This window comes from Corynebacterium tuberculostearicum, from assembly GCF_022347235.1.
GTDB lineage: Bacteria > Actinomycetota > Actinomycetes > Mycobacteriales > Mycobacteriaceae > Corynebacterium > Corynebacterium tuberculostearicum_F.
Window position 1 is genome coordinate 1 of record NZ_JAKRDX010000018.1, and the last position, 40,591, is coordinate 40,591.

Consider the following 40,591-nt stretch of genomic DNA (forward strand, 5'->3'; position numbering starts at 1 on the left):
GGTGTCCAGCGCCGGGCGTCAAGACGATGACCTGGCCACCTGGGGCGAGCACGCGCTGGAATTCAGCAGGATTGCGCGGGGCGAAGACGACGGAGATTGCGTCGACGGCGCCCCGCGTTCCTCCACGCACCGTCCTTCGCGCTCACGGGGAGGGGCTGGGGCGTCGGAAAGCGTGTGCCGGTGAGCGGCAAGGGTGAGGAACCTCCGCACGCGCTCACTGGGGAGACGAAAAGAACCGCCCCACGCGCTTCCGGTGAGCGCGAAGGGCGGTGGAGGTGGCTGCGGCCGGCCGGGAGCTAGACGGCGCGGAGGCGGTCCAAGCGGGCGCGGGCGGTGACCGTGAGCGTCGGGGGCAGTGCGGCCATGCGCTCGGCGAGTTCGCCGGCGCTGATGTGGCGCGCGGACGGGCTCATGCCCACCTGGGCGGCGACGGAGGCCTTATCAAGCTCGATGGGGAACGAGATATCCACCGGGTCGGCCGCCTGCTCGAGGAAGCCCTCGGCCTGCTCATACATGCGCTCGACCTTGCCTTCTTCCACGCCGAGGATGCCGAGCGGCTCGCGCAGCTCATCCAGGTGTCCAGCGCCGGGCGTCAAGACGATGACCTGGCCACCTGGGGCGAGCACGCGCTGGAATTCAGCAGGATTGCGCGGGGCGAAGACGACGGAGATTGCGTCGACGGACTCATCCCGGATGGGCAGGCGCTCCCATACATCGGCCACGACGGCGCCGACGCGCGGGTGGCACTTGGCCAAGTGCTTCGCGGCGTGCGGGGAAATGTCGAGGCCGACGCCGCGGGCCTCCGCAATGGAGTCCAGAGTATGGGCCAGGTAGTAGCCGGTGCCGGCGCCCACCTCGAGGAGGGAGGCGGGCGTGGACTCGGCCAAGGAGGCGGAATCCAGTGCATCCTGGACGGCCCCGGTTACGGCCTCAACGAAGGGCGCGAAGTGGCCCATGGCCAGATAGGTCTCACGGGCGTTGACCATATCCATGTCATCGCCCTTGTGCTTGAGCCCGGCGCCGGCGGCAAGGGTGACATAGCCCTGCTTGGCCACATCAAAAGAGTGGCCGGATTCCGAGACAAGGCGAGAGAAATCATCGGCACCAGAAAGCGCGGTGCCATCGTTGGGATCGGCCAGAATGTCGACGATATGAGAAAGCATGTACCTAGACTAGCTAGAAACCTCGGTCAACAGGGAACCGAGCTCGGCGGCCTCGTCCTTGCTCAGCTCGATGACGATGCGACCGCCGCCATCCGAGGGGATGCGCATTACAATTTTGCGGGACTCCTCTACTGCTTCCATTTCTCCGCCCGTGGTGCGCGGCTTCATTGCTGCCATAGTGAGTCTCCTTTAGTTAACTTCTTTTCCTTCCAGCTTAGACCTTTTCTGCGCGGAAGATAGTTGTTCCTCCAGTTGCGCGAGGAGATCGTCCACCTGATCCTGGCGGTATCCACGGGGAACAACCTCGAATTTCACCTGGTCAAGGCGGCCTTCACGGAGGGCGGCGCGGTTATTTTCCCGCACCTTCTGCGGCTCGTCGAGCGGGTGCATGACCTCGCCGCGTCCAAAAATGGAGCCCCACACCCAGGTGCCGATGACGGTCAGGGCGATAAGGACGAGGAGGAGCATAATCCAAGACAGCATGGCTTAAACCTTACCTTTTAGCGGCGGGCGTTGAGCAACGGGCGCGAGGACCCCGGCGCGGGCGAGCAGCGTGCGCGCGACTACCTCGGCCATCGGCGCCAGCTCGTGCAGCGGCCGGTTGCGGTGTACCCGCGTGCCCAGGTCTACCTGTGCGATTGTGCCCCGCTTGCCGACGTCCACCATTAGCCCCGCTTCCACCCCATACCCCTCCACGAAGGGCAGTTCTAGGGCGGTGGCGCGGCGCAGGGCGTATTCGCCGCCGAGGGGCTGATCGATGTGGGCGAGCTCGGGAAAGAACTGCTTGATGAGCGGCTTGGCGGTCAATTCGGTCACGCGGCCACCGCCGGTGGGCTGGCCGTTGAGGCTGCGGCGGTAGCGGGCTTTGACCATCTCCACCGCTGGGTCGGCGAAGGGCGCGGCCAAGGCAGTGACCATGCCGGGTGCAGCGGATTCGAGGTCGGCGTCGACAAAGACGACGATGTCTCCCTTCGCCGCGGCAACCCCGCGCCAGAGGGATTCGCCCTTACCGGGGCGCGGTCCCTCCGGGAGGATATCGCGCCAATTGCGCACGTCCGCTCCGGCGGCGGCAGCTCGGGAGGCGGTGGCGTCGGTGGAGTCGGCGTCGATGACGAGCACTTCCAGGGGGTCATCGGCGAGGCAGGCGCGCACGACGTCTGCGACGGTGCCCTCCTCGTTGAGCGCTGGAATGATAACGGAGACGCTCATGCAAGGCCTCGCGTGGTTGCTAGCGGGGCGACCTCGCCTTGGATGGCGGCAGTCATGCGGATGACATCGGCGGTTTCTGCCACCTCGTGGACGCGGAAGGCGGCCACGCCGCGGGCGGCGGACCATGCGGTGGCGGCCAGGGTACCGGCCACGCGCTCGCCTACCCCGCGGTCGAGCGTCTCGCCCACGAAGTCCTTATTGGATAGCGCCATGAGCACCGGCCAACCGGTGGCCACGACCTCGTCGATGCGCCGCAGGAGATCGAGCCCGTGGAAGGTGTTCTTGCCAAAGTCATGCGTCGGATCGATGAAGGTCAGGTCCTCCGGGCAGCCGAGGGAGGCGGCGCGCTCGGCCAGTTGGGTGGTTTCCGCGATGACATCGGCCACCACATCGTCGAAGTGGACGCGATGCGGCCGGGTGCGCGGGGTGATGCCGCCGGTGTGCGAACACACGTATCCCACGCGGTGGTGGCCGGCGACCTCGATGAGCTCGGGGTCCCACCCGGCCCAGGTGTCATTGACCAGGCCGGCGCCGGCTGCGATGGCGGCCTCTGCCACCTCGCTGCGCCAAGTATCGACGGAGATGAGCACGTCCGGGTGGCGCTCGTGTACCTTCTCGATGGTCGGCACCACGCGGTCGATTTCCTCCGCCGCGTCCACGGCCTTGCCGGGGCCAGCCTTCACGCCGCCAATATCGACGATCGACGCACCGGCCGCGATCACCTCATCACAACGGCGCAACGCCGGGTCGAGGTCAAAGGTTGCGCCCTTGTCATAGAAGGAATCCGGGGTGCGATTGACAATCGCCATCACGCGCGCGAGGCTCAACGCGGCTCCCTGATGCGCTTATCGCTCATGACTTGGTGGCGCTGGATGATGTGGGCGAGGGCTTCATCGGGGTCGTCGGTAAGCAGGAAAAGCTCTCGGTCACCTTCGTTGATATAGCCGCTGGCCGCGAGCGTGTTGTCCATCCATTCCAGCAGGCCGGACCAGTACTCGGTGCCCATGAGCACGATGGGGTAATTGGTCACCTTGCCGGTCTGGACCATGCACATGACCTCGAAGAACTCATCCATCGTGCCCATGCCGCCAGGAAGGCAAATGAAGGCCTGCGAGTACTTCAAGAACATCGTCTTGCGAGCAAAGAAGTAGCGGAAATTCAGGCCCAGGTCGACGTACTCGTTGAGCCCCTGCTCGTGAGGCAGCTCGATGCCCAAGCCCACGGACAGCCCGCCGGCTTCGTGGGCGCCGCGGTTGGCCGCCTCCATGATGCCGGGGCCGCCGCCGGTGATGACGGCATAGGAGTGCTCGGCCAGTTTGCGGCCGACCTCGACGCCGAGCTGGTAGCTCGCATCCTCCGGCGTGGTGCGCGCGGAGCCGAAGACGGTAACGGCCTTCGGCAGCTTGGAAAGCGCATCGAAGCCAGCGACGAACTCGCCTTGGATGCGCAGGACGCGCCACGGATCGGCGTGCTGCCACTCATGGTCCGCGCCGGACTCCAAGAGCCGCTGGTCAAAGGTGGAGGCCTGCTCGCCTTCGGTGCGCAGCAGCATCGGGCCGCGCAGGGTGCGCATCTGCTCAGGGGTCATGGTCTATCCCTTCAGGTAGTTCACGAGGGCGGTGGATACTTCGGTGATCTGCGCGGTGGGGACTTGCTCGTCCTTCTTATGCGCGAACCCGGGGTCGCCGGCGCCGAAGTTTACGGCTGGGGTGCCCATTTCGGAGAAGCGTGCGACGTCAGTCCAGCCGTACTTGGCGCGGACGTTGCCCCCGACGGCGTCGATAAGAGCCTTGGCCGCTGGCTGGCCCAAACCGGGCTGGGCGGCCGGTGCGATGTCATCGATCTCGATGGTGACGTCCTCTTCCTCACCGATGATGGACTTCATATACTCCAGCGCTTCGTCGCTCGTACGGTCCGGCGCGAAGCGGAAGTTTACAAACATCCATGCCTCATCCGGCAGGGTATTGGTGGCCACGCCCGACTCGAGGTGGACGATGTTGAGGCCCTCGCGGTAGGTGCAGCCATCGATGGTGACATCGCGGGACTCATAGGCGGCGATGCGGCTCATAATGGGCGCGAGCTTGTGTGCTGCGTTGGATCCGAGCCACGCGCGGGCCGAGTGCGCGCGGGTGCCGTGGGCGGTAACGCGCAGGCGGATGGAACCCTGACAGCCGGCCTCCACCATGGCACCGGAGGGCTCGCCCAGAAGAGCGAAGTCGCCCTCGAGCCACTCCGGGTGGTCTTTTTGCAGGTGGCCCAGGCCATTAAATTCAGTGGCTACTTCTTCGCCCTCGTAGGCGATGACGGTGAGGTCATGCTTGAGCTCGTCGGCTTCGTGCAGCTGGGCAAAGGCATTGAGGTAGACGGCCATGCCGGACTTCATGTCCACGGTGCCGCAGCCCCACATAATCTCTACCCCGCCTTCAGAGGTTTCCATGTGATGCGGTACATTTTCTGCCAACGGAACGGTATCAATGTGACCGGCGAGCACCACGCGGGAATCTAGCCCGCGGTTCGTCCGGGCGCACACGGTATTGCCGTAGCGGGCAACCTCGACGTCCAATCCGCGCAGCGCTTCTTCGATGGCGTCTGCGATGGCCTCCTCATGGTGGGAGGGGCTCGGAATATCCACGAGCGCCTTGGTTAGTTCGATGGGGTCTGCATATAGATCTAAAGTCACAAAGCGCCATGCTAGCGCTCCGCGCAGCTCACCGCATTGTGTAAAGTTCACTTCACTGCAAATAATTCGTCCTCCCTAAGGTGATAACAATGGCCGAAGCCACTCAATTGAAATCCCGTCATCTCACGATGATGGGCCTTGGCTCCGCCGTGGGTGCCGGTCTCTTCCTCGGCGTGGGCCTCGGCATCCAGATTTCCGGCACCTCCGTGCTCATCTCCTATGCCGTAGCCGGCGCGCTCATCGCACTGGTGATGTGGATGCTCGGTGAGATGGCCGCCGCCCGCCCCTCTTTGGGGTCATTTTCCACCTACGCCGGCCAGGCCTATGGCCACTGGGCGCGCTTTACCATGGGGTGGATTTTCTGGTTCATGCTGATCATGGTCATGGGTGCCGAAATCACCGGCGCGGCCGCCATCATTTCCAACTGGTTCGATATTGCCCCGTGGATTCCAGCGCTTATTGCCGTGGCCTTCTTCGCGGTGGTCAACTTCGCGGCCGTGGGCGGTTTTGGTGAGTTCGAGTTCTGGTTCGCCATCATCAAGGTCGGCGTCATCGTCGCCTTCCTCGTCATCGGCGCGCTCATGGCGCTGGGCATCCTGCCGGGCATGGATGTCTCCTTGGCCGGTACCAATTTCACCGAGAACTTCCTGCCCAATGGCATTCCTGGCTTCGCCGCCGGATTGCTGGCCGTCGCCTTTGCCTTTGGCGGCATCGAGCTGGTGACCATCGCGGCGGCAGAGTCCGAGGATCCGGCGCACAACGTCGCCACCGCGGTGCGCGCCATTATCGTGCGCATCATGATTTTCTACATCGGCTCTATCGTGGTGATCACCATGGCGCTGCCGTTTAGCTCCATCCAGGACGCTGATGTCGCGGCCGATTCCCCCTTCACCCTGGTGCTCGCGGCCGCCAAGATTCCTTTTGCGGCCGGCTTCATGGAGGCGATTATCGCCCTAGCACTGTTGTCTGCCTTCAACGCGCAGATTTACGCCACCTCCCGCTTGGTCTTCGATATGGCCAAAGACCACTGCGCCCCGGGATTCTTCCTGAAGCAAAATCGTGCCGGCTCCCCCATCAACGCCGTCATCTTGTCCATGGTCTTCGCCTTCGCTTCGGTGGGCCTGCAGTTCTGGAACCCGCCAGGGCTTCTGGCCTTCCTCTTCAACGCGGTCGGAGGGTGCCTGCTGGTCATCTGGTCCTTCATCGTGGCTTCCTTTATCAAGTTGCACCCCGTCCTGCGCGATAATGGCGAGCTGACCGAGATCCACGTACCCGGATTCCCCTGGCTTCCGTGGGTTACGGCCGCCGCCCTGGCCGGACTGACCCTGCTGATGCTCTTTGATCCGGCCGCGCGCAACCAGGTCATCTCGGTGCTCATCCTCGCCGCGGTGCTCGTCATCTTGTCCTTCGTGCTTCCCACCGGCCAGCGCGCGGGGGCGCGGAAGTAGTTGCTAAGCTAGCGGGCATGACTTCTGCATCCGCACGTGGCCTAGCAACCATTACCCATGACGGCACCGTCTTGGACGTATGGTTCCCGGCCGTATACACCGATAAGAACGTAGAGACCACCGAGACCAAGCGCTTGGAAGAGGTTCCCCAGCAGTTCTCCGCGCTGGCAGGCCCGGACGAGGAGCGTGGCGTGGCCCGCGTCGCCGTTGAGACCTCCATCAAGGATCTGGATGACGCCCCCGTCGATACCTACGATGCTTACCTGCGCCTACACCTCCTCTCCCACCGCGCGGTCAAGCCGCACGGCCTGAATATGGACGGTATCTTCGGCCACCTCAATAACGTGGTCTGGACCAACTACGGTCCGTGCGCCGTGTCCGATTTCCAGATGGTGCGCGGCCGCCTGGCCTCCCGCGGCCCGGTCGTTGTCTACTCCGTGGACAAGTTCCCCCGCATGGTGGACTACGTTGTGCCGTCCGGCGTCCGCATTGGTGACGCAGACCGAGTGCGCCTGGGCGCCCACCTGGCTGAGGGCACCACCGTCATGCACGAGGGCTTCGTCAACTTCAACGCCGGCACCCTGGGCGCCTCCATGGTGGAAGGCCGCATCTCCGCGGGCGTCGTCGTGGGCGATGGCTCCGATATCGGCGGCGGCGCGTCCATCATGGGCACCCTATCCGGCGGCGGCAAGGAGGTCATCTCCATCGGCGAGCGCTGCCTGCTCGGCGCCAACTCCGGCATTGGCATTTCGCTTGGCGACGACGCCGTGGTCGAAGCCGGCCTCTACGTCACCGCCGGCACCAAGGTGGCCGTCTTTGGCAAGGTCGCGGAAGCACTGGGCGTCGACAATGGCGAGAACGTCAAGGGCTCCCAGCTCTCCGGTGCCTCCGGCATGCTGCTGCGCCGCAACTCCGTCTCCGGTGCGGTTGAGGCCGTGGAGTGGAAGGCCGAGGCCGTCGCGCTTAACGACGAGCTGCACAAGAATTAACACCCCCGATTCCTATAGCCCAATCGGGCAAAATAAGATGGAGGAGTGACTGATAACTCCTCCACCCTCGGTTCTGGCCTGAAGGTCCGCCACCTGACGATGATGGGGCTAGGCTCCACCATCGGTGCCGGACTTTTCTTGGGCACCGGCGTCGGTATCTCCGCCGCCGGCCCCGCCGTGCTCCTCGCCTACGTCATCGCTGGCTTTCTGGCCATTTTGGTGATGCAGATGCTGGGCGAGATGGGCACCGTTATCCCCGCCTCCGGCTCCTTTTCCGAATACGCCGAACACGGCATCGGCCGCTGGGCGGGCTTTACCCAGGGCTGGATCTATTGGCTAGCCACCGTCGCCGTGCTCGGCGCCGAAATCACCGGCGCGGCCGGCTTCATTGGCTCTTGGTTCAACGTCTCGCCGTGGATTCCCGCCGCCATCTGCGTGGTCCTCTTCGGCATCGTCAACTTGCTGCGCGTGCGCAGCTTCGGCGAATTCGAGTACTGGTTCGCCCTCATTAAGGTCGTTGTCATCGTGGCCTTTCTCATCATCGGCGCGCTGCTCATCCTGGGCCTCCTGCCCGGCCATTCCTTCATCGGCACCTCCGTCTTCCTGGAGGACGGCTTCATGCCCAATGGCCTCGGCGGCGTCGCGGCCGGCCTGTTGGCCGTAGCCTTCGCCTTCGGCGGCATCGAGGTGGTTGCCATCGCTTCTGCCGAATCCGAAGATCCCGAGAAATCCCTGGTCAACGCCGTGCGCTCCACCATCTTGCGCATCTCCGTGTTCTACCTAGGCTCCGTCCTCGTCATCACGTTCCTCCTGCCCTATTCCATCTTGGGCGGCGCCTCCACGGCCGCGGAATCCCCTTTCACCATGGTCCTCGAGCGCGCCGGCATCCCGGGCGCGGCCGGCATCATGGAAGTCGTCATCGTCCTCGCGCTGCTCTCCGCCTTCAACTCGCAGATTTACGCCTCCTCCCGCATGATGCACTCCCTTGCCTCCCGCGGCGAAGCCCCGCGCATCTTCACCACCACCAATAAGGACGGCGTTCCCACCACCGCCATCGGCCTGTCCGTCCTCCTCTCGGCCGTCATGGTCGTGCTCAACTACGCCGATACCGGCTGGCTGCTTACCTTCATGCTCAACGCCGCCGGCGCCTCCCTGCTCATCGTCTGGGTCTTCATCGCCGTCAGCCAGCTGCGCCTGCGCCGCCAGCTTGAGGCCCTCCATCCCCTCCCCATCCGCATGTGGGCCTACCCCTACCTCACCTGGTTTGCCCTCGCCCTCTTTGCGGCCATCGCGGTGCTCATGCTTACCGACGCCACCGCCCGCACCCAACTCCTCTCCGCCGCCGCAATGTTCGTGGTGCTCGCCATCGCCGGCGTTATCAATTCCAAGGTTCGCGGCATCAACCCGACCTCGACGCTGCCCCTCACCTAGCCCCTTATCCCAGAGGCTCACCTCGCCCCTCCGTCCTCCCTCGGCCACTCCCGCCCTTCGCGCTCACCGGCACGAGGCGGGGTCTCTCTTTTTCGTCACCTGGTGAGCGCCTAGGGCGAGCTCTGCCCACGCCCCTCCCGCCGCGCTCACGGGGAGCACAAATCAGGGCCAACCGAGGCCGTCGGTGAGCGCGAAGGGAAGTTATCCACAGCTATCCGGACCACGCAGCGGAAAATCGCCCCCAAACCCAGTGTTATCCACAGGATGCCGCGACGCGCATAGCTCCAGCCCAACACGACCGCTTAGGTTAAGCCCTATGGGGGAATGGACTACCGCGGAACTGCGCGGGCAAGGTTTGAGCAAGGATGCGATTCGTCGCAAGGTTCGCGAGGGGAAGCTCTTTCGCGTGCACAGGGGGATTTATACCGATGAATGGACGCCCTGGGCGATGGCGCGGGCGCTGGCGCATGGGCTCAGCCGCATCCATTTCACGGGAAAGACAGCGCAGGAGATTTACCTCGGCCGGCAGCTGACGTTTCCTCTGGAAGCGGAGGGACCGCGCACCTTAAAAGGGAAGAACTTTCGCGTTTCGCACTCGCGACTTCAAGCCACGCACAATGTCAACGGCCTTCCGGTGGTGCAACCGTTGTGGGCCGCGCGAAGGATTTCGCGTGCGTGCAGGCCTCTTCTGGAAGAACATTACCGAGGAAAACACGGCCCCGGCCGTCTAGAAACGGACCGTCGGCGAATGCGGCGCGTCCCAAGGAGTCTAAAAGAGACGATCCGGCACGCCGCGATTGGAGCGGATAGCCCACCGGAGCGCACTTTAAGCAGAAAGCTGCGCACTGAAGGAATTTTCCCAGAACACAATGCTCTCATCGCGGGGTATCGCTTTGATCTCAGGATTGGAAAGCTCCTTGTGGAAGTCGATGGCTGGGAATACCACAAACACAGCGAGGCATTTCAAGCTGACCGTTCCAAGCAAAACGCGGCCGTCGCCCACGGATATACGGTTTTGCGCTTTACTGCCGACGACATCAAATACCACCTCAGCGAAGCCATCCTGCTTATCAAAGCCACTCTTGAGGTGCTAAAAGGCCGCAACCCTGAGCTTCCGACCTCAGCAGCTCAGCCCTACTGGAAGTGGCATCTATGTGTGAAACATTTGCTTTAATGGCAATTATCCTTTACATTAGGACATGTAAGCAAGACACAGAGTAAAGGAGTCCAGATGGCCGACCACCCCAACATGGTCCGCAAATGGCGCCGCTGGCTCGAATTATCACAAGCCGAACTCGCTGAAAAAGCCGGCGTCTCCCGCCAGACCATCGCCAATATCGAACGGGGCAATTACTCCCCTTCCGTGCACCTCGCACTGGACATTTGCCACGAACTAGGTAAATCCGTCGAAGAAATCTTTGGAGCCGAACAACATGATTAACGCCATTGCCAACTACTCCCTCAATGAAATCGAGCGCGCCACTCGCGATGAATTCGAACGCGACACGCTCTATAAAGCCTGCGCAATTGGCATCACTCTCATCCCATTCCTCGAGCTCGTCGTCGCCGCAATCCTCGCCTGGGTCCTCCCCGGCCGAATGAGCATGCTGTGCTTCCTCGCGCTCGTACCATCCATCCTCGGCAATTCCATCGGCACCGCGTGGATGCGCCAACGCGTCGCCACCCCACCAGTGGGCCGAAATTGGACCGCAATGGCCGTCTACTTCATCCCGCTCATTGCCATGTTCGCCGGCATTGCCTATAACGCCTACGCGCCTGCCGACGGCCACAGCCCCGCCTCTTACCTCCTCGGCACCGCCGTCGGTGTTATCGCCGTCCTCATCCTCACCCCCTTCATTCGTCGCCGCCAGCACCGTCGCGACCAGGCTCGCCTCGATGCCGAGCTCGAAGACTAATCCCCCTCCCGCCCCTTCCCTCCACCCGCCCTTCGCGCTCACCGCGGACGGCGGGTTCTCGCGTTTTTCTTCCCCAGTGAGCGCGTGGGGAGGTACCGCCCCCTCGCGCTCACCGAGAGGCCCACTCACCGTCGTCGAAGGCATGCCGGTGACCGCGACGGGAGCATTGCTTGCCGACGCCCCTGTCGCGCTCACCGGCAGGCAAGAAAAGGCCCCATCGCCGTGCGCTGGTGAGCGCGAAGGGCGATGGGGTGGGGCGAAGCTTGACAGAGGGCCAGGCTAGGCAGGCTCGGTTTCGTGAATAACCTGCGGCGTCTTGGGCTTCGAGCGGAAGGTCCACAGCTTATTCAAAATGAAATTGATCGGCATGGCAACAATGATGGAAATTGCCGATGCCCAATACACCTTTGTACGCAGACCGGTTGAATCATCCAGAATGTCTGAGGGCAAATGCAGCGGCGAAGTCGGGTTCATCAACAATGTCGCCACGACTTGGCTTACGAGGAAAGCTCCAACGCCAGCGAGCAGGAATGGGAAGAAGCCACGCAGCCAGGACACTTTCGTGACTGAGCGGAAGGTCCACATTCGGTTGAGTTGGTAGTTCCAAGTGTTCGCGACCAAGAAGGCGATAGTCAGGAACACGTGATACCAGCGGATATGGAAAACAGAGCCGAAGAGATTGATGAAGGGGTCATCCGCCTCGATGCCGCCAGACCACCAAGTAATCTTTCTGCACAAATAGACCACAAAGAGATTAACCGCGGTACCCGAGCCGCCAACAATGCCGAATTTGAGAAACTGCCCAAAATTGGACACAAAGCGCGCGACGCTGAGGTCTGCCATGGGCCGCCTTTCTAGCCAGTGATTAAATAACTACTCGATTGTAGTTCTTAAGGCCTGGGAACTGAAAAATTGACGCTCGGAATGTGATAGAGGATCTATAAAAGTTATAGCCTCATGGAGCAGCGCGAGCGGGGTTCGGAAGTCATAGAGGTCGAGCTTGCGCGGGGTGGGATAGGTATCGTCGCCAAGCAGCGGGTGGCCGAGGTGATTGAGCAGCACGCGCAGTTGGTGGGTATGGCCGGTGCGCGGCCACATGGTCACCTTCCGGCCGGCGGCGCGCACATACGTGGAGGTCAGTGTACCTTCGGGGGCCACGAGCACCTGGCGCGACCCGCGGGGCTTGCGCATGCGCAGGGCAATTTCCCGGTCCACGAAAAGCGGCTGCTTGACGACGCCCCGATACCTCTTCACCGCACTCCCCTCCAGAAAGATGCGCTGGTAGGCGGCGCGGGTTTCGGGATTACGGGAGCAGATGACGAGGCCAGCGGTCAGGCGGTCTAGGCGGTGCAGGGGTACGATGTCGTCTTCGCCAGAATCCACGCGCAGGCGGGTTTGCAGCGTTTCGCGCTGGAGGCGGCCGTTGGTGGTCGTGGGCAAGAAGTGCGGCTTATCGGCCACGATGAGGTCGCGGTCGGCGTGGACCACGGAGTAGTCGAAAGGAATCGGGCGTTCCGGAGGAACGGAGGGGTGGTACCAGGCGGGCACGGGGTGCGAAAGTGCGGTACCAGACGGCAACACGGTGCCGGCTGGAAAGGGAGAGTCGCCGGCGCGGGCGGCGAAGTACTCCCCTTCCTCCGGCACGCGGCCGCGCAGGACCGTTTTGCGCGGCGAAATACCCGCGCGGGCGGGAGGCCTGCCGGAATTAGGCACCGGCGAGGCGGTCGACGGCGGCATCGATGCGCTCATCGGTGCCATTGAGACCGATGCGCACATGCTTCTCGCCTGCCGGGCCGTAAAAGTCACCCGGGGCCGCGAGGATGCCGCGCTCGGCCAGCCAGTCGATGGTCTCGCGGCAATTCTCGCCCCGGGTGGCCCACAAGTACAGGCCGGCATCGGAGTGGTCGATGGTAAAGCCGGCGTCGACAAGCGCGTGCATGAGCACCGCACGGCGGGAGGCGTAGCGGTTGCGCTGGAGGGCCTCGGTGTCGTCGTCGTTTAGCGCGGCGACCATGGCGGCCTGAATGGGGCCTGGAACGATGAGGCCAGCGTGCTTGCGCAGCTGCAGCAGCTCGGCGATGAGCTCGTTATCGCCCGCGAAGAAGCCGGCGCGGTAAGCGGCCATATTCGCGGTCTTGGACAGCGAATGCATGGCGATGAGCCCGGTGTTATCGCCATCGGTCACGCGCGGATCGAGGATGGATACCGGTGGATTTTCGTCGTTCCAGCCCAGGCTCATATAGCACTCGTCGGAGGCGATGATGGCGCCGTTCTCGCGCGCCCACGCCACGATGCGGCGCAGTTCCTCCACGCCGAGCACGCGGCCGGTGGGATTGGACGGCGAATTCAAAAAGACCAGGGAGGCATCCTGGAAATCGGAATCCGCGCGCAGCGGCTTAGCACCGGCGAGCAGGGCGCCCACCTCATAGGTGGGATAGGCCACCGAGGGGAAGGCGACGGTCTCGCCGCGCATGCCCAGAAGCGTGGGCAGCCAGGCGATGGCCTCCTTGGTGCCGACCACCGGTAGGACGCGGTCTACCTGCATGTTATAGCGGCGGGTGAGCGCGGCGGCGATGGCCTCGCGCAGCTCCGGGGTGCCGGCGGTCTGCGGGTAACCAGGGTTCTGCGCGGCGGCGGTCAACGCGAGCTGCACGCCTGGGGACACAGGGTCCACGGGGTTGCCCACCGAGAGGTCAACGATTCCACCCGGGTGGGCCTGGGCCTTCTTCTTGGCGCCGGCCAGCGAATCCCAGGGGAAGTCTGGAAGCGTCTTTCCTAGCGGTGTGCGTGCCATGTCTTACTCCTGATTCTGTGGTGGAAGCGCGGCAATCATCGGGACGTCAAAGTCCTGTGGCCCAAGGGCCGCCGCTCCGCCCGGGGAGCCTAGGTCATCGAAGAAAGCGGCGTTGGCGTCGTTGTAGTCCAGCCACTCATCGGGAACATCATCCTCGTAGAAGATGGCCTCAACCGGGCATGCGGGCTCGCAGGCACCGCAGTCCACGCACTCATCCGGGTGGATGTAGAGCATGCGCTTGCCCTCGTAGATGCAGTCAACAGGGCATTCCTCAACGCAGCCGCGGTCCATTACGTCAACGCAAGGCTGTGCGATCGTATAAGTCATGGAGATTCCTTGAAGCTTCCTGATTTCTCGGATTTGGGATGTTTAACAGTATGTCACTTATGCTTGAAAAATGGCCAAACGCCCCCGCCTATCCCGGCCAAAAGCAGGAGCAGGCTGAGAATATTATTGGCCAAGAGCATGTCTCCTGTCATTGGCACCATCAGCATGAAGGCAAAAAATCCTAAGCCCCATACGATGAGCGGGATGGCGCCGACCATCGGTGCGGGGCTCCATAGCCGGGCGGTACGGGTGAGCACGGAGTTAAACCACCACGCAAGCAGGATGGTGATGGGAAAGGCCACGCTCGCGCCGCTAGATAGCGGAATGCGCGCGGTGAGGTAAATGACCTCAAGGAAGACCGACAGCAAGGCGCCGATGGCCAGCCACACTAGGCCGGTGACCTGCTCGCCGCGGCTATAATCCGTGCGCATTACAGGCCGCCCAGCAGGTCTTCGGCCGGCTCACCCTGGCCCAACTGGAAGTACTCGGCGCGCAGCAACGGCATGACCAGCAGGTTGGATAGACCATAGGCCCCGGGCACGTGCTCGGGTTCATGCAGCGCGGCCACGGCAGCCTCGGGGTTGGTGCGGGTGGTGGAGCCATCGGCCACCCAGATTTGGGAGGAGTGGGCGCGCATGGCGCTGCGCTTGGCGTCAAGGGCGGCGTCGGAAAGAGCGACGGTGACATCCGCGCCCTCGTTGGTGAAATTGTCTAGGTACTCCTGGCTGGGTTTGGTCCACCCGGCCGGCGCATCGAGGGTGTCTAGGCCGGCATAGTTAGCGGCGCGTTCAAAAAGTCCGTACCAAATACGCGTGCTTGGCGACGCCGCCTTCATCACCGCCTTATGCACCGCAATGTGGTCGGGGTGCCCGTAGCCGCCATCGGGCCCGTAGGTCAAGATGGCGTGGGGGTGAATCGCCTCGAGCTCGTCGCTCAGGAAATCGGCCGCCTCCTCGATGCGATTGACCAGTGCACGCGGGTTCTCGTGCGAGGGAGAGCCCGCCATACCGGAGTCATGGAAATGGCCGAAACCTCCCAATTGGACGCCTTTGACACCCAGGGCATCGAGGGCATTGGCCAATTCGCGAGCGCGAAAGCCGCCGAGCTGATCGTGATCGGCCAGGCCCTGATAGGGCTCACCGATGACCTCGCCGTCCTCGCCCAAGGTAAGCGTAATGACGGTAACCTCGGCGCCGCGTGCGGCTAGAGTTGCCAGGGTGCCGCCCATAAAGAGGGTTTCATCATCCGGGTGGGCGTGCACTGCCACCACACGGTAGCCGGTTAAGTCCTTAGTCTTCATCTATCCTCCAGCGGGGCGCGGTGATAAGACCCTCGTCCCAATCATCAATGCTTTGGCCGGGGCCTACAATACCCTCCCCGAGCGCATGGATACGCGTCTCATCCACCAAAGGCACGTAAAGGGCCTCCTTAGAGTTCACATCGCGAATGCGGCCGAGGGCTTCCTTCGGGCTCATGGCGCCGGACAAAATCTCCTCGCGAATCTCATCCGCGTTCTCCGGGCAGATTCCGGACAGGTCGCCGGCGAGCGGCTGCTTGTCATCGCAGCTGAAGATATTTGCCGCGGCCAGCGAGTTCAGGGAAATATCCTCCCAGGTCACCACCGCATCCACTTCGCCTTCTGGCAAAAGCTTGGAAGTTATTGTAGTCAGGCGCTCGGAAACCACCTCAGCATCGATCCCATGGGCTTCTAGGACGTCGTAAAGCGTAGTGGCCGCGGCCAAGGCCGTGGGGCTAGTGGGGTCTACCGCAAAGCGAATCGGCTTTTTACTAGCGCGGGTGCGCAGCGCAGTGAGATCCGCGTCCTTACTTATAGGGTTGTTCCCCGGCTCAAGGTTGGAAGCGCGACCGGTGGCCAAACGCGCGACCTGGTCCGTGTCAATCAGCGAGGCCAATCCGCGGCGTGCTGCCCTTTCTTCTAGTGCTCCATCCGCGGTGGACATGTGCAGGCGCAGTTGACGCGGGCGGGTCAGGGCTTTATCGGAAACATGCGCTAAAAGGCCCAGTGCCTCCAGGGAGGTTTGATCCGGAGTAAAGTCCGCGAAACCAATCTGCCCGGAGCGCAGCATATTGAGCGCCTGGCTGCTATCGCGTACCTCGCGCAGCTGAATGACATCCACCTGGGCCGGATTAGCGCCCCAGAAGCGGTCGTTGCGGTTCAAGGTAATGACTCCGCGGCCGCGGTCCACGCTGTCGACGAGGAAGCGCCCGGCCGATGCCGGAATCTTATCGGCCAAGGCGGAGCCAAAGTTATCGTCCTGCAGCAGGTGGGAAGGCAGCAAGTTATGGAAAAGCAGGTGCCAATCTTTCACCTTCTGGGAAAAGTCCACGGTGACTACGCGGCCGCCATCGGAGGTATTGACGGCCGATATGGCGTGGTAGCCGGCGGGATCGCGCACACCGGCGGTAGTGGTCATCTGCTTCCACAGGTAGCTAAAGTCCGCGCCGGAAATGGGTGTGCCATCGGACCATTGTGCGGGCGAGGCGATAACGTAGCGCACCCGTTGCGCCACGCCCTTAGGAGCGGTGACCTCAGAGGCGGATTCGAGGATATCGGCGTCCCTTTGCCCGTGGTGGAACGCCGAGGGCAGCACCAGTTCTGCAATCTGGTCGACCAGCTCGGAGTTATTGGCCACCAAGTGCGGGTTGAGGCCCGCGCGCAAGGGGTCCACGCCCACCGAGATGGTGGGGCGCTTGGCGGAATCGGCATCCTGCGGCTGCTCGTTTTCCGGGGTAGCCGTGGTGGTGGCCTGATCTTCTTGCAGCGCGGAGGCATTATCCTCCACCACCGGTGGTGGGCCGGGGTTGGCCGCGCAGGCGCTAAGTAGTGCAAGGCTGGCGGTGCTGAGTACCGCTGCGATTGCCGACGCCGCGCGCCTTGGTGAAGCCGGATTCTTTTTCATCGCGGACTACTTTAGTCCCTCTACCCCGCCGAAACGAAGATTATTGGCGCTAGACTCGGCCATAGACCGCAACTTTTAAGGAGGCCCCAATGCTCATCTGCCAAGAAATGTTCCTTCTCCTGACCAAGGACAACGGCAAGCAGGAAGACTGGGTGTCCAATAATGAGGCCGCTCTGCGCGCCACCGTACTCACGGACCTGCTGCTGGGCGGGCACGTAGAGCTCGGTGAGAAAAAGAAGGTAGAGACCACTCCACAGCGCCCGGATCACCCCGTGTTGGCGTGGGCTTGGGAGGAGCTGCAGCAGCACAAGGCCACCAGCATGCAGAGCCTGTTGGAGGCTTCGTGGTTTACCCCGCGGGAAATCATCGCGTTGGATTTCCACGCGAATGGGCAGCTTGACGTGGAAAAGGCCAAGTGGTGGCAGATAAGCGGCGACCGCTACATCATGACGGACCTAGAGCTGGAAAAGGAACTGCGCGAGCGGTTGGTTGCAGTCTTAGAGGCGCAGCGGCCGGCCGAGGTCAACGACGTCATTATTCTCGATATTCTCCGCGAGGTCAGCGGCGCCTATACCCTGCTGAAAAACAATGCGGAGGGAATGAAGCGCCGGGAGATGCGGGCACGCATTCAGGACATCAAAAAAGAGGTGGAGTATGACAAAACCGCCTCCTCTGCGGTCAAGGCCGTAGTTGAGGAGGCGGCAGCGGTTGCAGCGATGGTGGCCACGTCAGCGGCAATCACCACCACCTAGAGTGATGCTGACTACTTATTCATCTGCTTGGCGCGGGCGGCGGCACGCTTGCGGTCGGTAGCGGAAAGCTCTACCTTGCGCACGCGCAGAACGTCCGGGGCGACCTCGACGCACTCGTCGTTGCCACAGAATTCCAGTGCTTCTTCCAAGGAGAGGGTGTGTGCCTTGGCCAGGGTGACCGTGGCATCCGCAGTAGCGGAGCGCATATTGGTCAGCTTCTTTTCCTTGGTGATGTTGATGTCAATATCCTCATCACGGTTATTGGCACCAACGACCATGCCCTCATAAGCCTCGGCACCCGGCTCAACGAAGAAGTTGCCGCGGTCAGCCAGCTGCATCAGCGCGTACTGGGTGATCTGGCCGGTGCGGTCAGCCACCAGGGAACCGGTCGGGCGGGACTTGATCTCGCCGGCCCAGACATCCAGGCCGTCAGAGATGGAGTTAGCGATACCGGCACCGCGGGTCTCGGTCATGAACTGGGTGCGGAAGCCGATGAGGCCGCGGGCAGGAACGCGGAAGATCATGCGTACCCAGTCGCCTTCGCGCACATCCATGGCCTGCATCTGGCCCTTGCGGGCGGCCAGCAGCTGGGTGATAGCACCCTGATGCTCGGACGGGGAGTCAATGGTGAGGATCTCGTATGGCTCGTAGGTCTTGCCGTCGATTTCCTTGGTCACAACCTGCGGCTTACCAATCGTCAGCTCGAAGCCCTCGCGACGCATGGACTCAATAAGCACGGACAGAGCCATCTCGCCACGGCCCTGGACCTCCCAAGCGTCGGGGCGCTCGGTGGGCAGCACGCGCAGGGAAACGTTACCGATGAGCTCTTGCTCCAAGCGGGCCTTGACCATACGTGCGGTGAGCTTATCGCCGCCGCCCTGGCCTGCCATCGGGGAGGTATTCACACCGATGGTCATGGAGATGGCCGGCTCGTCTACGGTGATGCGCGGCAGGGCCTCTGGGTGCTCCGGATCGGCGATGGTGTCACCAATCATGACGTCAGAAATGCCGGAGATAGCAACGATGTCACCGGCGATGGCCTCCTCGGCCGGCTGACGCTCGAAGCCGACGGTGCGCAGCAGCTCGGCGACCTTCACGGTCTTGGTGTGCTGGTTGCCATCCTCGTCGTAGTGAATCCAGGCCACCTGCTGGCCCTTCTTGATGCGGCCGGCGTAGATACGCAGCAGCGCGATACGGCCCAGGAAGTCGGAAGCGTCCAGGTTGGTTACGTGCGCCTGCAGTGGGGCGTCGACGGTAGCGGAAGGCTCTGGGAGGACGTTATAGATGACGTCGAAAAGCGGCTGCAGATCCTCGCCCTCAGGGACGTTGCCATCGCCTGGGTTCTCGGTGGAGGCAACGCCGGCGCGGCCGGAAGCGTAGAGAACCGGAAGGTCCAGCAGCTCCTCGGCGGCGGCCGCGGCTTCCTCGTCCTCCAGGCCGGCGGCGATTTCCAGCAGCAGGTCCTGGGACTCGGAGACAACCTCGTCGATGCGGGCATCCGGGCGGTCAGTCTTGTTCACGCAGATGATAACCGGCAGCTTGGCTTCCAGTGCCTTGGTGAGCACGAAGCGGGTCTGCGGCAGCGGACCCTCGGAGGCATCGACGAGCAAGACAACGCCATCCACCATGGAAATACCGCGCTCGACCTCGCCACCGAAGTCGGCGTGGCCTGGGGTGTCAATGACGTTAATAATCAGGTCCTGGCCGTCCTTGCCCAGGCCCTTGCGGTGAATGGCCGTGTTCTTGGCCAGAATGGTAATGCCGCGCTCGCGCTCCTGATCATTGGAGTCCATGACGCGGTCCGTGTGTTCACCGTGGTCACCAAAGGCGCCGGACTGCTCCAGCATGCCGTTGACCAGGGTGGTCTTGCCATGGTCAACGTGCGCGACGATGGCAACATTACGGAACTCGGTATTACTCACTAGTGGGGTTCTCCTTCGGAGGATCTACAGCGCTTGCGCGCGCGAAATTGATCTTGAACGAGCTCCCACGATACCCCCTTAAAGGGCCAAGTGCAGCATTGGGGATGGCTTTACCCCGTAACGCACCGTATAGGGAGAGCGAAAACTCTTATAGATTGCCAAAATACTTGACACCGCCCTTGCCATCACTATCGTTACTGTAGGTAATATTGTTACAAATGTGACAACTGGGGTTTAACTCCCCTTCCCGAGACCGCACCCAAGGAATTGATAACGTGAGCCACGCCCGCACCACCTGGCGCCTGTCCGGCCGTACCGGTTATATCGCCGCTGCCACGGCCGCGCTCATCGGCCTCGCCTCTCCGCTCGTCGCCCCTGCGCAGGCATCCGCACCGGATCTTTCTTCCTTAGTGCAGCAGGCATCCTCCCATAGCCCGCTGGACGAGCTCGGCCGCCCCAATCAGGAAACCCAGGACCGCATCCGCGCTTTTGCGGCACAACCTTGGATTCCCGAGGATGTTCGCAACGCTATCCTCTCGGGCCTTGCGTTCTTCGCTGGCGGCGGCGATGGCAAGGGCGGCGTAGCCATACCGGAGGGCAATAACCCGAACTTCCGCCAGTTCTACTGGCCCACAGTCTCTGCACAGTGCATTGGCGGCACTAGCGATGCCATGGGCTCGGCCATCGCCGTTCCTGGCCCCACCGAAATGCCGGCACCGGGCGCAAAGCCCGGCGAAACCGTCTTCCTCTTCACCGCCCTCGGCACCCCACCGGCCGCACGCGAACAAGGCGGGATGAACGTGCAGTGGTTCAACCTTGACACCCTGCGCAGCGGTGTCACCCCACTAAATAACAATGGCATCAACCAGGACGGCCCTACCACCTTGTCCGGTACCGCCCAGACCGGCAAGGGCACCGTCATCGCGCTGCTTTCTGGCGGCGTGAACACCCAGGAGTCCCGCTGCAATTTCGCCCCCACCGCCGCCTTCCTTGAGGTGAAGTAGATGCCGGTGGATCTCCATCCGGTCAAGCGCGAGACCTTTAATACCGCCGAGTACACTAATACCGACCCCAAGGGGTTCCTGCGCGAGGTCGACACGTACACCGAGACGGATTTCGGCCTCTACATGGCTCGCGGCGCCGATCACCCGCGCTTTGGCTACCTGGAATCGTGGCTGCTGCCCGATCTCAACCTGCGTGCCAATATCTTCCATTTCCGCCCTGGTGTAGACGTCCACCAGGACTTCTATATTGATGTGGCCGAAATCCAACGCGATGGCGCGGTGTGGACCACCCGCGATCTTTATGTGGATCTTGTTGCCACCCGCGGCAAGCCCATTTCCGTGCTCGATATTGATGAGCTCTCTGCCGCGACCTCCGCCGGCTTGATTTCTGCCGAGGACACCGAGAAAGCGATCGACACTACACTTGCCGCGGTCGAGGGCATTACTCGCAGCGGTGATGATGCGATGGCTTGGTTGGCGCATCAGGGGATACACTTAACGTGGTCCGATAACATCACCCTAACCCCAGAAGGATAATTTATGGCCGGTGGCCTTTTTGCCCTGCTTGACGACGTCGCCCTGATCGCCCGCTCCGCTGCCTCTAGCGTTGACGATGTGGCCGCCCTTGCGGGCAAGACCTCCGTGAAGGCCGCAGGTGTGGTCGTCGATGATGCGGCCGTAACCCCGCAATATGTGGAGGGGATTAAGCCCCAGCGCGAGTTGCCGATGATCTGGCGCATCACCAAGGGCTCGCTTATCAATAAGCTCGTCATCATCTTGCCCATCGCGATGATCCTCTCTTGGATCGCGCCGTGGGCGCTTACTCCCATCTTGATGTGCGGCGGTACCTATCTATGCTTTGAAGGCGCGGAAAAAATCCTGCACCACGTTCTCCCCCACCGAGAGAAGGAAACTGAATCAGTCCAGGAAAAGGGCGCAGACGCCGAAGATAGCTTGGTCAAGTCCGCGATTACCACTGACCTCATCTTGTCTGCCGAGATCATGGTCATTTCCCTAAATGAGGTCATCAACGAGCCATTCTGGATGCGCCTGGGTGCCCTCATCTTCGTCGGTATCTTGCTGACCCTGGGTGTCTACGGCGCCGTAGGCCTCTTGGTCAAGATGGACGATATTGGCATGGCCCTTAATAAGCGCCACGATGGCAAGTCCACGGTGGGCAACGCCTTGGTCAAGGGCATGCCGATCGTTCTCGATATCATCGGCGTCATTGGTACCGCCGCCATGCTGTGGGTAGGCGGCCATATCGTGGTCAAGGGCCTGCACGAGTTCGGCATGGATCAGCCCCACGAATTCATCGCGTCCACGACCGAGAATATCTCCAATGGCGCCCTGGCATGGCTGGCAGATACCGGCATGTCCATGGTCTGCGGCCTGGTGCTCGGCGTAGTGGTTGCCACCATCGTGATGGCGGTCAAGGCCTCCTTTGGCAAGACCTCGGCCACCTCCGCCCAACCGGCGGAGGCTTAAAGCGCCGTAGCCCAGCTACATAAATAGCATGAGCGATACCGCCATCACGGCCATGCCGGCAATCAGGCCGTAGATGGCGTGATGGTGCTCGCCGGTCTCCTCAGCGGTGGGCAATAGCTCATCCAGCGAGATGAAGACCATAATGCCGGCGATGGCGGCGAAACTAATGCCCATCGTCGCCGGCCCAATAACCGGCATGAGAAGGCCAAAGCCGATGAGCGCGCCGAGCGGCTCAGCCAGTCCAGACAAGGTGGCCCACCAAAAGGCCTTCTTGCGGGAGCCAGTGGCCTCGCGCAGCGGAACAGCCACCGCAATGCCTTCCGGAATATTGTGAATGGCGATGGCCACCGCCACCGGCACCGCAACTTCCTTAGATTCCAGACCGGATAAGAAGGTGGCGAATCCCTCAGGGAAATTGTGCAGGCCCAGCGCGCAGGCGGTAAATACGCCAGTTTTCATTAGCTTCTTGCGGCGGGCTTCTTCGGCCGTGGTGGCCGGCTCATGGGGATTAATCTCCTCCGGCACGAGCCGGTCAATGATGGCGATGACGGCGATGCCAGCAAAGAACGCCCCGACGGCGGCCCAGGTGCCGGTGGTTTCCTCGCCGAGGGCGTCGGAAAGCTGCGCAATGCCTTCCGGCAGGATCTCCATAAAGGAGACATACAGCATCACGCCGGCCGAAAGCCCCAGTGCAGCGGCCATAAAAGCCGGCCCCGGCTCGCGCCTTCCCACCGCCAAAGCGCCGCCAATCGAGGTCGATAGACCCGACAGCAGCACCAAGGCGAAGGCAAAGGCAAAGGTACTAAAAGTCATAGCTGGCACCCTACCAGCCAATAATTGTCAAGTATTAATTTTCTTCCTTATCTTCCGGTACCGGAGAGATGAACTCGCCATTCTTGATAGATGGATCGTTGTCCACATACTCGCCTGCCTCATAGTCATAGCCCACGGCGCGGCCCTCTTCGTCCGTGCGCGCGTACCAATCGGTCACCTCTGCTGCAGTGGAGTTAAAGTGCGCGCCCGTTGCGTAGTCGCCGTCTGTCGGCTCGATAGACAGGGCAAAGTTATCGCCATAATCGCGCACGCCCCGCACGATCGCATTAGAGACCGCTTCGTCCTCGTAGAAATGACGGATGGAGGCAGGATCATGGCGCAGCTCGCGCACCAACGCGATGCACATGAGCACGATGATAACCGCGAAAGGCAAAGCCGTCACCGTAATAAGGTTCTGCAGGCCCTGCAGCGCATTACGGCCACCGGCAAGCAAAATGACCACGGCAATGCCAGCCATACATACCACCCAAAAGACCGTTACTGCCGGGTTGGGCTTGGGGTTGCCGCGCTGGGTGAGCTGCGAGTTCACAATGGATGCGGAGTCAGCCGTGGTAATGAAGAAGACCACCAGCATGATGATGACGATGGGCGCCATCCACTCCGCTCCTGGGAAGTGGTCCAAGACCTTGAAGAAGATGTCTTCTGCCGCCGGCATGGAATCAATAGTGCCATCTGAGGCGATATCGCCATCGCGGCGCTGCAACCAAATGGTGGTACCGCCCAGGATGGTAAAAGCGGCAACAATGATGGCCGAGGGAATAAGCAACACACCGAGCACGAACTGGCGGATGGTTCGCCCGCGCGAAATCTTGGCTACGAAGACGCCCACGAATGGCGACCAGGATACCCACCACGCCCAGTAGAAGGTGGTCCAAGAGGACAGGAAGGCCACCATGTCTTCGCCCTCGCCCATGTTGGCGGAGAGCATCTGCGGCATTTCATCGAGATATTCAATCACCACGGCCGGCAGCATATTGGCCAAGAAGGCGGTCGGCCCCACGACGAAGAAGAACAGGGCCAGTGCCATGGCCAGCACCAGATTGATATTGGAGAGCCACCGAATGCCCTTGGCCACGCCGGAGACGGCCGAGAAGATCGTTCCGATGGACAGTACCACGATGATTACCAGCGCCGCGGCATTGCCGGTGGTAGACCAGCCGCTAACCAATTCCACGCCGCGGCCGATCTGCAGCGCACCGATGCCCAGCGTGGCGGCGGTGCCGAAGAGAGTGGCAATAATGGCCAGGCCATCGATGATGCGCGCGGGCAGGGAATCAGAGGAGCGATTGCCAAAGAGCGGCATCAGGATGGAGCTCATCAGCGGCACGCGGCCGCGGCGGAAGGACACGTAGGCCACGCACAGGCCCACGATGGCGTAAATTGCCCAGGCGTTAAAGCCCCAGTGCATGGCTGCCTGCGCCATGGCGCCCAGCACCGCTTCATCGCTCGCAGCCTCATAGGCACCAGGGCGCGGCGAAAGGTAGTAGCTCAGCGGCTCGAAGGGGCCGAAGAAGATAATGCCGATGCCAATGCCGGCGCCAAAGAGCATCGCGGCCCAGCTCACCGTGGAAAATTCCGGCTTCTCCCCATCTAGTCCGAGAGGGATTTTGCCGTACTTTGAAATGGCCAAGATGATGAGCAAAAACATCAGGAACGTCGCTAGGGCGGTAAAGATCCAGCCCAAGTTACGCATCACCCAATCGAGCGCTGCCGAAGAAGCATCGAAGACCTGCTCGGGCGCAATCACACCCCAGATTACGAAGGCGACGACCAGTCCGCCGACCACAAAAAGGATCGGCTTGTCTACTCCATACTTGACCTTCTGGTCCTCAATGGCAACGCCCGGCACCAGTGCGGGGTGGATATTATGCGGGTACATAATGTCTTTGAGAATGCGCTTGGCGTTGCGGGTGCGCTTTTTGCTTTCCTCCGAATTATTCACCCCACGCACAGGGCGGGATGAGGAAGACGGTAAAGAAGAGATGGTTCTACTCCTATTTTGTTTTCCGGGTTTCACTTTTAAGAGAGCTGTCTACACATTAATAGAAACTCGCAGGATATAAAGCTGGCGCCAGCCCTATCCCCCATATGCGTAAAATGAGCTACGCATTGTTTACCGGCCTTTAACCTTGGGAGTGACTTTCTATGGCGCTATACCCGCTCGCGACTAGTTACTTCGGCGTGGAGCATGTTGCGGTCCTCGAGCACCCAGTGCTGGGCACCGCATTGAGTATCCCCGGCGTGGCGAAGCACGCTGCGCTTGTCGACGTCTCCCTAGAACCCGATACCTACACCAACGGCTGGCGCGTTCGCTCAGACTTCGGCTTCTTAGGGTTTCTGGACGAGGTCGAGGCGGCGGAATATCCCGCCTTGGAGCGATTGAAGGCCTCCTCTGCACAGCCGCAGACGATCGCCACCGTGGAGGTAGTTGACGGCCAGGTCGAGGTTGCCGTGTCACTGGGCCTGTGGCCCTGGATGGTGCCGGTCAATGACCAACCGCAAGGAACCGCGCTGCTCTCCGGCGGACGAGGCGTGCTGATCGATACCGCTGCCGGCGACCTATCGCCCGCCCAGCTTGAGCAGATGGGCACGCAGCAATTTTTCGTCACACTGGACGACCTTGCCGGCACCGCGGTGGCGACCTGCGACGATACGGTTCTCGGTCGCCTCGGCGACAGGGCCGCGCTCCCTGGACTGCGCGCCGCATTCGCTGCGGCACACTGTTCTGGGGCGGGGCTTTCTGCCCGCGCCTACGCGAGCCACGGCATGCTTGCCGTCGATCTCCCCGCCGATGAGGCCACCACCGCGGAGCTCTTCTCCCCCGCTGTTCCACCGCTGCGCGTGCCCGCGCCACAACCTGCGATTCCCGCCGCTGCGCGCGCAACCACGCCGGCTCAGCCCGAGGTCTGGGAGCACACGCTTTCCGGCGAAGCCATCGTGACGGCGCTGCCCACCGGCTCGCGCCGCCCGAAAGGGCCACAGGCCCAGCCGGCTGCACCCGCTAAGCCAGATGCGCCAGCTCAGCAGCACAATGAGCAAGCACAACAACCGCCGGCCAGCGCCAAGCTGGCGGAGTTGGTCTCCTCCATCCCAGGAGAGCAGAATTTCAGCTGGCGTGCGCTGCCGGTAGCCGAAGAACCGGGCCGCTTTTCCTCCGAATCCGCGCGGGTGCGGGCCCGGCGCATGGCGCGCGACACGTCTCACCACCGCGGGGGCAATCACCGCAAATAGGTGCGATGCTCAGCCGCAGAGGCCACGCTAGCGCAATGTGCGTTGGCCCCCGTCGCCGCGGCGAGTAATCCGCTGGGCGTCGAGGTATTCCAGCAGCGGGATGGCTACCCGCCGCGTGGTGCCCAGCGCTTTACGGGCTGCCGAAAGCGTAAAGGGCTGCTCCAGTTCGCTAAGGCGCCGGCGCGCTCCCTCCGGTGCCGAGGGCAAGAGCACGATTCCCTGCTTGAGGCGCAAAAGGCGCCCGGCGCGCTCGGCGGCGGCAAGTTCCTTTGGGCCCAGGCCCAGCTCCGTTAGGTCATCTGCCTCGGGGGCCGCAAAGGGTTCTACCTTAAGCCTTTCCTCGATGGCAGCGACCCCGCGCTCCGCCGGGCCGAGGTCCGCCCGCTGCCCGGGAAGGCGCAACACTCCCTCACTGCTTTCCGCCTTCGCAGCGGCGATGGCTAGGCCCAGCAAGCCTTCTTCTTGCAGGCCGAGGGCGTCCATGGCCGCCTTGCGCGGCATTCCCGGCGCTAGGGGATGTGCGGCGGTGTGGGCTTGCAGGGCGTGGGTAAGCGCTTGCTTCCACCGAGTTACCTGCGAGGCCGCAATCCACCAGTCGCGGAAAGCGATAATGCCTTGCGGCGGCGCTGTAGTTGCAAAACCATCGCGATCAAGGTCATCCAGACGGGCAAAACCGACGCGGCGCAGGTAGGAGGCAGGATCGCGGAAAGAGTCCTGGGCACTGAGCTCTTCTGCGCGGTGGCGGGCGGCACCGCGCCGATTAAGCTCCGGCGGTCGCAGATCTACTGCCTCTACCCCAGCGACGACGTGCCGGCCGCCAGGGCTGCGCACTACGAAACGATCAAGGAGCCGCAGCGGCAGCGGGTGTGCCAGGCTGATGCGCGCGAAATCGGCAGACAAGGGACGCAGGTGGGCCTCCACCCCGGCGGTACCGGTGTGCACGACGAGGTTATCGGGCAGCCCGTCGAGCTCCGCGCCAAAGGTGCGGCGGACATCGAGGTGGTCCACCAGGCGCCACGCACCCGGGGTAAGCAGCACGTCGCCGCGGTGGATATCGGCGGCATCCGCCCCGCGCAGGTTGACGGCCGCACGAGTGACGGGGCCGAGTGAATCCTCCGCGCGATTTTCGCTGTGCAGGCCACGAATCTCCACGGCCCTTTCCCCACCAGCCGTGGCCACCTTAAGGCTATCGCCCACGCGCAGGGTGCCCGCCGCAAGCGTTCCGGTAACCACGGTGCCCGCGCCCTTCACGCTAAAGGCGCGGTCCACCCACAGGCGCACGGGTGCCTGCGCATCGGGAGCGGGCACAGTGGCAAGGACCTCATCGAGCGCCTGCCGCAGCGCCGCAATGCCGTCGCCGGTAGGGGCGGATACGGGGATAATGGGGGCGTCGGCAAGCGGGGCGCCGGCCAGCTGCGTTCGGATTTCTGCGGTGCGGTCCACAGTGGCGCGGTCGCTGCGAGTTAGCGCGATAATGCCGTGCTCTACGCCCAGCGCGCGCAAGGCATCGCGGTGGTCGGTGGACTGGGCCTGCCATCCCTCATCGGCCGCCACAACAAAGAGGACGACCGGGGCCGGGCCCACGCCAGCGAGCATATTGCCTAGGAATTTTTCATGCCCGGGCACATCTACGAAAGCCACATCCGCGCCAGAAGGCAGCGTGGTCCAGGCAAACCCCAGATCAATGGTAAGGCCGCGGCGCTTTTCTTCCTCCCACCGGTCCGGGTCCATCTCCGTAAGAGCCCGCACCAGGGTGGACTTGCCGTGGTCCACATGACCGGCAGTAGCGACGACGTACACCTAGCCCACCGCCTTAATAGCGGAAATAACCGCGGCGTCGTGGTCGGCAGGAACGCAGCGAATATCCACCAAGCAGCGGCCCTGATGCACGCGACCTACTACGGGCGGGTCCTGGCGGCGCAGCGCGTCCGCATAGTGCTCAGGCAGGCTAACCGCGAAGCCGGGCAGCGGGTACTCCGGCGCCCCGCCACCGCCCACGCGGCCATCATGAGGCACCACTTCTGCCCCAACTGCCTGCGCGATGGCTTCCGTGCGCTCGCGGTGGGTCTGGGGATCGAGGTGGAGGGCGTCCTGCACCGCATTCGAGGGCGTCGAAATGGCCGCCTCCAGCGCGTTGAGGCGCAGCTTATCTATGCGCACCGCACGCGCCAGCGGATGCTTCTTCACCGCGGCAATCGCCTCCTGGGTGCCGAGCAAGATTCCTGCCTGCGGGCCACCGAGAAGCTTATCGCCGGAGGCTATGACGATATCGGCGCCGGCGCGCAGCTGGGCCTGGATATCTGGTTCCTCTGGCAGCGCTGGGTCATGGGTGAGCAGGCCGGAGCCCAAGTCCACGATGAGCCGCGTATCGTGCTCCACCGCTAGGCGGTGCAGATCCTCTACCCCGACTGCGGAGGTAAACCCCTCGATGCGGAAATTGGAAGGATGCACCTTCAAGATGGCGCCGGTGTTATCGCCCAGCGCGCATTCATAATCGGCCAGGTGCGTGCGATTCGTCGCGCCTACTTCCTTGAGGCGCGTGGCCGTGGACTCGATGAGCTCCGGCAGGCGAAAACCAGCTCCTATCTCAATGAGCTCGCCGCGCGAGATGATGACCTCTTTGCCGGGAGCGAGCGCAGCGGTAGCCAGCAGCAAGGCGCTAGCGCCGTTATTGACCACGAGGGCATCTTCTGCACCGGGGCAGGCCGCGAGCAGTGCGGCCCTGGCGCCGGCACCGCGATTTCTGGATCGCTTGCCCGAGTCCAGGTCCATTTCCACATCCGTATAGGAGGCAGCGGCCTGCAGGGCCTCTACCGCGGCGCTGGGAAGCGGGGCACGCCCTAAGTTCGTATGAATGATGACGCCGGTGGCGTTAATGACCGGCTGCAAGGAATGCGCATTCTTTTGTTCCAGGCGCTGCGCAATTTCTGCGGGTATATCGCTGACCGGCAGCTGACCGCGGCGCGCTTGGGTGACTACGCCCTGGATAATCGCGCGGATGGCGTGCTCGGCTAGGCGCTGGCGCGCGGATTCTACTTCCGGCAGCTGGAGCAGCTCGTCCATGCGGGGAATATTCCTGCGGGGATCCGGGCTGGCAGCAGGCGTGGGCGTGGGCACTGTGGCATTCCTCCTTGCGCGCGGGTGGCGGAGACGGACAGGAATCGAACCTGCCAGACCGAGATGCTCGGCCTCACCGGTTTTGAAGACCGGGGCGCCCACCAGGACACGTACGCCTCCGTGTGCTCACCTTACACGGGGGAAGAAATTTCCCGGGATTCTCCGTACAATTAACGTTTTTCTAAGATTCAGGCTAAGATTCTACTTATGTTCCTATCAGGTTTAAGGCGGCGAGAGATTGGCCGGCGCGCGGGCGCCGGTTGCATACTCGGCTTCGCCCTTCTCGCCACCGCGTGCTCCCCTGCCACTTCCCCACCTGCGGAGTCCCCCAACATGACCCGACCAGAGGTGGAGTCGCAGCAGCTGGAAGCCTTCACCGAGGACGCAGCCGGCGCCCCACATGGCTTCACTGCCACCGAGCCTGGCACCCACTTGCGCTATGGCGAGACGGCCTCCGTCCTCACAGAATCTCGCGAGGGAAATATAAGTTATTTTAAGGTTCGGGTAGATGCCCCACGCCTCGCTGACAACATCCGCCCTACCGGCTCTTCGGAAGACTTCACCCTCCCCGAGTCCGCCTCCACCATTTGTTTCCCAGTATCGCTGACGTACCTCGGAGCAGCGGATACCTCCGCACCGACCTCCCTTCCAGACCTCGCACCAGCTACAGCTGATGGCTCGCGCGCCAATGAGGTGCCCAACTCCGCCGCGGCAAGCTGCCCATATAGCCAGGTCCCTGCGATACCCAAGGTGGGCCAGACCTATCGCACCGCACTGGTTTCCTTTACAGAACCTGCCCATGCGGCAAGCGATCCCCACGGGGCACAGTTCCACTTCCACGTGCCCTCCTTCAACCGCCTCGACCGCGCGGAGGCAATTTCCTGGGGCTAGTAAAATGGCGCTATGACCCAAGATATTAAGCTCACCTCTTTCGCAGCTGGTGGCGGCTGCGCCTGCAAGATCCCCGCTGGGCAGCTGGAATCCGCCGTCGAAGGCCTCATTGGCAAGGCCGACCCCAACGTGCTGGTCGGCTTGGACGATGGCGATGATGCCGCAGCCGTAAAGATTCAAGATGGCCTGGCGGTCATCTCCACCGCGGACTTTTTCACTCCCATGCTCAATGACCCCTATGACTGGGGGCGGGTGGCCGCGGCCAATGCGCTGTCTGATGTCTATGCCATGGGTGGCACCCCGGTTACCGCCATTAACCTGGTGGGCTGGCCCAATGAAAAGCTGGGCCTGGATGTGCTGCGCGAGGTCCTGCGCGGCGGCATGGACATAGCCACCGCGGCCGGCATCTCCGTAACGGGTGGGCATTCCATCACCGCGCCCGAGCCGCTGTACGGCATGGCCGCTACCGGCATCGTGGCCCCCGACAAGCTCATGCGCAACGACGCCGCCGAACCCGGCCTGCCCATCACCCTGACCAAGCCCATCGGCGTGGGCATCCTCAACAACAAGCACAAGGCCACCGGCGAGGTCTCCCAGGCCGCGGTTGATTCCATGACCACCTTGAACCGTGAGGCCGCCCGCGCTGCGGTGGAGGCGGGCGTGCGCGCAGCCACGGACGTCACCGGCTTCGGGCTGCTCGGCCACCTGTACAAGATGTGCCGAGCCTCCGGCATTGCCGCGGAGCTCGATTTTTCCGCCGTGCCCACCGTCGAGGGCGCGAAAGAGGCGCTGGCGGAGGGCTTCATCCCCGGCGGTTCCCGCCGCAATCTGGACTGGGTGCGCCCGCACCTCGATACCTCCTTGAGCGAGGAAGAGCTGGTGCTGCTTGCCGACGCCCAAACTTCCGGCGGCCTCCTCCTCATCGGCGAGGTGCCCGGCTACCCCGTCATCGGCCATACCACCGAGCGCACCGGCGATGCCTTCATTAAGGCCTAAGATGCGCCGACGCCTCCCCGCTTTCCTCGCCTCCACCACCCTTGCTGCGGCGGGGCTGGTGGGGTGCTCGTCCGAGGGGGCATCGCCAATGAGTACTCCCCCTTCGAGTTCACCGCCGCTGACAGGCGCTTTTACTGCTCCGCCTGGCCGGTCGAAGAGTCAGTGTCTACCACGTGCGTGACCACCGTGGGCGATGTGGCGCTGAACTACTACCTCCACCGTGATGGCCGCGACTCCGCAGCCGAGCAACAACGCATGGAAGACATCGGCTCGGAGCTCGCCCCCGTCCTGCAGGACCTGGACTAGTCCGGGCTCACCACATCGTGGTCGAGGCCCTGCTCGCGCCGGCGCTTTTCCGCCCGGCGCTTCTGCGGCCCGATGGTGGTCTCCGGGTTCTTCACCGCTTCCAAGCCAGCGTTGAGCACGCCAAAGCGCGTGCACGCCGAGCCTGCCAACAGCGATAGCCCCGCAGCCACAGAGACTGCCCGCGACTTCGTGGCCGCGGCCAGCGCACTACCCACGCCGCCGGCCGCGATGAAGTATTCCGAGGCCTTCATCAACGCGCCCGGCCTGCCCTCGTGCAGCGCCTCGCGCGGCTCCGGCTCCATGCCTTCTTCAAGAACCTTGGTCGCCACCAGATCGCTGGCCGCCGCGGCCATGCCCAACGCGCGGGCCGGTCCCGCGTGCTCGACCGGAGTGGTCACCATAGCCAGGCCTGACGACGCCGCACCCGCCGAGGAAACGAAAACATACGGCAGGTGCTTTTTCATGTCATTCCACACCGGGTTCGAGGTATTGGACAGCAATACCGCGGTATAGCCCGCGAGCGGACCACCAAGCACGCCCGCGACCGCGCCCGCCGGCCCGGCCGACTTCTTCAGCGCCGTGCGCACAAACTTCGGCAACGGCAGCTTGTGGCCAGTCGCCGCATCCACTTCCGCGGCGGCCGGCAGCGCGGCCGCGCTGGCAAATCCCGACAAAATCCACGAGCCCATGGACATTGGCGAGGTCACCTTGAAGACGCGGAACATGTTCAATGCGCGTTCCGGGCGGCCCAAATCCAGAATCAAAAAGACCGATCCCACGGCCGCCGCGCCAAAGGCAGAGATCCGCGTGGTGCGCCGCAGCGGCGCATTGCCGGCGGCCTGTGCACCAGCGGCCAAGAGCCCCGAGCCGCCGCTCACGCCACCCAGGAAGAAGTAGGCGCCGATGGGCCATTCCCACGGCGGAGCCTTCACCACTGGTCGGCCATAGTAAGACGAGAACTCGAAGTCCTGCGCCATGCGCTCCTCTTTGGAGCCGTCCTGCGCACCCGCGCCCGGCCGCTTCCGCTTCTTCTTCGGCTTTGTACCGTCGAACTTCCGGTAGCGATTGCGGCGCTCCGGCTGCGGTGGACGGTATTCATCAAAGTTGCTCATTTGCGTCCCCCAATCAGGAAGGAACCAGCCACGGCCAGCGCCATGCCGCCGATAGCCTTGGCTGCGGTCTTATACATCTGCGGCAAATCGGCCGTCGGCACGCGCGGATCCGGCGGCAAACCGTAGACCTCTGGTGAATCCAACAGCAAGAAGATGGAACCGGTTCCGCCCACGCCATCGTCCTGGTTGGCGCCGTAAAGGCGGGCCTCGGTAAGGCCTTGCTCGTGCAATACACGCACGCGTTCCTTGGCCGCGGCCACCATCTCCTCGTACGGGCCGAACTGAATGGAATCGGTAGGACAGGTCTTAGAACATGCTGGCTGCTCTCCCTGCTTCAGGCGGTCGTAGCACATGGTGCACTTTTGGGCCACACCCAAATTCTTAATCGGCATCGACTCGCCTGGCGTGTGGTCCGGCCCCTGCGGGGCAAGCTGCTTAAGCTTTTTCAGCACGTTCACGCCGGCATGGGAATTATCCACGTAATCCACCGTGGCCGTCTTGTCGTACTTCAGCGCCACACCGCCGTCATCGCGGCGCTCGATGACGCCAAACGGGCAGCCGGCCACGCAGGTACCGCAGCCATTGCACACATCATCTTGGACCACAACGGTGCCAAACTCGGTGCGGAACAGCGCGCCGGTAGGACACACGTCCAAGCAGCCCGCATGCGTGCAGTGCTTACACACGTCCGAGGACATGAGCCACCGGAACGTATCCGTATCCGGCGGGGTGGTATCAACCTCTGGGGCCTGCGCCCCTACCGAGGGCATACCCAGGGAAATGAGATTCTTTCCCTCCTCGCGGGCTTGCTCGATGCGGTCATTGTTTTGCTCCACAAAGGCCACGTGCCGCCAGGTATTTGCTCCCAGTGCGCCGGTGTTGTCATAGGAATCACCCGTGACGTCATAGCCTTCTACCGGGTTGCGGTTCCACTCCTTGCACGCCACCTCGCAGGCCTTACACCCGATGCACACGGAAGTATCGGTGAAAAAGGCCATACGGCGGTACTTGTCGTAGCCATGCCGGCTCGCATTTTCGGTCAGAAGATTTGTCATTTACTTACCTTCTTCGCTTTCCTCGCCCTTTTCGCCGTGCTCATCCACATCCGCGGGCTGCTGCGGCTCTGGGTTATAGGTGAAGGAATCATCCACGGTGAGCAGATCATTGCCGGAATCCAGGTTCAGGTGCGCGCGCTTCTGATATTCCTTGAGCATCTCCACACGAGCCTCGCCGCGCGGGCGACGGCCCGGCTGGATATCGCAGGCGCCGATCTTGGAATTCTGGATGAATACGTTCGGCTCCAGCGTAAGGCCCAGCAGATCATTGGCGCCATCGCCTGCAACGGCCGTGGAATCGGACTCGCCATAGTGATACGGCAAGCCGATCTGGTGGAACTCCTCACCGTTGATCTTCATCATCTGCATGCGGTCAGTGACCAAGACCTGTGCCTCAATCACGCCGCGCGGCGAGACGATGGTGGCCCACTTGCCGTTTTCCAAGCCACGCTTTTCTGCCAAGGCCTTATCGACCTCGCAGAAAAGGCCCGGCTGCAGCTCCGCCAAATACGGCAGGCGGCGCGACATCGCACCCGAGGTATACATCTCGGTGAGGCGATAGGTGGAAAAGACAAACGGGAACACCTCGGAGCCCGGCTCGCCAGGTTCTGGGCGCGACAGGTTGTCTGGGCGCTTAATGGTCAGGCGCGTCGGCGACTGCTGCTGCTTGTACAGCACGTTGTGCACCGGGGACTCGTGCGGCTCATAGTGGGTGGGCAATGGGCCGTCGGAAAGCCCGGTCGGTGCAAAGAGCCAACCGCGGCCATCTGCCTGCATAATGAAGGCATCGGTGCCATCGAGGGCGTCCGGGCCCACGGCGTCGACCGGAGCCTTGTAGTCCGGGGCCTTGGTAGCCGGGAAGTCCGGCACGTCATCGCCAACCCATTGACCCTGGTCAGCGTCCCACCACACATACTTCTTGCGCTCCGACCACGGAGTGCCGTCCGGCTTCGCCGAAGCACGGTTGTAGAGCAGGCGGCGGTTGGCCGGCCATACCCAACCCCACTCGGGAGCTACCTCGTTTTGCTCCGACCCCGGTACCTTGCGCGCGGACTGATTAATGCCGTCCTTAAACACGCCGGTATAGATCCAGCAACCGCCCGAGGTGCTGCCGTCATTCTTCATCTCCACGAAGGCAGGCAAAAGCTCGCCCTTCTTCGGGCCCTCTAGGTAGTAGCCGTTGATCTCCTTGAGGACGTCCTCAGAATTCGGCTCGCCTTCCTCGGTTTCCACATAGTCCCACGTGACCTTCTGCAGAGGAATATCTCGCGGATCGGTGGAATCGCGCAGGCGCTCCTTGATCTTCTTGCCCAGCTGGTAGAAGAACCAGAGGTCACTCTTTGCATCCCCTGGCGGTGGGGCTGCCTGGAAACGCCACTGCAACATGCGCTGCGTCTGGGTAAAGGTTCCTGCCTTTTCCACGTGGGTGGCCGCCGGCATCAGGAAGACCTCGGTGCCGATGTCTTCGGTCTTAAGCTCGCCGTTTTTAATCTCCGGCGAATCCTTCCAGAAGGAGGCGGTCTCAATCTCCTGGAAATCGCGTACGACCAGCCACTTCAGCGCCGCCAAGCCACGGCGTTGCATGCCGCCGTTGGACTGTGCCACGGCCGGGTTCTGGCCAAACACAAAGTAGCCTTCCACCTGCTCATCCAACATGGCCATGAGCGTTTCATAGGTAGAATGCGCACCAGAAATGCGCGGCATGAGGTCATAGCCCCATCCATTGTCCTTGGTTGCCGCATCGCCCCAATAGGACTTCATCAGCGAGACTGCGTAGTTCTCACCGATCTGCCAAAAGCCCTTCTGCGACTCGTTACGGATTCCATCAACAAACTCTGGCCAGCTTTGCTTTTCGACGCTCGGCATCGGCAAATACCCCGGCAGCGAGTGGAACAACGTCGGGATATCGGTAGAACCCTGAATCGAGGCGTGGCCGCGCAGCGCCATAATGCCCGAACCTGGGCGACCCACATTACCGGTGAGCAGCTGCAAGATGGCCGCGGTACGAATGAACTGCGCACCCAAAGTGTGCTGAGTAAAGCCCAAAGCATAAGCAAAGCACGTGGTGCGATCCGGCGTGGAATTCTGCGCAATCGACTCCGCAAGGTAGTAGAAGTCCTCTTGCGCAATACCGCAGGTCTCCTCCACTATCTCAGGCGTATAGCGTGCGTAATGGCGCTTGAGAATCTGGAAAACCGAATTGGGATGCTCCAGCGATTCATCGCGTTCCACATTCCACGACGCACCCTCCGGCTTCTGCACGTATTGCCACGAATCCGTGACGTACTTACCGGTCTCTGGGTCATAACCAGAGAACAGACCATCTAGATCCTCGGTGTCCTGGTAGTCCTCCGAAATGATCATCGGCGCATTGGTATACGCCACCACGTAGTCATGGAAATACAGGTCATTGTCCAGCAGGTAGTTAATGACTGCGCCCAAAAGCACCACGTCCGTACCGCCGCGAATACCAATATGGCGATTCGCAAAGGCAGACGTGCGCGTATAACGCGGATCCACGTGAATGATGCGGGCACCACGCTTCTTGGCTTCCACCACCCACTGGAACCCCACGGGGTGGCACTCGGCCATATTAGAACCCTCAATGACAATGCAGTCCGCATTCGCCATATCCTGCAGCGGTTGGGTTGCGCCGCCGCGGCCAAACGAAGTTCCTAGACTAGGAACGGTGGCGGAGTGTCATATACGCGCCTGGTTCTCAAGCTGAATCGCACCAGCAGCGGTAAATAGCTTCTTGATGAGGTAATTTTCCTCATTATCCAAGGTCGCACCGCCCAAACCGGCGATGCCCATCGTGCGGTTGAGCACACGACCTTCATCGTCCACATCCTGCCAACCGTTGCGGCGGGCCTCCAAGAAACGATCCGCAATCATCTCCATCGCGGTATCTTCATCAAGGTCCTGCCACTCCGTAGAGTGCGGCGCACGATACTTAATCTTGGTCAAGCGCGTAGCGGAGTTGATCAACTGCTCCGACGCGGATCCCTTAGGGCACAGGCGCCCACGGGAAATAGGCGAATCCGGATCGCCCTCCACCTGGATGACGCGGTCATCTTTGACATACACGCGCTGCGAGCAACCAACCGCACAGTACGGGCACACCGACTGCACCACGCGGTCTGCTTCCACGGTGCGCCCATGCTTATCTTTACTCTTTTGAGACTGCGTATTGACGTCCCTGCCGAAGGGATCGCCACTGCGCAGCTGGCGCACAACCGGCCAGTTGAGAGGGCTAAAGCGAGACATGTCCTTTAATCTATATTTTGCCGGTTAAAAAAGCCACAAAGGCTACCCTAACTAGCTTGCACCGCCCAGAGTGCCCGCTCGATCCCCTCAACGATCTCCGCCAGCTCCATCATGGGCTTATCCGGTTTCTCCTGTTCTGTAATGAATGGGACGTGGACAAATCCGGCGCTTATCCCGGTGCCCGCGAAGTGATGCAAGAGACCATAGAGCAGCTGGTTGCATACAAAGGTCCCGGCCGTATTCGACAACCGCGCCGGAATATCCTCCATCGCCGCAACCATTTCCTTTACCGGCAGCGTAGAGAAGTATGCCGCCGGGCCCCCTTCCACAACCGGTACATCCACCGGCTGATAACCCGCATTATCAGGAATATCGGCATCCATAACGTTAATCGCGACCCGCTCCGGGGTGATATGCGCCCGCCCACCGGCCTGGCCCAAACATACAATTGCATCGACCGCCGAGCCCTCCGCGGCCTCGATCGCCCGACGCAGCGATTCCCCGAACTTCGTCGGGATCACCAGCTTGATGAGCTCCGCGTCTCCAATGCGATCCGGCAGTTGCTGAAGCGCTCGTTCCGTGGGGTTGATGCTCTCTCCGCCGAAGGCGTCAAATGCGGTTACGAGGATTTTCATGCTGCCAGTATTCCAGATCCCGGGACACTCCCGCCCTTCGCGCTCACCGGCAGCACCTAAATGGCGCTTCCTCTTAATCCTGGTGAGCGGCAAGGGTGCAGGCCCCAACCCCGCTCCCCTCGCGCTCACCGCGAGCCATGCTCCAAGCACTCACGGTTCTGCCCGTGAGCGCGAAGGGCGGGGGCTGCCTAACCAATCTGCTGCTTCGTAGTGCAGTCGATCTTCGCGTATGAACGCCCCTTCTTATCCACGGACGTCATGGCATAGTTTCCGCCATAAGCTCGGCACCCGGTGTAGTTATCGACCACCGGCGCCGGCTGAGGTGCGGGCTGCTGTTCGGGAGCTTGGTATTCAGCCACATCGTCATGCGTTGGCTGCTCCGCTACCTCTACTTCCGGCGCATCGTGCTCCTGCTGGCGAATCTCCTCTAGCCGCTCCTCTGCACGGCGGCGTTCTTCTTCCTGGCGCTCCTTCTCGCGCTTCTCTTCCTCCTGCTTTTTCTCCTCCAATTTCTCGAGCTCTTCGCGGGTTTGTTTCTCCTTCCCCTCAAGCTCGCGTTCCTTCTTCGCGGCAATCTCCTTCGGGGCATCCGGATACGCTGCTTTCTGGAAGGTGCTTCGATCATCCTTGCGGCGAGTCAGAACCGCTAATCCGGCCTTCGCAGCTGCTGACTTGTCCAGTACATCCTCGTACCCCGCAATATCAGCTTCCCCGGAAGCTGCAAATGCTGCCGCCGCAGCTTCAGCGCCGCTAAGCGCCTCGGCCATGCCCTTATCGCTGGAAACCTTGCACTCGTCCGAGACCCCAAAGATCCCTTCGCCGGCGTCTTTAGGGCCGCGTTCGGCATTGCGCACTTCGTCGTAAAACTTGTCGTTTCCGCCAAAGACAACCGCCGTGGCTAGCCCTTCGGCCGCAACATCCGCGTTAATGAAGTCATCGTCGATAAAGACACCGGCAAGAGTGCGGCTGTACTTGTCAGTCCGCTCGGAGTCATATTCCAACCGGACCTCCGTGCCCTTTGGCAGCCGCCCTTCCAGGTACTGCTTCGCTTCCTCCGCGAGGCACTCACTCGGTTCGCCGTTATGGCCGATTTCCGGCGTATCAATATTAAGTAGCCGGACGCGGGTATTTTCGCCGTCTATGTCGACGTCAATGGTGTCGCCATCGATCACTCGGTTGACCACCACAGTATCTTCATCACCGCCGCCTAAAGCAACGGAAGCCACTGCGCCAACTGCGAAAATGCCAACGAGAGGTTTAACCCAGCCCATGAATGTTCCTCCTGAGAAAGATAGAGAGAGTAGCTATCTAAAGTTAGCAATGGGACACACGTGGTAGTTCAAGGTCCCTTCCCTTCGCGCTCACTGGCGTCGAAAAGCAAGCACAAAACCACCTCTCCGTGAGCGCGAAGGGTGAGGTTGCGGCCACTGCATATAACTCGCACTTTGTGCCTATGGACGCAGAAGGAATAAGCTGAGCGATGTTGAAGTTGAACAGGACAGTATCTGGAAAATAGTCCGATCTGTCCATTTTTATTTTCAAAGGAATCTTTATGTCTCAACAAGAATCTTCGCGCTCCAAGCTTCCCGGCTGGGCCACGGGATTCGGTGCTCAGGTCATCGCGGGCCTCATCATCGGCCTCATCCTGGGCTTCATCGCCTCTGGCATGGATACCGACCCAGATAACCCGGGCTGGTTGACCACCCTGCTCACGGGCGTCGGCAGCGCCTACGTCCAGCTGCTCAAGGTGATGATCCCGCCACTGATCTTCGCCGCTGTTGTTACCTCCGTCGCTAACCTGCGCAAGGTCGCCAACGCCGCGTCCCTGGCAATTTCCACGCTTGTGTGGTTTGCCATCACCGCATTCTTCTCCGTCTTGACGGGCATCATCGTCGCCGTCGTGATGAAGCCGGGCATCGGCACGAGCATCGATGCTGCCACCGCGCAGGATCCTTCCCACGTCGGTTCGTGGACCGCGTTCTTCGAACAGCTTCTGCCCCAGAACTTCGTGGGCCTTTCCGCCTCGCTTTCCGACGGCGAAGTATCCCTCAGCTTTGGCGCCCTCCAGCTCCTCGTCATCTCGCTGGCCATTGGTATCGCCGCCGTCAAGACTGGCAAGTCTGCCGAGCCTTTCCTGCGCTTTACCGAGTCCTTCCTGAAGGTCATTCAGGTCATCCTGTGGTGGATTATCCGCCTTGCCCCGATTGGCACCGCGGCCCTCATCGGCAAGGCCGTAGCTACCTACGGCTGGGATGCACTGGGCTCGCTGGGCAAGTTCGTCTTGGCCATGTACGTCGGCATGGGCCTGGTATTTGCCGTGGTCTACCCGGCAGTGCTGAAGTTCAACAAGATCCCGGTCATTGGTTTCTTCAAGCGCGTATGGCCTGTGACCTCCCTGGGCTTTGTCACCCGTTCTTCGATGGGCGTCATGCCAGCTACCGAGCGTTTCAGCGAAAAGGCTATGGGCGTTCCCTCCGAGTACGCTTCCTTTGCTATTCCGCTGGGCGCAACTACCAAGATGGATGGCTGCGCTTCCGTATACCCAGCCATCGCTGCCATCTTCGTCTCCCAGTTCTATGGCATCGACCTTGACTTCACCCAGTACCTGCTCATCATCTTCGTGTCCGTTATCGGTTCCGCCGCTACCGCAGGCACCACCGGCGCAACGGTGATGCTCACCCTCACGCTTTCCACGCTCGGCCTGCCGCTGGCCGGTGTTGGTCTCCTGCTTGCCATCGAGCCGATCATTGACATGGGCCGTACCGCACTGAACGTCACCGGACAGGTGCTGTGCGCCACCATCGTGGCTAAGCGCGCCGGCATCCAGGACAAGGCAACCTGGGATGCTGCCGAGAACGGCGTCAAGCACATTATGGATTCTGACTCGGCTGAGGCTATCGGCGTCAAGGCTTAAACCAGTCTCCTCTTGAGTTCAGAGGGTCGTTGCAACACTTTCCCTTAGGAGGGTGTTGTTGTGTCTGAGGTTGTTGGCCCGTTTCATTCGTTGTCTGAATCGGATCGTCGTGGCTTAGTTGCCTTGGTTGGCAGTGGGCGTAGTGTCCGTTCGGCGGCTGGTGAGCTTGGCTGTCATTACGGGCATGCT

At 62.1% G+C, this 40,591-nt stretch carries 39 protein-coding genes, 1 tRNA gene and 1 pseudogene; 15 read left to right on the forward strand and 26 right to left on the reverse strand.

From position 1 onward, the window contains the following. From MHK09_RS09490 to dapE, 8 genes and pseudogenes are all read right to left on the reverse strand, one after another. A pseudogene (locus MHK09_RS09490) lies at positions 1-109 on the reverse strand (methyltransferase domain-containing protein); the annotation flags it as partial. 187 nt (positions 110-296) lie between these two features. After that, positions 297-1,163, reverse strand: a complete 867-nt coding sequence (locus tag MHK09_RS09495) for a methyltransferase domain-containing protein (protein WP_250413400.1) — start codon at positions 1,161-1,163, stop codon at positions 297-299. Between the two features lie 9 nt (positions 1,164-1,172). Continuing rightward, positions 1,173-1,340, reverse strand: a complete 168-nt coding sequence (locus MHK09_RS09500; protein WP_005323535.1) for a DUF3117 domain-containing protein — start codon at positions 1,338-1,340, stop codon at positions 1,173-1,175. 12 nt (positions 1,341-1,352) lie between these two features. Beyond that, complete coding sequence (locus tag MHK09_RS09505) at positions 1,353-1,646, reverse strand: DivIVA domain-containing protein (RefSeq protein ID WP_005327512.1); 294 nt, start codon at positions 1,644-1,646, stop codon at positions 1,353-1,355. Between the two features lie 3 nt (positions 1,647-1,649). Beyond that, positions 1,650-2,372, reverse strand: a complete 723-nt coding sequence (locus MHK09_RS09510; RefSeq protein ID WP_250413401.1) for a glucosyl-3-phosphoglycerate synthase — start codon at positions 2,370-2,372, stop codon at positions 1,650-1,652. Continuing rightward, complete coding sequence (gene folP / locus MHK09_RS09515; protein WP_250413425.1) at positions 2,369-3,181, reverse strand: dihydropteroate synthase; 813 nt, start codon at positions 3,179-3,181, stop codon at positions 2,369-2,371. Before folP ends, MHK09_RS09510 begins: the two co-directional genes overlap by 4 nt. A gap of 14 nt (positions 3,182-3,195) precedes the next feature. Next, positions 3,196-3,960, reverse strand: a complete 765-nt coding sequence (locus MHK09_RS09520) for an LOG family protein (protein WP_005323540.1) — start codon at positions 3,958-3,960, stop codon at positions 3,196-3,198. 3 nt (positions 3,961-3,963) lie between these two features. Further along, on the reverse strand, positions 3,964-5,052 hold the full coding sequence (dapE, locus tag MHK09_RS09525) for a succinyl-diaminopimelate desuccinylase (RefSeq protein WP_250413403.1): 1,089 nt from the start codon (positions 5,050-5,052) through the stop codon (positions 3,964-3,966). A gap of 89 nt (positions 5,053-5,141) precedes the next feature. Here dapE and MHK09_RS09530 point away from each other — a divergent pair, with 89 nt between their 5' ends. The 6 genes from MHK09_RS09530 (at position 5,142) to MHK09_RS09555 (ending at position 10,836) form a co-directional block, all read left to right on the forward strand. Beyond that, a complete protein-coding gene (locus MHK09_RS09530; protein WP_250413405.1) occupies positions 5,142-6,500 on the forward strand; it encodes an amino acid permease in 1,359 nt (452 codons plus the stop codon). A 17-nt stretch (positions 6,501-6,517) separates the two neighbouring features. After that, entirely contained in the window at positions 6,518-7,489 is a 972-nt protein-coding gene (dapD, locus tag MHK09_RS09535; RefSeq protein ID WP_150851324.1) for a 2,3,4,5-tetrahydropyridine-2,6-dicarboxylate N-succinyltransferase, read from the forward strand. A 99-nt stretch (positions 7,490-7,588) separates the two neighbouring features. Further along, entirely contained in the window at positions 7,589-8,920 is a 1,332-nt protein-coding gene (locus MHK09_RS09540) for an amino acid permease (protein WP_250413426.1), read from the forward strand. 316 nt (positions 8,921-9,236) lie between these two features. Further along, positions 9,237-10,094, forward strand: a complete 858-nt coding sequence (locus MHK09_RS09545; RefSeq protein ID WP_150851326.1) for a type IV toxin-antitoxin system AbiEi family antitoxin domain-containing protein — start codon at positions 9,237-9,239, stop codon at positions 10,092-10,094. Positions 10,095-10,151: 57 nt separating this feature from the next. Beyond that, the gene (locus MHK09_RS09550) at positions 10,152-10,361 is read left to right on the forward strand and encodes a helix-turn-helix transcriptional regulator (protein ID WP_049377975.1); all 210 of its coding nucleotides are present in this window, start codon (positions 10,152-10,154) and stop codon (positions 10,359-10,361) included. Continuing rightward, the gene (locus tag MHK09_RS09555; RefSeq protein ID WP_150851695.1) at positions 10,354-10,836 is read left to right on the forward strand and encodes a transcriptional regulator; all 483 of its coding nucleotides are present in this window, start codon (positions 10,354-10,356) and stop codon (positions 10,834-10,836) included. Before MHK09_RS09550 ends, MHK09_RS09555 begins: the two co-directional genes overlap by 8 nt. 279 nt (positions 10,837-11,115) lie before the next feature. Here the strand turns inward: MHK09_RS09555 and MHK09_RS09560 are convergent, their stop codons facing one another. The 7 genes from MHK09_RS09560 to MHK09_RS09590 are packed head-to-tail and all read right to left on the reverse strand — an operon-like array spanning position 11,116 to position 16,878. After that, positions 11,116-11,679, reverse strand: a complete 564-nt coding sequence (locus tag MHK09_RS09560) for a GtrA family protein (RefSeq protein WP_250413406.1) — start codon at positions 11,677-11,679, stop codon at positions 11,116-11,118. Positions 11,680-11,709: 30 nt separating this feature from the next. Further along, the gene (locus MHK09_RS09565; protein ID WP_250413407.1) at positions 11,710-12,585 is read right to left on the reverse strand and encodes a pseudouridine synthase; all 876 of its coding nucleotides are present in this window, start codon (positions 12,583-12,585) and stop codon (positions 11,710-11,712) included. Continuing rightward, positions 12,542-13,630: a succinyldiaminopimelate transaminase gene (gene dapC, locus MHK09_RS09570; protein WP_250413408.1), complete on the reverse strand. Its 1,089-nt coding sequence runs from the start codon at positions 13,628-13,630 to the stop codon at positions 12,542-12,544. Before dapC ends, MHK09_RS09565 begins: the two co-directional genes overlap by 44 nt. A 3-nt stretch (positions 13,631-13,633) precedes the next feature. Continuing rightward, a complete protein-coding gene (gene fdxA / locus MHK09_RS09575; protein ID WP_005327491.1) occupies positions 13,634-13,957 on the reverse strand; it encodes a ferredoxin in 324 nt (107 codons plus the stop codon). Positions 13,958-14,010: 53 nt separating this feature from the next. After that, positions 14,011-14,388, reverse strand: coding sequence for a hypothetical protein (locus MHK09_RS09580; RefSeq protein WP_250413409.1), 378 nt, complete (start codon positions 14,386-14,388; stop codon positions 14,011-14,013). Then, entirely contained in the window at positions 14,388-15,257 is an 870-nt protein-coding gene (locus MHK09_RS09585) for a PIG-L family deacetylase (protein ID WP_250413410.1), read from the reverse strand. The genes MHK09_RS09580 and MHK09_RS09585 overlap by 1 nt, the downstream gene beginning before the upstream one ends. Further along, a complete protein-coding gene (locus MHK09_RS09590) occupies positions 15,247-16,878 on the reverse strand; it encodes an ABC transporter family substrate-binding protein (RefSeq protein ID WP_250413411.1) in 1,632 nt (543 codons plus the stop codon). Before MHK09_RS09590 ends, MHK09_RS09585 begins: the two co-directional genes overlap by 11 nt. Before the next feature lie 89 nt (positions 16,879-16,967). Here MHK09_RS09590 and MHK09_RS09595 point away from each other — a divergent pair, with 89 nt between their 5' ends. Beyond that, on the forward strand, positions 16,968-17,630 hold the full coding sequence (locus tag MHK09_RS09595) for a GOLPH3/VPS74 family protein (protein ID WP_250413412.1): 663 nt from the start codon (positions 16,968-16,970) through the stop codon (positions 17,628-17,630). Positions 17,631-17,641: 11 nt separating this feature from the next. Here the strand turns inward: MHK09_RS09595 and typA are convergent, their stop codons facing one another. Further along, entirely contained in the window at positions 17,642-19,552 is a 1,911-nt protein-coding gene (gene typA / locus MHK09_RS09600) for a translational GTPase TypA (protein WP_049361466.1), read from the reverse strand. Between the two features lie 275 nt (positions 19,553-19,827). Between typA and MHK09_RS09605 the strand changes: the two genes are divergently transcribed. The 3 genes from MHK09_RS09605 to MHK09_RS09615 are packed head-to-tail and all read left to right on the forward strand — an operon-like array spanning position 19,828 to position 22,044. Then, positions 19,828-20,556 carry an Rv1157c family protein gene (locus tag MHK09_RS09605; RefSeq protein WP_250413413.1) on the forward strand — a complete coding sequence of 243 codons (729 nt, stop codon included), beginning with the start codon at positions 19,828-19,830 and terminating at the stop codon, positions 20,554-20,556. Then, positions 20,557-21,093 (forward strand): ribonuclease FAU-1 family protein, encoded by a 537-nt coding sequence (locus MHK09_RS09610; protein WP_250413414.1) that lies wholly within the window; start codon positions 20,557-20,559, stop codon positions 21,091-21,093. Positions 21,094-21,096: 3 nt separating this feature from the next. Next, positions 21,097-22,044 carry a DUF808 domain-containing protein gene (locus MHK09_RS09615; protein WP_250413415.1) on the forward strand — a complete coding sequence of 316 codons (948 nt, stop codon included), beginning with the start codon at positions 21,097-21,099 and terminating at the stop codon, positions 22,042-22,044. A gap of 15 nt (positions 22,045-22,059) precedes the next feature. Here the strand turns inward: MHK09_RS09615 and zupT are convergent, their stop codons facing one another. Together zupT and MHK09_RS09625 are read right to left on the reverse strand one after the other, a co-directional pair. Then, positions 22,060-22,857, reverse strand: a complete 798-nt coding sequence (zupT, locus tag MHK09_RS09620) for a zinc transporter ZupT (protein ID WP_179386311.1) — start codon at positions 22,855-22,857, stop codon at positions 22,060-22,062. 34 nt (positions 22,858-22,891) lie between these two features. Beyond that, on the reverse strand, positions 22,892-24,829 hold the full coding sequence (locus MHK09_RS09625; protein WP_250413416.1) for a BCCT family transporter: 1,938 nt from the start codon (positions 24,827-24,829) through the stop codon (positions 22,892-22,894). Between the two features lie 194 nt (positions 24,830-25,023). Here MHK09_RS09625 and MHK09_RS09630 point away from each other — a divergent pair, with 194 nt between their 5' ends. Then, positions 25,024-26,109 (forward strand): hypothetical protein, encoded by a 1,086-nt coding sequence (locus tag MHK09_RS09630; RefSeq protein ID WP_250413417.1) that lies wholly within the window; start codon positions 25,024-25,026, stop codon positions 26,107-26,109. A 27-nt stretch (positions 26,110-26,136) separates the two neighbouring features. Here MHK09_RS09630 and selB read toward each other — a convergent pair whose 3' ends face one another. The 3 genes from selB to MHK09_RS09645 form a co-directional block, all read right to left on the reverse strand. Beyond that, positions 26,137-27,909 carry a selenocysteine-specific translation elongation factor gene (selB, locus tag MHK09_RS09635; RefSeq protein ID WP_250413418.1) on the reverse strand — a complete coding sequence of 591 codons (1,773 nt, stop codon included), beginning with the start codon at positions 27,907-27,909 and terminating at the stop codon, positions 26,137-26,139. Beyond that, on the reverse strand, positions 27,910-29,226 hold the full coding sequence (gene selA, locus MHK09_RS09640; protein WP_366511726.1) for an L-seryl-tRNA(Sec) selenium transferase: 1,317 nt from the start codon (positions 29,224-29,226) through the stop codon (positions 27,910-27,912). Between the two features lie 25 nt (positions 29,227-29,251). After that, positions 29,252-29,346, reverse strand: a tRNA-Sec gene (locus MHK09_RS09645). A gap of 213 nt (positions 29,347-29,559) precedes the next feature. Between MHK09_RS09645 and MHK09_RS09650 the strand changes: the two genes are divergently transcribed. The 3 genes from MHK09_RS09650 (at position 29,560) to MHK09_RS09660 (ending at position 31,419) form a co-directional block, all read left to right on the forward strand. Next, complete coding sequence (locus MHK09_RS09650) at positions 29,560-30,117, forward strand: hypothetical protein (protein WP_040425059.1); 558 nt, start codon at positions 29,560-29,562, stop codon at positions 30,115-30,117. Positions 30,118-30,129: 12 nt separating this feature from the next. Then, on the forward strand, positions 30,130-31,113 hold the full coding sequence (selD, locus tag MHK09_RS09655; RefSeq protein WP_250413419.1) for a selenide, water dikinase SelD: 984 nt from the start codon (positions 30,130-30,132) through the stop codon (positions 31,111-31,113). Between the two features lie 63 nt (positions 31,114-31,176). Beyond that, positions 31,177-31,419 carry a hypothetical protein gene (locus MHK09_RS09660; RefSeq protein WP_250413420.1) on the forward strand — a complete coding sequence of 81 codons (243 nt, stop codon included), beginning with the start codon at positions 31,177-31,179 and terminating at the stop codon, positions 31,417-31,419. Here the strand turns inward: MHK09_RS09660 and nrfD are convergent. The 5 genes from nrfD to MHK09_RS09685 all read right to left on the reverse strand — a co-directional run bounded on the left by nrfD (position 31,416) and on the right by MHK09_RS09685 (position 38,759). Next, positions 31,416-32,531 carry an NrfD/PsrC family molybdoenzyme membrane anchor subunit gene (gene nrfD, locus MHK09_RS09665; protein ID WP_250413421.1) on the reverse strand — a complete coding sequence of 372 codons (1,116 nt, stop codon included), beginning with the start codon at positions 32,529-32,531 and terminating at the stop codon, positions 31,416-31,418. The genes MHK09_RS09660 and nrfD overlap by 4 nt on opposite strands. After that, positions 32,528-33,586: a 4Fe-4S dicluster domain-containing protein gene (locus tag MHK09_RS09670; protein ID WP_005323573.1), complete on the reverse strand. Its 1,059-nt coding sequence runs from the start codon at positions 33,584-33,586 to the stop codon at positions 32,528-32,530. The genes nrfD and MHK09_RS09670 overlap by 4 nt, the downstream gene beginning before the upstream one ends. Then, positions 33,587-36,853: a formate dehydrogenase-N subunit alpha gene (gene fdnG, locus MHK09_RS09675; protein ID WP_250413422.1), complete on the reverse strand. Its 3,267-nt coding sequence runs from the start codon at positions 36,851-36,853 to the stop codon at positions 33,587-33,589. Between the two features lie 47 nt (positions 36,854-36,900). Beyond that, positions 36,901-37,488 (reverse strand): pyroglutamyl-peptidase I, encoded by a 588-nt coding sequence (pcp, locus tag MHK09_RS09680; RefSeq protein ID WP_250413423.1) that lies wholly within the window; start codon positions 37,486-37,488, stop codon positions 36,901-36,903. Between the two features lie 188 nt (positions 37,489-37,676). Then, positions 37,677-38,759, reverse strand: a complete 1,083-nt coding sequence (locus MHK09_RS09685) for a thermonuclease family protein (protein ID WP_250413424.1) — start codon at positions 38,757-38,759, stop codon at positions 37,677-37,679. Between the two features lie 281 nt (positions 38,760-39,040). Between MHK09_RS09685 and MHK09_RS09690 the strand changes: the two genes are divergently transcribed. Further along, positions 39,041-40,402 carry a dicarboxylate/amino acid:cation symporter gene (locus MHK09_RS09690; RefSeq protein WP_005323578.1) on the forward strand — a complete coding sequence of 454 codons (1,362 nt, stop codon included), beginning with the start codon at positions 39,041-39,043 and terminating at the stop codon, positions 40,400-40,402. Positions 40,403-40,591: the final 189 nt, after the last annotated feature.

Excerpts from the sequence above, each read along its gene's own strand:
- MHK09_RS09495 (WP_250413400.1), bottom strand. The coding sequence starts at position 1,163 with ATGCTTTCTCATATCGTCGACATTCTGGCCGATCCCAACGATGGCACC.
- MHK09_RS09500 (WP_005323535.1), bottom strand. The coding sequence starts at position 1,340 with ATGGCAGCAATGAAGCCGCGCACCACGGGCGGAGAAATGGAAGCAGTA.
- MHK09_RS09505 (WP_005327512.1), bottom strand. The coding sequence starts at position 1,646 with ATGCTGTCTTGGATTATGCTCCTCCTCGTCCTTATCGCCCTGACCGTC.
- MHK09_RS09510 (WP_250413401.1), bottom strand. The coding sequence starts at position 2,372 with ATGAGCGTCTCCGTTATCATTCCAGCGCTCAACGAGGAGGGCACCGTC.
- folP (WP_250413425.1), bottom strand. The coding sequence starts at position 3,181 with ATGGCGATTGTCAATCGCACCCCGGATTCCTTCTATGACAAGGGCGCA.
- MHK09_RS09520 (WP_005323540.1), bottom strand. The coding sequence starts at position 3,960 with ATGACCCCTGAGCAGATGCGCACCCTGCGCGGCCCGATGCTGCTGCGC.
- MHK09_RS09530 (WP_250413405.1), top strand. The coding sequence starts at position 5,142 with ATGGCCGAAGCCACTCAATTGAAATCCCGTCATCTCACGATGATGGGC.
- dapD (WP_150851324.1), top strand. The coding sequence starts at position 6,518 with ATGACTTCTGCATCCGCACGTGGCCTAGCAACCATTACCCATGACGGC.
- MHK09_RS09540 (WP_250413426.1), top strand. The coding sequence starts at position 7,589 with ATGATGGGGCTAGGCTCCACCATCGGTGCCGGACTTTTCTTGGGCACC.
- MHK09_RS09545 (WP_150851326.1), top strand. The coding sequence starts at position 9,237 with ATGGGGGAATGGACTACCGCGGAACTGCGCGGGCAAGGTTTGAGCAAG.
- MHK09_RS09550 (WP_049377975.1), top strand. The coding sequence starts at position 10,152 with ATGGCCGACCACCCCAACATGGTCCGCAAATGGCGCCGCTGGCTCGAA.
- MHK09_RS09555 (WP_150851695.1), top strand. The coding sequence starts at position 10,354 with ATGATTAACGCCATTGCCAACTACTCCCTCAATGAAATCGAGCGCGCC.
- MHK09_RS09560 (WP_250413406.1), bottom strand. The coding sequence starts at position 11,679 with ATGGCAGACCTCAGCGTCGCGCGCTTTGTGTCCAATTTTGGGCAGTTT.
- MHK09_RS09565 (WP_250413407.1), bottom strand. The coding sequence starts at position 12,585 with ATGAGCGCATCGATGCCGCCGTCGACCGCCTCGCCGGTGCCTAATTCC.
- dapC (WP_250413408.1), bottom strand. The coding sequence starts at position 13,630 with ATGGCACGCACACCGCTAGGAAAGACGCTTCCAGACTTCCCCTGGGAT.
- fdxA (WP_005327491.1), bottom strand. The coding sequence starts at position 13,957 with ATGACTTATACGATCGCACAGCCTTGCGTTGACGTAATGGACCGCGGC.
- MHK09_RS09580 (WP_250413409.1), bottom strand. The coding sequence starts at position 14,388 with ATGCGCACGGATTATAGCCGCGGCGAGCAGGTCACCGGCCTAGTGTGG.
- MHK09_RS09585 (WP_250413410.1), bottom strand. The coding sequence starts at position 15,257 with ATGAAGACTAAGGACTTAACCGGCTACCGTGTGGTGGCAGTGCACGCC.
- MHK09_RS09590 (WP_250413411.1), bottom strand. The coding sequence starts at position 16,878 with ATGAAAAAGAATCCGGCTTCACCAAGGCGCGCGGCGTCGGCAATCGCA.
- MHK09_RS09595 (WP_250413412.1), top strand. The coding sequence starts at position 16,968 with ATGCTCATCTGCCAAGAAATGTTCCTTCTCCTGACCAAGGACAACGGC.
- MHK09_RS09610 (WP_250413414.1), top strand. The coding sequence starts at position 20,557 with ATGCCGGTGGATCTCCATCCGGTCAAGCGCGAGACCTTTAATACCGCC.
- MHK09_RS09615 (WP_250413415.1), top strand. The coding sequence starts at position 21,097 with ATGGCCGGTGGCCTTTTTGCCCTGCTTGACGACGTCGCCCTGATCGCC.
- zupT (WP_179386311.1), bottom strand. The coding sequence starts at position 22,857 with ATGACTTTTAGTACCTTTGCCTTTGCCTTCGCCTTGGTGCTGCTGTCG.
- MHK09_RS09630 (WP_250413417.1), top strand. The coding sequence starts at position 25,024 with ATGGCGCTATACCCGCTCGCGACTAGTTACTTCGGCGTGGAGCATGTT.
- MHK09_RS09650 (WP_040425059.1), top strand. The coding sequence starts at position 29,560 with ATGACCCGACCAGAGGTGGAGTCGCAGCAGCTGGAAGCCTTCACCGAG.
- selD (WP_250413419.1), top strand. The coding sequence starts at position 30,130 with ATGACCCAAGATATTAAGCTCACCTCTTTCGCAGCTGGTGGCGGCTGC.
- nrfD (WP_250413421.1), bottom strand. The coding sequence starts at position 32,531 with ATGAGCAACTTTGATGAATACCGTCCACCGCAGCCGGAGCGCCGCAAT.
- MHK09_RS09670 (WP_005323573.1), bottom strand. The coding sequence starts at position 33,586 with ATGACAAATCTTCTGACCGAAAATGCGAGCCGGCATGGCTACGACAAG.
- pcp (WP_250413423.1), bottom strand. The coding sequence starts at position 37,488 with ATGAAAATCCTCGTAACCGCATTTGACGCCTTCGGCGGAGAGAGCATC.
- MHK09_RS09685 (WP_250413424.1), bottom strand. The coding sequence starts at position 38,759 with ATGGGCTGGGTTAAACCTCTCGTTGGCATTTTCGCAGTTGGCGCAGTG.
- MHK09_RS09690 (WP_005323578.1), top strand. The coding sequence starts at position 39,041 with ATGTCTCAACAAGAATCTTCGCGCTCCAAGCTTCCCGGCTGGGCCACG.